The organism is Nocardioides sp. NPDC101246, from assembly GCF_044767415.1.
Classification (GTDB): Bacteria; Actinomycetota; Actinomycetes; order Propionibacteriales; family Nocardioidaceae; genus Nocardioides.
On record NZ_JBIWNX010000001.1, the window covers coordinates 339759 to 395281 of the forward strand.

The 55523-nt window shown below is 70.2% G+C and carries 59 protein-coding genes, 1 pseudogene and 1 riboswitch (2 of these 61 cut by a window edge); of the genes and pseudogenes, 29 read left to right on the forward strand and 31 right to left on the reverse strand.

Annotated elements, in window-relative coordinates:
* The 4 genes in view from ACIRON_RS01575 to ACIRON_RS01590 are tightly spaced (at most 59 nt apart) and all read left to right on the forward strand, a layout consistent with a single transcriptional unit that may run on beyond the window.
* On the forward strand, positions 1 to 260 hold the final stretch of the coding sequence (locus ACIRON_RS01575; protein WP_402988054.1) for an NAD-dependent epimerase/dehydratase family protein. Its footprint begins 745 nt before the window's first position; 260 of the gene's 1005 nt are visible here — the last part of the coding sequence; its start codon lies off the left edge, out of view; its stop codon occupies positions 258 to 260.
* Positions 257 to 1015, forward strand: coding sequence for a class I SAM-dependent methyltransferase (locus ACIRON_RS01580; protein ID WP_402988057.1), 759 nt, complete (start codon positions 257 to 259; stop codon positions 1013 to 1015). Before ACIRON_RS01575 ends, ACIRON_RS01580 begins: the two co-directional genes overlap by 4 nt.
* A 59-nt stretch (positions 1016 to 1074) precedes the next feature.
* Positions 1075 to 1914, forward strand: a complete 840-nt coding sequence (locus ACIRON_RS01585; RefSeq protein WP_402988060.1) for a hypothetical protein — start codon at positions 1075 to 1077, stop codon at positions 1912 to 1914.
* Positions 1911 to 3545: a hypothetical protein gene (locus tag ACIRON_RS01590; RefSeq protein WP_402988062.1), complete on the forward strand. Its 1635-nt coding sequence runs from the start codon at positions 1911 to 1913 to the stop codon at positions 3543 to 3545. Before ACIRON_RS01585 ends, ACIRON_RS01590 begins: the two co-directional genes overlap by 4 nt.
* Positions 3546 to 3557: 12 nt before the next feature.
* Here the strand turns inward: ACIRON_RS01590 and ACIRON_RS01595 are convergent, their stop codons facing one another.
* From ACIRON_RS01595 to folP, 8 genes are all read right to left on the reverse strand, one after another.
* Complete coding sequence (locus ACIRON_RS01595) at positions 3558 to 5864, reverse strand: glycosyltransferase family 2 protein (RefSeq protein WP_402988065.1); 2307 nt, start codon at positions 5862 to 5864, stop codon at positions 3558 to 3560.
* Entirely contained in the window at positions 5857 to 6231 is a 375-nt protein-coding gene (locus tag ACIRON_RS01600) for a hypothetical protein (protein WP_176883759.1), read from the reverse strand. The genes ACIRON_RS01595 and ACIRON_RS01600 overlap by 8 nt, the downstream gene beginning before the upstream one ends.
* Complete coding sequence (locus ACIRON_RS01605) at positions 6222 to 6902, reverse strand: hypothetical protein (protein WP_402988069.1); 681 nt, start codon at positions 6900 to 6902, stop codon at positions 6222 to 6224. The genes ACIRON_RS01600 and ACIRON_RS01605 overlap by 10 nt, the downstream gene beginning before the upstream one ends.
* Before the next feature lie 225 nt (positions 6903 to 7127).
* A complete protein-coding gene (locus ACIRON_RS01610; protein ID WP_402988071.1) occupies positions 7128 to 7721 on the reverse strand; it encodes a hypothetical protein in 594 nt (197 codons plus the stop codon).
* Between the two features lie 15 nt (positions 7722 to 7736).
* Entirely contained in the window at positions 7737 to 8174 is a 438-nt protein-coding gene (locus ACIRON_RS01615) for a DUF3180 domain-containing protein (RefSeq protein WP_402988074.1), read from the reverse strand.
* Positions 8175 to 8256: 82 nt separating this feature from the next.
* The gene (folK, locus tag ACIRON_RS01620; RefSeq protein WP_091044924.1) at positions 8257 to 8823 is read right to left on the reverse strand and encodes a 2-amino-4-hydroxy-6-hydroxymethyldihydropteridine diphosphokinase; all 567 of its coding nucleotides are present in this window, start codon (positions 8821 to 8823) and stop codon (positions 8257 to 8259) included.
* Positions 8820 to 9200 carry a dihydroneopterin aldolase gene (gene folB, locus ACIRON_RS01625; protein WP_402988078.1) on the reverse strand — a complete coding sequence of 127 codons (381 nt, stop codon included), beginning with the start codon at positions 9198 to 9200 and terminating at the stop codon, positions 8820 to 8822. The genes folK and folB overlap by 4 nt, the downstream gene beginning before the upstream one ends.
* Entirely contained in the window at positions 9197 to 10003 is an 807-nt protein-coding gene (folP, locus tag ACIRON_RS01630) for a dihydropteroate synthase (protein WP_402988813.1), read from the reverse strand. Before folP ends, folB begins: the two co-directional genes overlap by 4 nt.
* A 104-nt stretch (positions 10004 to 10107) precedes the next feature.
* Here folP and ACIRON_RS01635 point away from each other — a divergent pair, with 104 nt between their 5' ends.
* Entirely contained in the window at positions 10108 to 11622 is a 1515-nt protein-coding gene (locus ACIRON_RS01635; protein ID WP_402988081.1) for a polysaccharide pyruvyl transferase family protein, read from the forward strand.
* Here ACIRON_RS01635 and folE read toward each other — a convergent pair.
* The 6 genes from folE to dacB all read right to left on the reverse strand — a co-directional run bounded on the left by folE (position 11619) and on the right by dacB (position 18521).
* Positions 11619 to 12257 carry a GTP cyclohydrolase I FolE gene (gene folE / locus ACIRON_RS01640; protein WP_378866613.1) on the reverse strand — a complete coding sequence of 213 codons (639 nt, stop codon included), beginning with the start codon at positions 12255 to 12257 and terminating at the stop codon, positions 11619 to 11621. The two genes, ACIRON_RS01635 and folE, sit on opposite strands and share 4 nt — an antisense overlap.
* Before the next feature lie 10 nt (positions 12258 to 12267).
* A complete protein-coding gene (gene ftsH / locus ACIRON_RS01645; RefSeq protein WP_402988086.1) occupies positions 12268 to 14331 on the reverse strand; it encodes an ATP-dependent zinc metalloprotease FtsH in 2064 nt (687 codons plus the stop codon).
* A 183-nt stretch (positions 14332 to 14514) separates the two neighbouring features.
* Positions 14515 to 15066, reverse strand: coding sequence for a hypoxanthine phosphoribosyltransferase (gene hpt / locus ACIRON_RS01650; RefSeq protein WP_091046204.1), 552 nt, complete (start codon positions 15064 to 15066; stop codon positions 14515 to 14517).
* A 10-nt stretch (positions 15067 to 15076) separates the two neighbouring features.
* Positions 15077 to 16060: a tRNA lysidine(34) synthetase TilS gene (gene tilS, locus ACIRON_RS01655; protein WP_402988090.1), complete on the reverse strand. Its 984-nt coding sequence runs from the start codon at positions 16058 to 16060 to the stop codon at positions 15077 to 15079.
* Between the two features lie 7 nt (positions 16061 to 16067).
* Entirely contained in the window at positions 16068 to 17117 is a 1050-nt protein-coding gene (locus tag ACIRON_RS01660) for a zinc-dependent metalloprotease (RefSeq protein ID WP_402988093.1), read from the reverse strand.
* A 24-nt stretch (positions 17118 to 17141) separates the two neighbouring features.
* Positions 17142 to 18521, reverse strand: coding sequence for a D-alanyl-D-alanine carboxypeptidase/D-alanyl-D-alanine-endopeptidase (gene dacB / locus ACIRON_RS01665; RefSeq protein ID WP_402988095.1), 1380 nt, complete (start codon positions 18519 to 18521; stop codon positions 17142 to 17144).
* An 86-nt stretch (positions 18522 to 18607) separates the two neighbouring features.
* On the opposite strand from dacB, the gene ACIRON_RS01670 reads away from it, so the two are divergent.
* Positions 18608 to 19099 (forward strand): inorganic diphosphatase, encoded by a 492-nt coding sequence (locus tag ACIRON_RS01670; protein ID WP_091044911.1) that lies wholly within the window; start codon positions 18608 to 18610, stop codon positions 19097 to 19099.
* 125 nt (positions 19100 to 19224) lie between these two features.
* Here the strand turns inward: ACIRON_RS01670 and ACIRON_RS01675 are convergent, their stop codons facing one another.
* From ACIRON_RS01675 to ACIRON_RS01710, 8 genes and pseudogenes are all read right to left on the reverse strand, one after another.
* Positions 19225 to 19776 (reverse strand): AAA family ATPase, encoded by a 552-nt coding sequence (locus tag ACIRON_RS01675; RefSeq protein ID WP_402988099.1) that lies wholly within the window; start codon positions 19774 to 19776, stop codon positions 19225 to 19227.
* 26 nt (positions 19777 to 19802) lie between these two features.
* Entirely contained in the window at positions 19803 to 20606 is an 804-nt protein-coding gene (locus ACIRON_RS01680; protein ID WP_402988819.1) for a hypothetical protein, read from the reverse strand.
* Positions 20607 to 20609: 3 nt separating this feature from the next.
* A pseudogene (locus tag ACIRON_RS01685) lies at positions 20610 to 20744 on the reverse strand (type IV toxin-antitoxin system AbiEi family antitoxin domain-containing protein); the annotation flags it as partial.
* A gap of 226 nt (positions 20745 to 20970) precedes the next feature.
* A complete protein-coding gene (locus ACIRON_RS01690; RefSeq protein WP_402988102.1) occupies positions 20971 to 22884 on the reverse strand; it encodes an acyl-CoA dehydrogenase in 1914 nt (637 codons plus the stop codon).
* 30 nt (positions 22885 to 22914) lie between these two features.
* Entirely contained in the window at positions 22915 to 23982 is a 1068-nt protein-coding gene (locus ACIRON_RS01695; protein ID WP_402988105.1) for a phosphatase PAP2 family protein, read from the reverse strand.
* An 11-nt stretch (positions 23983 to 23993) separates the two neighbouring features.
* The gene (locus ACIRON_RS01700) at positions 23994 to 24995 is read right to left on the reverse strand and encodes an ABC transporter ATP-binding protein (RefSeq protein ID WP_402988108.1); all 1002 of its coding nucleotides are present in this window, start codon (positions 24993 to 24995) and stop codon (positions 23994 to 23996) included.
* Between the two features lie 108 nt (positions 24996 to 25103).
* The gene (locus ACIRON_RS01705) at positions 25104 to 26762 is read right to left on the reverse strand and encodes an ABC transporter permease (protein ID WP_402988111.1); all 1659 of its coding nucleotides are present in this window, start codon (positions 26760 to 26762) and stop codon (positions 25104 to 25106) included.
* Positions 26759 to 27838, reverse strand: coding sequence for a thiamine ABC transporter substrate binding subunit (locus ACIRON_RS01710; protein WP_402988114.1), 1080 nt, complete (start codon positions 27836 to 27838; stop codon positions 26759 to 26761). Before ACIRON_RS01710 ends, ACIRON_RS01705 begins: the two co-directional genes overlap by 4 nt.
* A riboswitch (TPP riboswitch) is annotated at positions 27835 to 27943 on the reverse strand. It overlaps the preceding gene by 4 nt.
* Positions 27944 to 27973: 30 nt before the next feature.
* Here ACIRON_RS01710 and ACIRON_RS01715 point away from each other — a divergent pair.
* Positions 27974 to 28405 carry a GNAT family N-acetyltransferase gene (locus tag ACIRON_RS01715; RefSeq protein WP_402988117.1) on the forward strand — a complete coding sequence of 144 codons (432 nt, stop codon included), beginning with the start codon at positions 27974 to 27976 and terminating at the stop codon, positions 28403 to 28405.
* On the opposite strand, the gene ACIRON_RS01720 is transcribed toward ACIRON_RS01715, so the two are convergent.
* Genes ACIRON_RS01720 through ACIRON_RS01730 form a run of 3 tightly spaced genes read right to left on the reverse strand, consistent with a single transcriptional unit; the run spans position 28395 to position 30207 of the window.
* Positions 28395 to 29447 carry an MBL fold metallo-hydrolase gene (locus ACIRON_RS01720; RefSeq protein ID WP_402988120.1) on the reverse strand — a complete coding sequence of 351 codons (1053 nt, stop codon included), beginning with the start codon at positions 29445 to 29447 and terminating at the stop codon, positions 28395 to 28397. The genes ACIRON_RS01715 and ACIRON_RS01720 overlap by 11 nt on opposite strands.
* Positions 29444 to 29854: a hypothetical protein gene (locus ACIRON_RS01725; RefSeq protein WP_402988122.1), complete on the reverse strand. Its 411-nt coding sequence runs from the start codon at positions 29852 to 29854 to the stop codon at positions 29444 to 29446. The genes ACIRON_RS01720 and ACIRON_RS01725 overlap by 4 nt, the downstream gene beginning before the upstream one ends.
* Positions 29851 to 30207 carry a hypothetical protein gene (locus tag ACIRON_RS01730; protein ID WP_402988124.1) on the reverse strand — a complete coding sequence of 119 codons (357 nt, stop codon included), beginning with the start codon at positions 30205 to 30207 and terminating at the stop codon, positions 29851 to 29853. The genes ACIRON_RS01725 and ACIRON_RS01730 overlap by 4 nt, the downstream gene beginning before the upstream one ends.
* A gap of 16 nt (positions 30208 to 30223) precedes the next feature.
* On the opposite strand from ACIRON_RS01730, the gene ACIRON_RS01735 reads away from it, so the two are divergent.
* Both ACIRON_RS01735 and ACIRON_RS01740 read left to right on the forward strand, forming a co-directional pair.
* Positions 30224 to 30997 (forward strand): putative protein N(5)-glutamine methyltransferase, encoded by a 774-nt coding sequence (locus ACIRON_RS01735; RefSeq protein WP_402988127.1) that lies wholly within the window; start codon positions 30224 to 30226, stop codon positions 30995 to 30997.
* A gap of 191 nt (positions 30998 to 31188) precedes the next feature.
* The gene (locus ACIRON_RS01740) at positions 31189 to 31887 is read left to right on the forward strand and encodes a TIGR02206 family membrane protein (protein ID WP_402988130.1); all 699 of its coding nucleotides are present in this window, start codon (positions 31189 to 31191) and stop codon (positions 31885 to 31887) included.
* Here the strand turns inward: ACIRON_RS01740 and ACIRON_RS01745 are convergent.
* Positions 31851 to 32951 (reverse strand): PLP-dependent cysteine synthase family protein, encoded by a 1101-nt coding sequence (locus ACIRON_RS01745; protein WP_402988133.1) that lies wholly within the window; start codon positions 32949 to 32951, stop codon positions 31851 to 31853. The two genes, ACIRON_RS01740 and ACIRON_RS01745, sit on opposite strands and share 37 nt — an antisense overlap.
* A gap of 161 nt (positions 32952 to 33112) precedes the next feature.
* On the opposite strand from ACIRON_RS01745, the gene mqo reads away from it, so the two are divergent.
* A complete protein-coding gene (gene mqo / locus ACIRON_RS01750) occupies positions 33113 to 34576 on the forward strand; it encodes a malate dehydrogenase (quinone) (protein ID WP_402988135.1) in 1464 nt (487 codons plus the stop codon).
* A 93-nt stretch (positions 34577 to 34669) separates the two neighbouring features.
* On the opposite strand, the gene ACIRON_RS01755 is transcribed toward mqo, so the two are convergent.
* A complete protein-coding gene (locus tag ACIRON_RS01755; RefSeq protein WP_402988137.1) occupies positions 34670 to 36034 on the reverse strand; it encodes an FAD/NAD(P)-binding protein in 1365 nt (454 codons plus the stop codon).
* Positions 36035 to 36143: 109 nt separating this feature from the next.
* Here ACIRON_RS01755 and ACIRON_RS01760 point away from each other — a divergent pair, with 109 nt between their 5' ends.
* Genes ACIRON_RS01760 through ACIRON_RS01770 form a run of 3 tightly spaced genes read left to right on the forward strand, consistent with a single transcriptional unit; the run spans position 36144 to position 38532 of the window.
* Positions 36144 to 36716 carry an ArsR/SmtB family transcription factor gene (locus tag ACIRON_RS01760; protein WP_402988140.1) on the forward strand — a complete coding sequence of 191 codons (573 nt, stop codon included), beginning with the start codon at positions 36144 to 36146 and terminating at the stop codon, positions 36714 to 36716.
* Positions 36717 to 36729: 13 nt separating this feature from the next.
* A complete protein-coding gene (locus ACIRON_RS01765; protein WP_402988142.1) occupies positions 36730 to 37977 on the forward strand; it encodes an MFS transporter in 1248 nt (415 codons plus the stop codon).
* A 60-nt stretch (positions 37978 to 38037) separates the two neighbouring features.
* The gene (locus ACIRON_RS01770) at positions 38038 to 38532 is read left to right on the forward strand and encodes a hypothetical protein (RefSeq protein ID WP_402988144.1); all 495 of its coding nucleotides are present in this window, start codon (positions 38038 to 38040) and stop codon (positions 38530 to 38532) included.
* On the opposite strand, the gene ACIRON_RS01775 is transcribed toward ACIRON_RS01770, so the two are convergent.
* The gene (locus tag ACIRON_RS01775; protein ID WP_256328524.1) at positions 38501 to 38878 is read right to left on the reverse strand and encodes a hypothetical protein; all 378 of its coding nucleotides are present in this window, start codon (positions 38876 to 38878) and stop codon (positions 38501 to 38503) included. The two genes, ACIRON_RS01770 and ACIRON_RS01775, sit on opposite strands and share 32 nt — an antisense overlap.
* A gap of 172 nt (positions 38879 to 39050) precedes the next feature.
* On the opposite strand from ACIRON_RS01775, the gene ACIRON_RS01780 reads away from it, so the two are divergent.
* The gene (locus ACIRON_RS01780) at positions 39051 to 40037 is read left to right on the forward strand and encodes a restriction endonuclease (RefSeq protein ID WP_402988146.1); all 987 of its coding nucleotides are present in this window, start codon (positions 39051 to 39053) and stop codon (positions 40035 to 40037) included.
* Positions 40038 to 40055: 18 nt separating this feature from the next.
* Here the strand turns inward: ACIRON_RS01780 and ACIRON_RS01785 are convergent, their stop codons facing one another.
* Complete coding sequence (locus ACIRON_RS01785) at positions 40056 to 40769, reverse strand: HNH endonuclease family protein (protein ID WP_402988149.1); 714 nt, start codon at positions 40767 to 40769, stop codon at positions 40056 to 40058.
* Between the two features lie 116 nt (positions 40770 to 40885).
* On the opposite strand from ACIRON_RS01785, the gene ACIRON_RS01790 reads away from it, so the two are divergent.
* Together ACIRON_RS01790 and ACIRON_RS01795 are read left to right on the forward strand one after the other, a co-directional pair.
* Complete coding sequence (locus tag ACIRON_RS01790; protein ID WP_402988150.1) at positions 40886 to 41701, forward strand: S-methyl-5'-thioadenosine phosphorylase; 816 nt, start codon at positions 40886 to 40888, stop codon at positions 41699 to 41701.
* Positions 41698 to 42744: an NAD-dependent epimerase/dehydratase family protein gene (locus ACIRON_RS01795; protein ID WP_402988153.1), complete on the forward strand. Its 1047-nt coding sequence runs from the start codon at positions 41698 to 41700 to the stop codon at positions 42742 to 42744. Before ACIRON_RS01790 ends, ACIRON_RS01795 begins: the two co-directional genes overlap by 4 nt.
* A gap of 14 nt (positions 42745 to 42758) precedes the next feature.
* Here ACIRON_RS01795 and ACIRON_RS01800 read toward each other — a convergent pair whose 3' ends face one another.
* Entirely contained in the window at positions 42759 to 44090 is a 1332-nt protein-coding gene (locus tag ACIRON_RS01800) for a hypothetical protein (protein ID WP_402988155.1), read from the reverse strand.
* A 112-nt stretch (positions 44091 to 44202) separates the two neighbouring features.
* Here ACIRON_RS01800 and ACIRON_RS01805 point away from each other — a divergent pair, with 112 nt between their 5' ends.
* From ACIRON_RS01805 to ACIRON_RS01835, 7 genes are read left to right on the forward strand one after another with little or no spacing between them, the layout of a single operon-like run.
* Positions 44203 to 44895, forward strand: coding sequence for a glycosyltransferase family 2 protein (locus ACIRON_RS01805; protein WP_402988157.1), 693 nt, complete (start codon positions 44203 to 44205; stop codon positions 44893 to 44895).
* Entirely contained in the window at positions 44892 to 45551 is a 660-nt protein-coding gene (locus ACIRON_RS01810) for a DUF2064 domain-containing protein (RefSeq protein ID WP_402988160.1), read from the forward strand. Before ACIRON_RS01805 ends, ACIRON_RS01810 begins: the two co-directional genes overlap by 4 nt.
* Complete coding sequence (locus ACIRON_RS01815; RefSeq protein WP_402988163.1) at positions 45548 to 46240, forward strand: methyltransferase domain-containing protein; 693 nt, start codon at positions 45548 to 45550, stop codon at positions 46238 to 46240. The genes ACIRON_RS01810 and ACIRON_RS01815 overlap by 4 nt, the downstream gene beginning before the upstream one ends.
* Positions 46237 to 47382, forward strand: coding sequence for a molybdopterin-dependent oxidoreductase (locus tag ACIRON_RS01820; protein ID WP_402988166.1), 1146 nt, complete (start codon positions 46237 to 46239; stop codon positions 47380 to 47382). The genes ACIRON_RS01815 and ACIRON_RS01820 overlap by 4 nt, the downstream gene beginning before the upstream one ends.
* Positions 47379 to 47813 (forward strand): hypothetical protein, encoded by a 435-nt coding sequence (locus tag ACIRON_RS01825; protein ID WP_402988169.1) that lies wholly within the window; start codon positions 47379 to 47381, stop codon positions 47811 to 47813. The genes ACIRON_RS01820 and ACIRON_RS01825 overlap by 4 nt, the downstream gene beginning before the upstream one ends.
* Positions 47814 to 47819: 6 nt before the next feature.
* Positions 47820 to 48506: a response regulator transcription factor gene (locus tag ACIRON_RS01830; RefSeq protein WP_402988171.1), complete on the forward strand. Its 687-nt coding sequence runs from the start codon at positions 47820 to 47822 to the stop codon at positions 48504 to 48506.
* Positions 48503 to 49654, forward strand: a complete 1152-nt coding sequence (locus ACIRON_RS01835; protein ID WP_402988174.1) for a sensor histidine kinase — start codon at positions 48503 to 48505, stop codon at positions 49652 to 49654. Before ACIRON_RS01830 ends, ACIRON_RS01835 begins: the two co-directional genes overlap by 4 nt.
* A 4-nt stretch (positions 49655 to 49658) precedes the next feature.
* Here the strand turns inward: ACIRON_RS01835 and ACIRON_RS01840 are convergent, their stop codons facing one another.
* Positions 49659 to 50252: a PadR family transcriptional regulator gene (locus ACIRON_RS01840; RefSeq protein ID WP_402988177.1), complete on the reverse strand. Its 594-nt coding sequence runs from the start codon at positions 50250 to 50252 to the stop codon at positions 49659 to 49661.
* 116 nt (positions 50253 to 50368) lie between these two features.
* Here ACIRON_RS01840 and ACIRON_RS01845 point away from each other — a divergent pair, with 116 nt between their 5' ends.
* From ACIRON_RS01845 to ACIRON_RS01870, 6 genes are all read left to right on the forward strand, one after another.
* Positions 50369 to 51472 (forward strand): Rieske 2Fe-2S domain-containing protein, encoded by a 1104-nt coding sequence (locus tag ACIRON_RS01845; RefSeq protein ID WP_402988180.1) that lies wholly within the window; start codon positions 50369 to 50371, stop codon positions 51470 to 51472.
* Positions 51473 to 51482: 10 nt separating this feature from the next.
* Positions 51483 to 52496, forward strand: a complete 1014-nt coding sequence (locus ACIRON_RS01850; RefSeq protein WP_402988183.1) for a PDR/VanB family oxidoreductase — start codon at positions 51483 to 51485, stop codon at positions 52494 to 52496.
* Positions 52497 to 52521: 25 nt separating this feature from the next.
* Positions 52522 to 53859, forward strand: a complete 1338-nt coding sequence (locus ACIRON_RS01855) for an MFS transporter (protein WP_402988186.1) — start codon at positions 52522 to 52524, stop codon at positions 53857 to 53859.
* A gap of 262 nt (positions 53860 to 54121) precedes the next feature.
* Positions 54122 to 54808: a hypothetical protein gene (locus tag ACIRON_RS01860; protein ID WP_402988189.1), complete on the forward strand. Its 687-nt coding sequence runs from the start codon at positions 54122 to 54124 to the stop codon at positions 54806 to 54808.
* Positions 54809 to 54856: 48 nt separating this feature from the next.
* The gene (locus tag ACIRON_RS01865) at positions 54857 to 55438 is read left to right on the forward strand and encodes a superoxide dismutase family protein (RefSeq protein ID WP_402988192.1); all 582 of its coding nucleotides are present in this window, start codon (positions 54857 to 54859) and stop codon (positions 55436 to 55438) included.
* A 50-nt stretch (positions 55439 to 55488) separates the two neighbouring features.
* Positions 55489 to 55523, forward strand: the beginning of a protein-coding gene (locus tag ACIRON_RS01870) for a nucleoside deaminase (protein ID WP_402988195.1). 454 nt of this gene lie beyond the right edge of the window; the window shows 35 of its 489 coding nt (coding positions 1–35); the start codon lies at positions 55489 to 55491; its stop codon lies beyond the right edge, outside the window.

Below are 55523 nucleotides of genomic sequence, written 5' to 3' on the forward strand. Positions count from 1 at the left end.
CCGGGACGACCCTCTCGGCTGTCGTCGGCGAGATCAACCGGGTCTTCAGACGGCGGGCACGGCTGCGCATCCCGGGAGCCGGCACGCCCGGCCAGGCGCGCGACCTGCGGGTCCGCAGCGTCGTCTGGCCGGAGCTCGACAAACGGACACAAACGCCCTTCTCCGTCGGCGTGCGTCGCATCGCCGATGAGATCGCGCTGGCTTACGCTGCTGGTACCTCCGCACCTCCGACGCACGTGAGCGAGATCTCCATCCGATGACCGAAACGGGCATGCTGCCGGGCAGCACGACAGGCGGCTCTCCCTCGATCGCGCAGAGCGACTACTGGTGGTACCGAGCGCGCACCCGGATCCTCGAGACCGTCATGAAGCCGTACGTCGGGACGCCACGCCGCCTCCTCGACGTCGGCAGCGCCGACGGGCCCAGCGTGACCTGGCTCGAGGGCACCGCCGAGCACCACGTCTCGCTGGACGTCGACCCGCGCGGCCTCGCCGACGGCGGCGTGTGCGGCTCCGCGACCCGGCTTCCGTTCGCCGACGGCTCCTTCGACGTGGTCGCGGCCTTCGACGTCATCGAGCACTGCGAGCCCGAGGCCACCGCTCTGGCCGAGATCGAGCGGGTCCTCGCCCCCGGCGGCCGCTTCCTCATGTCCGTGCCGGCGTACAACTGGGCCTGGACCCGCCACGACGACCACAACCACCACCACCGGCGCTACACCCTGCGGCGGGCGGTCGCGGCGATCACGGCAGCCGGGCTCTCGCCCGTGCGAGCGACGTACGGCTTCACGGGTACGTTTCCGATGTTCGCCGCTCAACGCCTGGTCACTCGGGTCAAGGAGCGCGGTCCGGCCCACCCCCGACAGCTTCCCGACGGCGGCGTCGCACCGCTGCCCGAGGTCTCGCCCGGGATCGAGAAGGTCCTGCTCGGCGCCACCCGCATCGACGAGCGGCTGCTGCCACGACTGGACCTGCCGTTCGGGTCCTCGGTGCTGGTCGCGGCGGTCAAGACCGACTGAGAATGCTTACACTTCTATGGCGGGACGGTCGCCGTTCACCAGACCGTGGAGACTGAAACTTGGACACGAGCAATCACTGGTACGGACACGCCCACATCCTCTCGGAGTACTGCGGACTGCCGTTCGAACAGCCGCGCCCGATCTGGGGTGTGCTCCAGCACGGCTGGAACCTTCTGCACGGCTTCGGCCCGGGCCACGAGCCGCCGTACGGCTTCCCCAAGTTCGTCTGGTCCCACGCGAACCTGCGCCGGGGTCAGGCGGTCGGCTGGCGCGACTATGCGGTGATCGGCGCTCCCTGGAACTACCTGCTCGAGCTCAAGAAGGACGTCGAGCCCGTCCCCCCGGCCGACGAGCGCGAGGGCACGATCTTCTATCCGTTCCACACCTGGGACCACGGTGAGATCAGCGGCGACCACGACCGGCTGATCGCGGAGATCCGGGACACCGAGGAGGGCCCGGTGACCGTCTGTCTCTACTGGATCGAGTACGACATGCCCGAGATCCGGCGCCGCTACGAGGACGCCGGCTTCCGGGTCATCTGCCACGGAAAGCGCGGCACGCTGCGTCAGGGCACCGACATCCGCTTCCTGCACAAGCAGTACGCGGAGCAGATCCGCCACCGCCGGGTCGCGTCGAACCGCCTGACCACCGCCATCTTCTACGGCGCGTCGGTCGGTTCCGAGGTCGCGGTCTACGGCGACCCGATGACCTTCGCCGACGTCAGGGACGCCAGCGTCAGGGACGGGAACGAGCAGGCCAGACGTCTGTTCCCCGAGTTCCATGGCGTCGAGACCGACGCAGAGCAAGTACGCGCCACGACCGTGCGTGAGCTCGGGCTGGACGCCATGGCGTCGCCTGCTGAGCTCCGCGCGCTCTTCGGATGGGAGACCACAGCATGAACGACACCGACACGCCCTCGAAGACCGACGCCTACAGCGTCGTGTCGGGAGACATGTACGACTGGTCCGACATGGTCGGCGCTCGTGCGCTCCCCCGCGGACCGGTCCTGACCCGATTCGCCGTCGCGACGGCGAGCGACGCCTCCCACCTCCTCGTCGTCGGCCCGCACGACCTCGAGCTGCTCGATGAGGCCATCGGCCGAGCCGCGACGACGACCGTCGTTCTCCGCACACATCCCGACGCGAAGCTCGTCTCCGAGCGGTACGCCGACAGGGCCGTCGATGTCGTCTGCGGCGATCTGCGTTCCTGGACCCCCGATCGGCCGGCCGACGCCGTGCTCGCGCTGGACGGGTTCGGGCGGGTCGCGACGATCGACGCGGCCCCGACGGACTGGCACGCGATCGCCGAGCACGTCGTCGGCCTGGCGACACCCGGCTCGCGGCTGGCGGTGGTCGTTCCCAACCCGGCATCGCCGCTCGCCCAGCTCAGGACCATCGCCCCGGAGGCCTCGAACGAGGACGCCGACTGGTCGTTCCCCGTCCACGATCGTGCGAACCCGCCGAGCCTCGCGGACGCGAGCGCACGGTTCACAGGTCGCGGCTACACGCTGTGGCCCGACGTCGGTTCTCCGACCCTGGCCGCGGCTCCCGAAGCCTGTTCGGTGGCGCTCGCGGTCGCCCACGGCCGACCCTCCGACACCCCCACGCTGCGCGAGGTCCAGCCCGCCCTGGGTCGGACGCTCGACACGTTGGGGGCCGAGGCCGCTGCCGGCGGTTGGCTGGTGACGCGGGGCCTGGACCCGATGCCGGCTGTCGTCGGTGTCGATCGGACCGGTGACGAGACCTCCTGGACCGCCGCCGAGCGGTCCTGGCTGGTCGAAGCGATGCGCGACTCGGCACGCCGGGACGCCTCGGGCCTTCGCCACCACGTACGCCTGCTGCGCGAGGCGGTGGCCGGCGCGCCCGAGCTCTGGTGCGGTCTTCAGGTCGACGAGATCGGCCTCGACGCCGGCCGCGTCGTCCCTGTTCACGAGTCGACGGTGAAGCTCGGCGAGTCCGCCGACGAGATCGTCCTGGGGCTGCTGGACGAGCTGGCCGCGTTCATCTGCGCGGCGGGATGGCGTCACCCCTGGCCCGCCGGTCGCGGCCGCGACGAGCTCACCGTCCTGCTCGCGGCGACCATCGATGTCGCGGTGACTCCGGCGGACGTACGCACTGTGCGTCAGCAGCGGGAGTCGTCGCTGGCCTCGACCGGCATGACACCCGTGGTCGCGCCGCGGCAGGCATCGCAGGTCGCCGATCCGGGCGAGCTCCGGAAGCTGACGGACGAGAACGAGGCGCTGCGCGGTCAGGTGACCTGGTTCAAGCAGCAGATGCGTCAACGTCAGACGATGACCCACGAGGTACGCACCGCGGCCCGACGCGACGTCGCGGCGCTGAACGATCGCATCAAGGAGCTCGAGGACCAGCTGAGCGCTCGGCAGGCCCCGGCCGTCAACCGGGTCGCCAGGCGCGCCTCAGCCGTCCCCGGGCGGGCACGTGCCGGCTTCGGACGCGTCCCCGGCGTCCGGCCCGCGGCCCGTCTGCTCAGAAGGGCTCTCCGCGCGATCCGACGCGTGGCCCGGCGCTAGGAGGTCAGCCGGTCACGCGTCGGTGGGCACCCACGGCGCAAGCCGCAGGTGGATCTCGTCCGACCAGCCGAACTCGAGCTTCGCCGCCTCGTCAGCGGCGGGCTGAGGTACCCGTTCGGAGAGCTCACGGGCGACGACGATCGGCTTGTGGTCGCGGCCGTCCAGCAACGACCACTGCGACGTCTCGCACGCATCGTGCTCGGCCGCGGTGCTCCGCAACTTGGCCGCCGGCACGGTGATCAGGAAGACCCCGTCGCGGTCGGTCACGTTCAGGGAGACGTCGAGAGGCTTCTCCGGGGTCGGCCAGGTCCGGAGCACCGCTCCGGTGGACTCCAGCCGGGGACCGTCCGGACCACGCAGGATCAGGTCCTCACCCTGCCACCACGCATCGTGAACGACGGGACGGTCGGGCGTCGCGGTGATCACGAAGGAACCGTTCGGGTCGCGGGTGGCGTTCACCGCGCGCCCCTTCAGCAGAGATCGAGACCCGAGGAAGTCCGGATGCACCGGCAGCGGAGACGTACGTCCCTTCCGGGACAGCTTCACCCGGGTCGGCACGATCTCCTCCATGGGCATGTCCAGTCCGGACTTCTCGAGGACGGCCTCGACGGGCACCGTCAACCGCCACGGGGTGATGCCTCGCTCGCCCCGCTCGCCGATCGTCAGCGGGTGGGTCACCACCGAACCGCTGCGGTCGGTGAGCGTCAGCTCCGCATGCTCCGGAGGAGCGCCTCGGAAGGCGCCCCGGATCTCGATCTCGTCGCCGAGGTCCGTGGTGTGATCCACCCAGGCGTCCGGGAGATCGCGAACGGTGACCCCGAAGCCCCCGGGGAGGCGTCCTGGGCGACACCAGCGATTGCCGATCCGCCGCCAGCCCTGCCACCGCTCCCGACCGTCTCCCGACGTCGAAACCTGGATGACGTCGCGGACATCGCGGTTGCGGATGCTGATCATGAGGCGCCACTGGCGATCCCCCGCCAATCGCGCCGGATCGATGCTCAGCTCGAGCGTGGATCGGTCCACCTGGCCGAACGGGATCGTCCGTGGCCGCGCGACGTGGTCCACCGGGATCTTGGTGCCGGCGGGGCTCTGCAGCCACACCTTGAAGCGTGTCCGGGGCGCGAACGGGAGGGTGTTGACGCCGATGTTGACGCGGACCATGACGCGGGAACCGCTCCACCAGGCCTCGGTCGCCACCGCTTTGGCCTTCATGTACGCGGGGGCAAGGCGGAACACCGAGTCCGGGACGCCCACGGAGGCGTCCTCGAAGGACGGGAGCTTCGCGTACCAACCGTCCCTGCGGCGGGCCAGCGGCGCCACGGTCCCGTTCTCGGCTCGATACCGGGTCAACGACGACAGCGCATCACGTCGACGGCGCTTCAGCAGGTCGAACACGAGTCGCTCGAACGGTCCCTGCCGGTCGAGGATCTGGTCGTCGATATGCGCCAGGTAGCGCTCCGCAAGGTCGAAGATGCGCCCGGACTCCTCGGCCGGGTGGTCCTCGATGGACCGCGCCAGCACCTGGACGTCCGTCGCCGTGAGATGTGACTTCACCAGGTCGGCCAGGTAGGGGGCGTGCTCGTCGACCATCTCGAACAGCATCTCGGCCGAACGTACGCGGTCGCTGAGGTTGTCGAGGTTCCAGTGGCTCTGGGTGATCGACGCCTCACCACCGTCGCGGTGCCGCCAGTAGTAGACCGGGTCGGCGAGGACGTCGACCTGCCGGGCACGGATGTGCGCGGCGAGGGCGACCGGGTAATCCTCGTAGAGCATGTCCGGGTAGCTGAGGCCGGCGGAGTCCCAGAAGTCGCGCCGGTAGACCTTGTTCCAGATGTAGCGATCGATGCCCAGGATGTGGGTGCGGCTGCAGTGGGTCGCGATGCGGGTGGTGACGAACGGTCGGCGGTGCGACCACGACTGCCAGACCGACACCGAGTCAAAGCGTCGGGCGTTGCCGGCGACGAAGTCCGACCCCGAACGCGCCAACGTGTCCGTCATCAGCTGGTAGGCGTACTCCGGCACGTAGTCGTCGGCGTCCACGAAGGCGAGCAGGTCGCCCCTGCTGTTCTCGACACCGATGTTCCGTGCGACACCGACACCGACCTTCGTCGAATGGACCACCCGGAACCGGGGATCGCGCGATGCGAACCGATCCGCGATCTCGGCGGATCCATCGGTGGACGCGTCGTCGACCATGACCACCTCGAAGTCCGAGAAGGTCTGTGTCCGAAGCGACTCCAAGCAGGTCTGGAAGTAGGGCTCGACGTTGTGAAACGGGATGACGATACTCAGCGCAGCCTGCGATGCACTCTCAGCCAACGCGGTTGCCGTCCTCGAGGCGTCGGAGCCGCTCCTCGAAACGCGTGGCAGCGGTGATGCGGGCGCGAATCTGCTCTTGCTGCCGCTGGATCTCGGCCCAGACCGCGGCGGTATCGGCGTTGCCACCGGCCGCAGCGCCCGTCGCGACGTTGCCCCGCTCTACGGCGTCGCGCAGCGTCTCCAGACGCGCCTCGAGGGCCGCGACCTGCGGGCTGACCCGAGCGAGCTCGCGCTCGAGGTCGGCGATGCGGACCCGCTGCCGGTCCGTGATCGCACGGAGCTCCTCGATGACGGCCCGAACCCTCTCCGCGTCGGCGGCGGACCGGACCTTTCTGATGACCTCGCCGCGCAGTCGGTTCAACGCCATAGAGACACCCGTTCCTCCTTGAGCCAGTCAGTCATGACACGCGCCTCTGCCTCGATCCGATGCTCCGGACCCACCGGCGAGGTGCCGCCGACCTGGTAGTTCCACTCCCTCTGCCCGGGATTGTCGATGAACGAGAACCCTGAGAGCCGGATCTCGGAATCCGGGAACAGATTGACCGCCAGCCATGCGGCGGTGAACCCCGTGGTCGGGGCGAGCTTCTCGGCGCGCCAGGGGATGTCGAGCTCGTCGCCGATACGAGGGAGCACCTCGGCGTTCGGGATGGGCACGAAACCCAGGTCGGGCGGCCAGGACATCGGCCACACCTCGGGACGGCCGTGGAAGCGCATCGGCTCCGCGAGGAGGTAGAGACGCTCGCGGTAGCGGTCGAAGGTGAACCGCGTCGTGCGGGTGATCCGGTTCCAGAGCACCACGTCTGCCCGCGACCCCTGGACGCGCGCTTCGCCGGGCAGGTCCAGCACGAAGCTGTTGACCCGGATGACCAGGTCGGATTCATCGATCGCCTGCGCCCGGGCAGCACTGGGGCCCAGAGGAGCATTCCCGAGCACGGCGACCGAGGTCACCGGCGCCCTCTTGGCGTACGTGGTCATCAGGTCGCGCAGGTGGTCGAGGCCATCAGTGATCGTGACTGCCCTTTCGGCGATCAACGTCACCGGCTTCCCCTTTCGACGACCCTTGTCGCAGCATCACCAGAGATCGAGGGGACGCGACAGGCGCGTTACCCATTCCAGGAAATCATAACGAGCCAGTGCCCCCGCAGTTACCCACCGGAGTACCTGTTTGAGCGTCGCTGCGCATTTTCAGGCGTGCCCACGCGGACCGCGGTGACGACTGTTGGAATCCCGTCACCGTTCGTACATCTGCTTGTCGGCCAGGGGTCAGGCGGACTGAGCCCCGGTCCAGCTGGTGCGCTCGGCCTCGAGCTCGGCACGTACGGCGTCGAGCTCGGACTCCAGCTCGGCGACCCGGATCGCCGCCTCCGCGGCATCCGCTTCCACCGCCTGGAGCCTCGCCTCGAGCTGCTCGCCGCGCAGCTCGGCCTGGGCGGCCCGGCGGGCCTCCTCGCCGCGGCGACGGACGGCCTCGGCGGCGCGCTGGTGAGCGGCGGCCAGAGCGCCCTCGAGTTCCTCGACAGCCTGGACGCGTTCGGCGAGCTTGGCGTCCATGTGCTCGCGGAACTCGGCGTTCTCCTCGGCCCGCTTCTCGGACTCGACGCGGAAGGCCTGGGCCTGCTCGGCGCGGTCACGCGCCCAGTCGCGGCGGGTCTGAAGGAGCTCGGAGTGGGTGATCTTGGTAGCGGCAGCGCCGAGGGCGAGCCCGAGAACGGCAGCCAGCACGACAACCAGCCAGGACCCGGAGGCCACCGCGGCTGTGATCGTGATGGCGGCCAGCGCCAGCAGGGCTACAGCAACCGTCAGGCGTGTGCTGCGCTGACGCCTGCGTGTGACTGAAGTTGCGGATGGGGAAGGCATACCTTCACGGTACGGCTAGTTTTCCTCCGGTTTGCGGACCCGGCACGCGTGTTCGAGGAGTCGAGCGGCGACGAGGATCGCGGTTCCGGCCACGGCCGCGAGGGCCGAGCGCACCAGCCGCTCCCCTGCTGCGGTGTTGGCGTCGTAGCCCAGCCAGCTCACCGCGTATCCCAGATAGCCGCCGGCGAGGAGCGCGCCGACCAGGGTGCAGGCGCGGGCGAGCACCAGCCGGTTGACCGCTTGATGAGCCTCGATGCGTTCGCCGCGTACCTGCAGCTGGCGGTGGGTGATCCAGGCGGTCACGCCCAGGGCCGCCGCGATCAGCAGCAGCACGATCGGCTGCCCCCAGGTGATGACCGGGGCCACCCCGCGCCAGGACTCCAGCACGGGGTGAGCCAGCCAACCACCCACGATCCCGATCACGGCCCACGCCGTGATGGCTCCGCCCGACATCGGGTGGAGCCGACGCTCGTCGTCGGCGGGATCCTTCTCCGGACCCTGGTCGGGGTCCTCGGGTGCCGTGCTCAGATCCGGCTCAGAGCTCGAGGGCGAGGTCGTCGCGGCGGGTGATGCCGGACTGGTCGGACTGCTCCAGCAGCTCGGCGATCGGACCCACGCCGGGGAGATCGGCGCTCGGCTCCAGGTCGAGCCACGGCTTGAGCACGAAGGCTCGCTGGTGCGCCCGCGGGTGCGGCAGCGTCAGCGACTCCTCCTCGAGGATCTTGTCGCCGACCGAGATGACGTCGATGTCGAGCGTGCGCGGCTCGTTGAAGATGCCGCTGCGCGAGCGTCCGTACGCGTCCTCGATGGTGAGCGCACGCTCGAGCAGGCGCGTCGGGGTGAGCGTGGTGTCGGCGAGGACGATGGCGTTGAGGTAGAGCTCGGCATCCTCGGGCGAGTCGACCGGCTCGGTCTCGTAGACCGGCGAGATCGTGGTCACCCAGACGTCCGGGGTCTCGGCGAGGGTGTTCAACGCGTCCTGCAAGTTTGCCAACCGGTCCCCGAGATTGGAGCCCAGAGACAGCACCGCCCGCCGGATCGGCCGCATCTCCCCGGTGAGCGTGTCGGCGTCGATGATGTACGGGTTGGGTACCTCTGTCACGTGCTCTGCCTCCGGGTGATCGTCAGGGTGACGTCTTTGAACGTCGCTTCGATAGGCGCCCCCGGTTTGTGAACCGTAACACGTACCCAAAGTGCGCGGATGTCTGCAAGGCAGATGTCCGCGATCCGCTGGGCAAGCGTTTCGATGAGGTCCACCGGGTCGCGCTCAACATTTGTCTTGACCGCCATTGCGAGACTTCCGTAATCGACGGTGTCTTGCAAGTCGTCCGTCTCCGCGGCCTTGCGGGAATCGGTGCCGATGACCAGGTCGATGATGAACTTCTGCCCCTCGCGGCGCTCGAAGTCGAACACTCCGTGGTGGCCGAAGCACTCCAGACCGAGGATCTGAATTTCGTCCGCAGGTTCTGCGATGTTCATCGAATAGCCTCCAGCTTCGCTGCCGCCGCGAGCGCGTCGCTGGCAGCACGTACGTCATGAACACGCGTGGCCCAGACACCGCGTTGCGCGAGAAAGACGGTGATCGCATCGTGAGCGTTCTCACGTTCGGTCACCGGACGCAGCGTGCCGTCGGGCGCGGCCAGCAGGCGCCCGAGGAAGGTCTTGCGGCTGGCCCCGATGAGCACCGGGAAGCCGAGCTTGTGGAACTCCTCCACACCCGCCAGCAGCCGCCAGTTGTCGTCGGCCGTCTTGGAGAAGCCGAGCCCCGGGTCGACCACGATGTTGTCGTCCTGGATCCCGGCGGCCCGCGCCGCCTCGATCCGCTGCTCCAGCTCCGCCTTGACCGTCGCCACGACGCCGTCGGCGTAGACGAGATGGTCCTCGTGCTGCATCTCCGCGCCGTGCGCACGCCAGTGCATCACGACGTACGTCGCACCGTGGTCGGCCGCGACCTTCAGGATCCCCGGGTCGGCCAGACCGCCCGAGACGTCGTTGATGATCTTCGCCCCGGCCTTCAGGGCCGCCTCCGCGACCTCGGGACGCATCGTGTCGACCGAGAGGGTCGCCCCCTCCTCGGCCAGCGTCTCGATGACCGGCACCACCCGGGCCAGCTCATCGGCCACCAGCGGTCTGGTCGCCCCTGGCCGGGTCGACTCGCCGCCGATGTCGAGCAGGTCGGCTCCCTGCTCCAGGAGCGCGCGACCGTGGGCCACCGCGTCATCGGTCGCCAAGAACCGTCCGCCGTCGCTGAACGAGTCGGGCGTGACGTTGACGATTCCCATGACCTGCACGTCACGACCCTATCCGGCGACGTCGGAAGGCAGACTTGACCGGGTGGGCGCACTCAGCCAGGCTGCCCGCCAACTCATTTACCCAGGGAGGCATCGTGGCCAAGATCCTGCTCCGCTCAGCGAGGGACCCGTTCGACGTGATCGAGGCGGGCGACCCGCGTGCGTGGGGCATCGGGTTCTACGGCACGAACGTCGGCAACCTCCTCTTCGCCGACTCCACACACCGGCTCCTCAGCGTGCCCGGCACCGAGATCGTCGCGAACCGCTTCGCCCATGAGCGACGCGCGTTCACCACCGACGAGGTCGCCGCGACCAACGATGCGTACGACCACTTCGTGGTGCCGTTGGCCAACGCCCTCCGGCCGGAGTTCACCCGCCCCCTGACCCGTCTGACCGCTTTCATCGAGCAGCTCACGATCCCGACCACCATCGTCGGCATGGGCGCGCAGCTCTCCCTCGACGACCTCGACACCGCTCCCGACGACGAGCTGGCCGCGCTCCACCGCCGCTTCATGAACAGCGTCCTCGAACGGTCCTCGAAGGTCGGCGTGCGCGGCGAGATCACCGCCGCCTACCTGCGGCGGCTCGGCTACGGCGACGAGCACGTCGAGATCATCGGCTGTCCGTCGATCTACCTCAACGGCCCCGACCTCACCGTCCGCGACGAGCGCTCCACCCCGATCGCCGACGAGGACCCGATCGCCGTCTCGATGAGCCCGCTGACCGCGCCCTGGTTCGAGACGTACGTCGACGCCTTCGCCGACCGCCACCCGGGCATGACCTACGTCGGCCAGACCCACCACGACTTCGCGATGCTCCAGTGGGGACGACACCGTCAGCCCGAGATGGGCATCGACCGCGACCACCGGCTCTACGCCGAGGACCGGACCCGGATGTTCCTCGACGCCGGATCCTGGATGCGGTTCCTGGCGACCCAGCGGTTCGCCTTCGGCACGCGTATCCACGGCAACGTCGCCGCGGTACTCGCCGGGACCCCGGCCATGGTCGTCGCTCACGACTCACGCGTGCTGGAGCTGTGCGACTACCACGGCCTGCCCTACACGATGCTCGACTCGATCACCCCAGAGACCACGGTCGACGAGCTGTACCAGGCGGCCGACTACACCGACTTCCACAACCGCCTGGCCGACGGCTGGAAGCGGCTGACCGCGTTCCTGGACGACGCCGGCCTGGCGAACCTCGCGCAGCCCGACCAGTCGGCTGCCGCGTACGACGCCGAGCTCGCCGCACTGGAGCCGGCGGCACCCGTCGCCACGCTCCGCGGGTCGGGCGAGGACGCCATCCGGCGCATCGAGGATCGGATCCACGCCCTCAAGATCGCCTCCGAGCACGCCGACACCGCCGCGAAGCGGCGGGAGAAGGAGCTGACGAAGAAGCTCACGGCGTCGGCGAAGAGCCAGGCCAAGCGCATCGCGGCTCTCGAGTCGACCACCCGCAAGCAGCAGGCCCGGATCGAACGGCAGGCCGGCCGTCTGGACCGCCAGCGGACCCTGATCCAAGAGCTACGCGCAGACCTCGCTCGCCACCAGGAGCGAGCGGGCCTGCGCGGCTTCGTCCGGCGGGTTCGCCGCCGGCTGGGTCGCTCCTAGCGGGTCCCGCCCCGGATCAGGGCCATGGCCTCGGCCCGGGTGGTGGCGTTGGAGCGCATCGTGCCGCGTACGGCACTGGTGATCGTGCGGGCGCCGGCCTTCTTGACGCCGCGCATCGTCATGCACAGGTGCTCGGCCTCGATCACCACGATGACGCCGCGCGCCTCGAGGATCTCGGTGAGGGCGTCGGCCACCTGGGTGGTGAGCCGCTCCTGCACCTGCGGTCGCTTGGCGTAGACGTCGACCAGCCGGGCGAGCTTCGACAGACCGGTGATCTTGCCGGAGCTCGCCGGGATGTAGCCGACATGGGCGACACCGGTGAACGGCACCAGGTGGTGCTCGCACATCGACCACAGCTCGATGTCGCGGACCAGGACCATCTCGTCGTGGCCGAGGTCGAAGGTCGTGGTGAGGACCTCCTCGGGCGCCTGGTGCAGCCCGCGGGTCACCTCCTGGTAGGCGCGGGCGACCCGGGCGGGAGTCTCGAGCAGCCCTTCGCGGTCGGGGTCCTCCCCGATCGCGTAGAGCAGCTCACGCACGGCCGCCTCGGCCCGCTTCTGGTCGAACACCGGTACGTCCGCCACGTCCCGCTCGGGGACATGGACGGGCGCTACGTCATCGAAGTTGTCGGACATGTGCTCAGTATCAGGCGGGCGGGGTGCCCTCGGGCGAACCGGCCTCGGCCGGCTTGGCGAGGTCGACACCGTTGGCTGACTGGGCACCGGCCTGGGCGCCGGACTGCTTCCCGGCGGCGCGGATCGCCTTGGCGAGGTTCTCCTTGTCGCGCTCGACGATCCACCGCGGGATCTCGACCGCCGGGCGGTCGGAGGGGCGGCGGGTGTCAGAGCCGGTCCAGGCCGGACGCGGGTCGCGGCGACGCAGCGGCTCGAAGATCTCGGCGACCTCGTGCTTGGAGAGCGTCTCCTTCTCGAGGAGCTGCAGCACCAGGCTGTCGAGGACGTCCCGGTTCTCCTCGAGAATGTCGAAGGCCTCCTGGTGCGCGGTGGCGAGGAGCTTCTTGGTCTCGTCGTCGACGACGGCGGCGACCTCCTCGGAGTAGTTGCGCTGGTGACCGATGTCGCGGCCCAGGAACGGCTCCCCGTTGGACTCGCCGAGCTTGATCGCACCGAGGCGCTCGGTCATACCGAACTGGGTGACCATCGCGCGGGCGAGGTTGGTCGCCTTCTCGATGTCGTTGCCGGCACCCGTGGTCGGGTCGTGGAAGATGAGCTCCTCCGCGGCCCGGCCACCGAGCATGTAGGAGAGCTTGTTGAGCATCGAGGACCGGGTCTGGCTGTACTGGTCGTCGTCGGGCATGACCAGGTTGTAGCCCAGCGCCTTGCCACGCGGCAGGATCGTGATCTTCTGGACCACGTCCGGGCCCGGCAGAGCCGCGGCGACCAGCGCGTGGCCACCCTCGTGGTAGGCGGTGATGAGCTTCTCGGTCTCGCTCATCAGACGCGTGCGCTTCTGCGGGCCCGCGATCACGCGGTCGATCGCCTCGTCGAGCGCCTTGTTGGTGATCAGCTTCTGGTCGCTGCGAGCGGTCAGCAGCGCCGCCTCGTTGAGCACGTTGGCCAGGTCGGCACCGGAGAAGCCCGGGGTCCGTCGAGCAACGCTGTCGAGGTCGATGTCGCCGGCCAGCGGCTTGCCGCGGGCGTGGACCTGCAGGATCTTCTCGCGACCGGCGAGGTCGGGAGCGTCCACCTGGATCTGGCGGTCGAAGCGGCCCGGGCGCAGCAGCGCCGGGTCGAGCACGTCGGGACGGTTGGTCGCCGCGATCAGGATGACCCCGCCGCGTACGTCGAAGCCGTCCATCTCCACGAGGAGCTGGTTGAGCGTCTGCTCACGCTCGTCGTGGCCACCGCCCATGCCGGCGCCGCGGTGACGGCCGACGGCGTCGATCTCGTCGATGAAGACGATGGCGGGGGCGTTCTCCTTGGCCTGCTCGAACAGGTCGCGGACACGGCTCGCACCCACACCGACGAACATCTCGACGAAGTCCGAACCGGAGATCGAGTAGAACGGCACACCGGCCTCGCCCGCGACGGCGCGCGCGAGCAGGGTCTTACCGGTGCCCGGCTGGCCGTAGAGCAGCACGCCCTTGGGGATCTTGGCGCCGACGGCCTGGAACTTCGCGGGCTCCTGCAGGAACTCCTTGATCTCCTGGAGCTCCTCGACCGCCTCGTCAGCACCGGCGACGTCGGCGAACGTGGTCTTCGGCATGTCCTTGGTGATCAGCTTCGCCTTGGACTTGGCGAACTGCATGACCCCGCGACCGCCACCGCCCTGGACCGAGTTCATCAGGAACAGGAACAGCACGATGATCAGCACGAACGGAAGCAGGAAGCTCAGGATCGAGCCGAGCACGGACGGCTTGGCGACCTCGGAGTTGAACTTCTCGAGGTTCTTGCCCTCGGCCTGGGTCTTGCGCACCATCTCGATGAGCGCTTCCTGGTCACCATCGACCCACGAGGTCGTGACCTCGGCGCCGCCATCACGGGTGCCCTTGACCAGGGTCGCCTTGATCTCCTGGTCGCCGTCGACGAACGTGATCTCCTTGACCTTGTCGTCCTGGATGTACGACGTCAGCTGACTCGTGGTGATCTCGTCGCCTCCGTTGCGGGGGGCGAGGTACTGCAGCGCCAGGATCACACCGAGCACTGCCAGGATGATCCACAGCCAGGGACCTTTGAATATGCGCTTCACAGGCTTCTTTCAACCGGTACGGGGTCAGATATGCACGCAGGGCAGCGCGCACGTCATTTAGAACGACGGTACACGCCAAATCGTGCCCGAACCCACCTGAGCGGTTCCGCCGTCAGCGAAAGCACAGCTCCTGCCGAGCGCTGACCCGGGGTGTGGATCGGCGTGCGTACGGCCGGCTGAGGCTCAGCTGTAGATGTGCGGCGCGAGGGTCGAGATGTCGCGCAGGTTGCGGTACTTCTCGTTGAAGTCGAGGCCGTAGCCGACCACGAACTCGTCGGGGATGTCCCAGCCGACGTACTTCACCTCGACCGGCATGCTGACCGCTTCGGGCTTGCGGAGCAGGGTGGCGATCTCGATGCTCGCCGGGCCGCGGCTGGTGAGGTTGGAGGTCAGCCAGGTCAGGGTCAGGCCGGAGTCGATGATCTCGTCGACGACGAGCACGTGCTTGCCGGTGACGTCGGTGTCGAGGTCCTTCAGGATCCGCACCACGCCGGACGACTTCGTGCCGGAGCCGTAGGAGGAGACCGCCATCCAGTCCATCTCGACGTGGCGGTTCAGGGCGCGGGCGAGGTCGGCCATGATCATCACCGCGCCACGCAGGACGCCGACGATCAGCAGCTCCTCGCCCTCGTAGTCCTTCTCGATCCGGCGGGCCATCTCCTCGACCTTCGCCTGGATCTCGTCGTGGGTGAACAGGGTCTTCACGAGGTCGTCGCCGACGTACTCGGTGTCCATGAGCGTCACTCTAATTGCTGGTGGTGAATGGGCCTGATTCGAAGACGATCGAGGAGTCCGTACGCCGCGCCCGCAGGTGTCCCGGAAGGTCGATCCAGCGCTGGCCGCGCCAGCCGGTGATCAGCTCGTCGACGGCCTTGACGTGCTCGCGGGTGAGCTCCGCGGGCGGGCTGCCGGCCTCGAGCGCCGCGATCCTGAGGACCCTGGTGCGGATGGCGGACGGATACCCGGCGAGGGTCTCGACCGGGAGGGATCCGCCGAGCTCGCGGTGCATCGCCTCGGCGATGTCGTCGATGAAGTCGGCGTCCTCACGGAGCTGCTCGGCCGTGCGGGCCAGCGCAGCGGCGACCCCCGGGCCGAGGTCCTCCTCGAGCGTCGGCAGGACCCGGTGGCGGATGCGCGCACGGGTGTAGGCGAAGTCGCGGTTGTGCGGGTCCTGCCAGATGTCGATTCCCTCGACCTGGCAGGCGGTCTCGGTGTCGATCCTGGTGGTGTCGAGGAGCGGTCTGCGGTAGCGGTCGAAGGCGGCTCGCATCCCGGAGAGGCTGCGCGCGCCCGATCCCCTGGTCAGCCCCAGGAGCACGGTCTCGGCCTGGTCGTCACGGGTGTGGCCGAGCAGGATCACGCTCGCGCCGAGGCGCTCGGCGAGCTGGTCGAGGACGGCGTAGCGGGCCTGCCTGGCCGCGGCCTCGGGACCTTCACCGTCGGCTTTGACCTCCACGGTCGCGGTCACGGTCTCGTCGACACCCATCTGGGCGAGCTGCCCGACGACCTTCGCGGCCTGTGCCCGGCTGCCGTCCTGCAGCCCGTGGTCGACGGTGGCGCCGATGATGTGCAGCCCGAGCTTGTGGCCCTCGAAGACCGCGGCGGACGCGAGCGCGAGGGAGTCCGCTCCCCCGGAGCAGGCCACGATCACCTTCTCGCCCGGCTCGAGCCGCTCGAGCGTGGCACGGACGGGGCGGCGTACGGCTGCGAGGGAGGGGTGCAGGCTCAAGCCGGACTCACAGGACCCGGGACACCCAGGCGTCCGGCTCGACGATCTCGGCCTTGGTCGGGAGGTTCTCGGGGCCGACGAAGACGGCGTTGAACTCCTCCATGCCGACCCGGTCGACCACGTGGCGTACGAACTTCGCGCCGTCGCGGTACTGCGCCATCTTGGCCTCCAGCCCGAGCAGGCGGCGCAGGAGGCGGTCGAGGACGCCGATGCCCTGGCGGCGCTTGTTGAAGGCCTTGCGGATCGTGGTGACGCTCGGGATCACGCCGGGGCCGACGTCGTCCATGACCACGTCGGCGTGGCCCTCGAGCAGCGACATCATCCCGGTGACCCGGTCGATGATCTCCTTCTGCTCGGGCTTGGCGAACGCGTCCACGATGCTGCCGTTGCCCTTGAGCGCATCGGTGACGCGCTGCATCCCGCCGTCGAAGATCGAGGCCGGGTCCATCGCTTCGGAGAGGCCCTCGATCTGGGCGAAGAGGTGGTCGCGCATCCACGGGCTGGCGGTGAACTGGACCCGGTGGGTCTCCTCGTGGAGGCAGACCCACAGCCGGAAGTCGGTCGGGTCCAGGCCGAGCTCGCGCTCGACGTGGACGGCGTTGGGCGCGACCAGCAGCAGCCGTCCCGACGGCCCGAAGAAGGGGTCGAACTGGCCGAGGATCTTCGAGGACATGAAGCCGAGCAGGCCGCCGACCTCGGCCGCGCTGATCTTGGAGCCGACCGCCTGGGTGAGGGCACCCGGGGCGCGCTTCGCCGTGATCCGGTCGACCACCGGCGAGATCACATGGGCGAAGGTGTCGGCGTTGGCCTGGATCCAGCCCCTTCTGTCCACCACCAGGACCGGCGCGGTGTCGCGCGGCGCGTCCAGACCGGTGAAAGCGCGTACGAACTCGGTCGCCTTGGCGGCGTCGGCGCGCAGCTCCTCGACGGCGTGCTTCGCCTCGCTGCGCGAGACGATCGGGCCGTCTCCGGCGACCGTCGCGCCGAGGCGTACGGCCAGGTCCCAGTCGACCATGGTCGCTCCGGACGGGGCAGGGTCCTCAGCACGATGGGTCATGCGTACGACCGTAGCCGACCCGACCTATGCCGAGCATCGACACGTCGCGACCGCCGTCATCGCGTCATCGAGGGCGTCGCGTACGTCCAGGGTCTGCTCCGGCTTGAACCCGTCGGCCATGAGTACGACGACGAACGGTGTGCCGCGGGCGTCGACCGCGATGCCGGAGAGCCCGGAGACCCCGGTGAGGGTGCCGGTCTTCGCCCGGACGCGGCCGCGACCCGGTTCGGCGTCGAAGTTGAACCGCCGCGAGAGCGAGCCGACCCAGCCGGCGACCGGGAGGCCGGTCAGCGCCGGCGCGAGCTCGGGACGGTTGGGCCTGGCGGCGGTCTGGAGCGTGCTCACCAGCAGGGTCGGCGGGATCAGGTTCTGCCGGGAGAGGCCGGAGCCGTCGCGGAGGACCAGGCCGGTGGTGTCGATGCCGAGATCCTTCAGCGTCGCCGTGATCGCCGCCGTCGAGCCGTCGAACGTCGGTGCTCCTTCGGCGACGCCGACGTGGCGCGCGAGGATCTCGGCGAGCTGGTTGTCGCTGTGCTGCAGCGTGTACTCGACGATCTCTCGGAGGGTGTCGCCCTGGTGCACGGCGAGCTGGGCGCCTGCCTTCGTCCCCTTGGTCGGCTTGCCGACGACCTTGATCCCGTGCTTGGCCAGGGCCTTCCTGAACTGCTCGGCGGCCTGCCTCGAGGGGTCCCGGCTGTAGCCGGTCGCCTGCGAGCCGCCGTGGTCGACGGAGAGCGCGGTGATCCCGCCGACCTCGCCACCCAGATAGGTCGCTCGCCAGGCCGGGCTGATCGTCGGGCCGCCGAAGAGGCTGTCGTCGTACGCGAGTCTCACCGTCTTGGTGGTGCCCAGCTCCCGGGCCGTCTCGGCGGCGAGGGTGTCGAGGTCGTTGCTGCTGAGAGATGCGTCACCGCCACCGACGAGGGTGACGGTGCTCCCCTCGAGCGTGGTGCTGGTCTCGAACCTGCGCTCCGGGCCGTACGCCTCCAGCACCGCGACGCTGGTCAGCACCTTCGTGACGCTCGCCGGGGTCGCGGCCCCGGTGCCGTGGGTGACCAGCGGGGCGCCCTCGAGCGGCGCGATCGCCGCCTTGAGGTGCTTGCCGAGTCGCTTGTCACGGACCATCTGCCGCATGACCTGCTCCACCGCGGCCTGATCGGGCTTCCCCGGGGCCCTGGTCTGCTCTCCCGCGACCGCCGCGGGACTGACCGCGGCGATGCTCAGCTGGGCAGGCGGAGGCGTCGGCGCGACGTTGCCGCGGGCGTAGCGGACCCACCCCAGGGCGTACGCCGCGGCCGCCGTCGCGACCAGGAGCGCGAGCACCAACGGCAGTACGATCACCAGCTTCCCGCGGGCCTCGTCCGTCTCCTCTGACGGCCACTTCGGCGGGGTGTCAGGCTCCACGGATATCCTCCTCGATGCCGGGTCTGACGCCGATCGGTGTCAGACTGTCCGGCATTCCGTTTTTGGGTTTGTCTGGAGGCAGAGAAGTGACGCAGGAGTTCGACGTACTGATCGAGGTCCCCAAGGGATCCCGCAACAAGTACGAGGTGGACCACGAGTCGAACCGGCTTCGACTCGACCGCGTGCTGTTCACCTCCATGATGTACCCCGCAGACTACGGCTACATCGAAGACACCCTCGGTGGGGATGGTGACCCGCTCGACGCGCTCGTGCTCACCCCCTACCCGCTCTTCCCCGGCGTGCTCGTCGAGGCCCGTCCGGTCGCGATGTACGTCATGGAGGACGAGAAGGGCCAGGACGAGAAGGTCCTCTGCGTCCCCTGCGACCCCCGCTTCGACCACATCCAGGACCTCGCGGACGTCGACGAGTGGACGCTCAACGAGATCAAGCACTTCTTCGAGCACTACAAGGACCTCGAGCCCGGCAAGTCCGTCAAGGGCTCCGACTGGGTCGGCAAGGCTGCTGCTGAGTCGGAGATCGCCGCCTCCATCGACCGGTTCAAGAACACCGCTCACTGAGTCCTGCTGGATGCTGACCGAGGTAACTCGGTCGGGCCGCGGATGTTGACCGAGGTAACTCGGTCGAGTCGCACTGCCTTCGTGGAGTTCCACGAAGGCGGTGTCTGTTTACCGAGGTAACTCGGTCAGCATTCACCGAGCGCGGCGCGCAAGGAGTCGTACGTCGCGTCCACCTCGCCCGCGATGCTCGGGACGACCTTGGTCGCGGGGCGTTGTGCCACCAGGTCGGTGAGCTCGGCAGCGTACGCCCGGAGGTGCTCGTCGCCACCGGACTCCGCGACGATCTCTCTGACGATCGGGTGCCATGGATCGCTGCCGTCGTCGCGCGCGTGGAAACGGCTCAGAGCGTCGTCCTCGACAGCCTCGAGCATGACCTCCACGAATTCGGCGCCGGCGTCGTTCGCCGCCCTCTCGAAGCGTTGGAGCTCGCTGACTCTGGCGAACAGCTGCGGAAGCACTACGTCGCCGGACTCGCTCAGGTAGCCCCGGATCAGCCCCAGCGCCGCCGGCCTGATCCGTGCGCCGGCGCCGATGAAGTCTTCTCGCCACCCGCTGATGTAGGTGCGCAGGAGGTCGATGTCACACACCAGTGTGCCGGGATGGTCGGCCGCGAAACACCTGGCAAGCGTCGACTTTCCTACCCCGGGCATTCCGTTGATGAGGATCAGCCTGGCCACGTCGCCAGTCAACCACCCGCTGGGGCTCAGCCGGCCATCCGCATCCGGGACTCGAACCGACCCAACGTCCGGCGGGGGCTGTCCAGGTCACCCCAGATGACGCGCACGAAACCGTAATCGGTGATCTCGCGGATCTCGTCCTCGCGCACCTTCTCCTCGAACACTGCATCGCTGGGCGACTGACCAGGCTTGAGCAGCTTTCCGTACTTCACCTTGCCATCGAACTCACCGAACAACCGGAACTGAGGCCAGGCGAAGTCTACGATGCCGACCAGTGAACCGTCCGCGCGATAGACAGGGACCTGAAGCTCTGGGCGTGGCAGGCCTCCGATGCGGAACAGCCACAGACACCGCGACTCCGCGATCGATCCCGATAGCGGGTCCGCGTGAGCGACAGCGAGTCCGAGCGGGTGACTGAAGGGCCACTGATTCATCCGCTCGTATTCGACGATCAGCTCCTCCTTCGTGAATGCCTTCGCTCTGAGTCCGGCATCGAGGAGGCACTGAGTGACCTCGTCGTTGGCCTGCAGGCTCGTCTCCAGCACGCATCGAACCGCAGGCAGCGTACGCAGCCCGTCGCGTGACTCGATCTCGTCCTCGCGGACAGCACCCAAGTGATGGATGACGTCTCCCTCGAGCGGTCTTCCGGCACCATCGAGCCTGGTCACATGCACCTTGGCAAGGTCGACGCCCCACAGGTCGATCCCGTGAGCGACCATGCCGGACACGTGGCTCAGCGCGATCTTGCCGCCCAGCGAACGCTGCACGGCTCGGGCTCGCACCCGATGACGTCCGACCGGGTCGAGCGCTGCCCATTCGTCGGCGAACACGTAGGCACCGCGCCTGATCCGATGCCATGCACCCTGACGGACGACCGCGGTGATCTCGCGGTCTGCGTAGCCGGCGTTCTTCGCTTCGCGGCGGGTGAAGAAGCCTTCGGTGGCGGTGATGATTCGTAGTGGATCCATGCCTCAAGGCTTCGTCCCCGCGCCGACATTTCCGACCAGAAAACGGCTCGCTGTGGATAACCCGGTCCTGAACGCCACCTGTGGAGAGCGAATGGCCCATACCCACAGGACGGGTGAGTGGATGCTCACCGAGGTAACTCGGCGAGCGACCACTGCCATCGCGGAGTTCCGCGAAGTCAGTGACACCCAACCGAGTTACCTCGGTGAGCATCCACCCCGCCAAACCTCAGCCGATCAGGTCCCTCGACCGCAGCAGCTCCTCCGGCACGCCGAAGCCGTCGACCAACAGCCGCGCGTCGGGGCGCAACTGGCGGCAGAGGCGGTTGACCTCGGCGGTGATGGCCTTGGAGCGCTCGGAGGAGAGGCGGCCGTGCTCCATGAACCAGGCGCGGTCGGCCTCGATGACCGAGAGGGCGCTGAGGTCGCAGACGGTGTCCATCAGATCCCGCACGGCCCCCGACGGCAGCCCGCGGACCTTCTCCCGGAACGCCTCGTGGATCAGCCGCTCGACGTGCGCGTGGGCGACGCCGATGACGTGGTCCTGCACGCTCGAGAAGACCGCCCCGGGCTCGCGTCCGGCCTTGACGCCCGACTGCAGGCGCCGGGCGACGCCGGCGAGCATGTGCTCCTCGCGGAAGCGCAGCATCGCCAGGTGGTAGTCGGCGTCGAGGATGTCCGGCTCCCGCTCGCCCGCGATCGGAACGACGTCGCGGACCCGCTCGAGCAGCTTGTGCACGGCGGTCCGCTCCAGGACGGTCTCGACGGCGAGACCGGCGACGAAGCGTACGAGGTCGAGCTGGTCCATCTCCTCGAACTCGCTCGAGTAGCCGGTGAGCAGCCCCTTGGCGACCAGCTGCAGCAGCACGGTGTTGTCGCCCTCGAAGGTCGTGAAGACGTCGGTGTCGGCCTTCAGGGCCGCGAACCGGTTGGCGGCCAGGTAGCCCGCCCCGCCGCACGCCTCCCGACACTCCTGGATCGTCCGGGTCGCGTGCCAGGTCGCCAGGGCCTTGGTGCCGGCCGCTCGCGACTCGAGCTCGCGCCGGGCGTGCTCGGAGGTCGTGACGCCGGAGAAGACGTCGTGCAGGTCGTCGCGTACGACCTCCTGCGCGAAGCGCAGCGCATAGGTCCGCGCGACCAGCGGCAGCAGCCGCCGCTGGTGCTGGCCGTAGTCGAGCAGCAGCGACTCCTCGGCGTCCGACGACGCCTCGAACTGCCGGCGGCGCAGCGCGTAGCGGACCGCGATCGTCAGCGCGACCTCCGATGCCCGGATCCCGGCCCCGCCGACCGAGACGCGTCCCTGCACGAGCGTGCCGAGCATGGTGAAGAAGCGCCGCCCGGCCGACTCGATCTCGGAGACGTACTCGCCGGCCTCGGTGACGTCCGCGAAGCGGTTCAGCAGAGACGTACGCGGCACCCGCACGCCCGAGAACCACAGCCGTCCGTTGTCGACGCCGTTGAGCCCCATCTTGGGCCCGTCGTCCGCGATCCTGACCCCGGGCGCAGGCTCGCCGGAGACCCGGATCGGCACCACGAGAGCATGGACGCCACGCTCCTCGCCCCCGACCACCAGCTGGGCGAAGACGACCGCGAGCTCACCGTGAGCCGCGGCGTTGCCGATGTAGTCCTTGTACGCATCCTCGCGGGTCGTCTCGATGACGAACTCGTCCGTGGCCGGATCGTAGGTCGCCACGGTCCCCACCGCGGCCACGTTGGACCCGTGGCCGTGCTCGGTCATCGCGAAGCAGCCGAGCAGGCGCCCGGAGACGATGTCGGCGAGATACCGATCGTGGTGACGTGCCGTGCCGAGCTGCAGGATCGCGCCGCCGAAGAGCCCGAACTGCACACCCGACTTCACCAGAAGCGACAGGTCGCCGCCGGCCATCTCCTCGAAGGCGGCGATGGAGGCGCCGACGTCACCGCCCCCGCCGTACTCCTTGGGAAACCCGAGCCCGGTCAGACCTGTCGCGGAGACGTCGAGAAGCGTCTCGCGCACCCGCTCCCGGTACTCGGCCCGAGGCAGCTCCTCGACCTCGTCGAGGAAGTCGGCGCGCTCGGCCAGGGCCTTGCGTACGTCCTGTCGGACCCCGGCATATCGCCCGTCGAGAAGTGAAGTCAGTGCAGCGGCATCGATGGCGTTCACGCCGCCACCCTATGTCTCCTCGGGCAAGGATCAGGTCAGCTCGTGGGCGACCTTGGCCTCGCGTTCGGCGATGTCGTCGGACTCGGGGACAAGCCGACGCACGCCCTTGCGTTGGAACTTCTGGTTGGCCACCAGGCCGCCGACGAAGTAGGCGACGAGCGCGATCATGCAGCCCGCGATGTCGTCGGCGAGGTAGTGCCAGCCGAAGTAGACGGTCGCCACGACGGTGATCCCGAAGTTGATCCAGCCGGCCCAGCGGGCGATCTTGTTCTTGATCGTGGCCTGGATCATCAGCGCCACCAGCAGGGTGATGCCGCAGTGCAGCGAGGCGAAGCCACCGACCGACTGCACGACGTTGGCATCGACGTCGAAGAGGACGTGTTGTCGGGTGAAGACCAGCGACTCCATCAGGCTGCTGGCGGGCGTGTCCGGCAGGTCGGCGTAGAGGTAGGGGTACTGCAGGCCCGGACCGACCGTCGGCAGGCAGTAGTAGGAGACCGTGCCGAGGATCCAGGCGATGCACTGCGAGCTCACGAACCAGTAGCCGTAGGCGAGGTTGCGCGACCACACCAGCCAGCCGGCGACAGCGAACGGCACCAGCGGCAGGAACCACATGTAGATGTAGGAGAGGAACCAGGCCACCCAGCCGGTGCCGAGGAGGTCGTGGAGCAGGATCGCCGGGTCGGCGCCGAAGAGCACCGCCTTGTCTATCAGGTGCAGCTCGTGGTCGAACTCGTAGGTCTCCGGCACCACGAACGGCAGGAACGACTTGAGGTTCCGGTAGCAGACGTAGACCAGGTAGAAGCAGACGATGCCCATCGCCACGAGCGTCAGCCGCTCACGGGTCCAGTGGGTGCGGACCCGCTCCTTGAAGATCGGCCCCATCTCCGCCCACTTGAACTTGGACTTCCACAGGGTTCGTGGCACCAGGTCGACGAGGAGCGCAGCTCCGACGAGGAGGGGAAGGCGGAGCCAGGACGGTCCGAGGAAGCCCTCCGGGTCGAGCATGCGCTTGTCGACGATCTGCGCGGTCACGACTGCGATCAGGCCGAAGATCAGCGCGCTGCTGACGAGGAAGATCTGAGCGCGGCGATACATAGCCGCTAATTCTAAGTGGCGGGTGGTTGCTCTGACGATTCCGGGATGGCCAACCTGTTCGGCTCGACCCTCAGCGTGACCGACTCCCCTGGCGCCGGCGCCGAGTCGGCGACGGCATCGACCTCGCCGACACCATCGAGACGTACGACGAGCCGGTGCTGCTCCGGCGTCGCCCTGGCCGAGACCACGGTGCCGGCGAGCGGTCCGGCCGGATCGGCGACGAAGGCGGAGCGGCGCAGCGCCACCGCACCGGCCGGTGCCATCCCGGCGGCCTTCAGGACCGTGTACGCCGCCGGCCCCTCGAGCACCCGGGCGTAGCCCAGGAACAGGGCGGCCCAGGTGTCCGTCGGCGTCGCCCACACCTCCCGCAGGGTCCCCTCCTGCACCAGGTGACCGTCTCGCAGGAGTGCGATCCGGTCGGCCACCGCGAAGGCCTCCTCCTGGTCGTGGGTGACCATCAGCGCCGTGGTGCCGGCCTCGTGCAGGATCCGCCGCAGGTCGCCGGCGAGCCGTTCCCGCAGTCCGGCGTCGAGCGCGGAGAGCGGCTCGTCGAGGAGCAGCAGCCGCGGTTCGACCGCGAGCGCCCGCGCCAGCGCGACCCGCTGTCGCTCGCCACCGCTCAGCGTCCCCGGCAGTCGGTCCTGATAGCCGCCCAGGCCGACGAGCTCCAGCAGGTCGGCGACCTTCTTCGTACGATCGGCGGCCGGGATGCGGCGCAACCGCATCGCGTAGGCGACGTTGTCAGCGGCGCTGAGGTGCGGAAACAGCTGCCCGTCCTGGAACATCAGCGCGAAGCCACGCTTGTGTGTCGGCACCCCACGCAGAGGCCGCCCGTCCCAGCTGATCTCCCCCGCCGCCGGCTCCAGCCCGGCCACGGCCCGCAGCAGCGTCGACTTCCCCGACCCCGACGGCCCGAGCAGCGCCAGCACCTCTCCGTCCGCCAGCTCCAGGCTGACGTCCGAGACGGCCGCCTTCCCGTCGTACGCCACCGACACCTCACGCAGCGACAGCATCGCAACCTCGATCCCGCCGAAGCGTCAGCCCCGTCGGCCGAGACGGCACGGTCGTGACGACTCGGCCGACGTACGTGACGCCTCGGCCGACGGGGGTGACTTCTCGGATCACAGTGCTCCGATCGAAGGGACGCGGAGACGCTCGACGAGGAGCATCACGACGGCGGTGGCGGCGGCGAGGACACAGGCGGCGGCGAGGGCCATGCCGTAGTTGTCCGAGCCCGGGCGGGACAGCAGCCGGAGGATGACCACGGGAAGGGTGGGGTTCTCCTCGCGGACGAGGAAGGAGGTCGCGCCGAACTCCCCCAGCGACGCCGCGAAGGCGAAGCCGGAGGAGGCGAGGAGGGGCTTCCAGATGGCAGGTACGTCCACGGTCATGACCGCGCGCAACGGCCCGGCGCCGAGCCCGGCGGCGGCCTGGCGCAGCCGGTCGTCGACGGACGCCAGGACCGGCACCAACGTCCGCACCACGAGCGGTAACGCCACCAACGCCTGCGCCAGCGGCACGAGCCACGGCTCGTCGCGGAAGTCGAGCGGGGCCGACCCGAGGGTCAGGTAGAGCCCGAGCCCCAGGGTGACGGCGCTGACCCCGAGCGGCACCATGAACAGCCCGTCCAGCACGGAACGCACCCGCCGCTCGGCCACGGAACGGGACCGGCGCGTCACTGCGAAGGCCACCAGCAGCCCGAGGGCCAGCGCGACCAGCGAGGCCTGCACCGCGACCGCCAGCGAGGTCAACAGCGCGGTCGTGGCCGGCACCGGCAGCGGCGGATCGAACCCAGGAGTCTGCAGGGCGCCGTAGTTCCCGAGGCTCCACCGGTCCTCGACCCGCAGCGACCCGAGCAGCAGGGCGAGCAGCGGACCGGCGACCAGCAGGACAAGCACCGACGTCGACAACAGGGCCGGGATGTCTCGCAGCGAGACCCGCCGGCGGCGTACGACGACCCGGGACTGCGCGGGATCCGGCACCGAGCGCAGCCGGCCGGCCACGACCAGCAACCCGATGACGACCACCAGCTGGAGCACCGACAGCACGGCTGCGCCCGGAAGGTCGAACAGGGTGAAGGTCAGCTTGTAGATCTCGGTCTCGATGCTGTTGTAGCGCACCCCGCCGAGAGTGAGCACGATCCCGAACGCGGTGGCGCAGAAGAGGAAGACCACCGATGCCGCGGAGACGATCGCGGGCCGCAGCGCCGGCAGGGTGATCGTCAGCAGGACCCGGGCGGGCGAGGCACCCAGCGCGGCAGCAGCCTCACCGGGACGCGGGTCGAGCGACTCCCAGGCCGCCCCGACCGCGCGGATCACCACCGAGGCGTTGAAGAAGACCAGACCGAGGATGATCGCGGTCGGCGTCCCGTCGAGCCCCCACCCGGCCAACAGCCCGGCCTCACCGATGAGCTCGCGGAAGGCGACCCCGACGACGACGGTGGGGAGTACGAACGGCACCAGGAGCCCCGCCCGGATGACCCGCTGCATCGGAAAGCTCAGCCGATAGAGCGCGTACGCGGCCGGCAGCCCGAGCGCGACGCTCAGCACCGTCGCCAGCCCGGAGGACCACAGCGTGAACCAGAGCGCCCGCTGGATCTCCGGGCGCCCGATGATCCTGGACACGACCGACGGATCGAAGGACCCTTCGAAGAACAGACCGCGCTGCACCATCCCGACGACCGGCAGGACGAAGAAGACCGCCAACACGGCCACCGGGAGAGCGGCGAGCGCGACCAGAGTCGCGATTCGCCGGGTCACAGCACGACGGGTGGAGCTCACTGCGCGATCGTGTCGCTCCAGGTCGCCAGCCACGCTTCCCGGTTCTCGTCGATCTCATCGGGCTCGACGGAGAGCGGTTCGGTGGGCTGCTGCGCGAACTTCGCCCAGTCGGCGGGCAGCTCGACGCCGGAGGAGACGGGGAAGACGTACATGCTCTCCGGCAAGGCCTTCTGCACGCTGTCGGAGAGCAGGAAGTCGATCAGCGCCTGGGCGCCCTCGGGGTGGTCGGCACCCTCGAGCACGCCGGCGTACTCGACCTGACGGAAGCAGGTGTCCAGCAGCGCCTTCGTCGTCGACGCCCCGTCCTTGACGGTGAAGGCCGGCGAGGAGTCGTAGGAGAGGACGATCGGCCGCGTCCCCTTCCCGCCGCCCTGGGTGAAGTCGGAGTAGTAGGCCTGGTCCCAGCCGTCGACGACCTTGGTGCCGTTGTCCATCAGCTTGGCCCAGTAGTCGGCCCAGCCGTCCTCGCCGTACTCGGCAACGGTCGCCAGCAGGAATGCCATCCCCGGGGTCGACGTCGCGGCACCGGGGGTCACGAAGAGATCCTTGTACGCCGGCTCGGCCAGGTCGTCGAGCGACTCCGGCGGCGTCAGCTTCTTCGCCGCGAACCACTCGGTGTCGATGTTGACGCACACGCTGCCGTTGTCGACCGGGGTGAGGAAGTGCTTCTCGTCGCCCGGGAGGTTGAACTCGTCGACCCCGGCCGGGACCGTCTTCGGCGTGTAGGCCGCCAGCGCGCCCTGGTCGATCGCGCGGCTGGCGAAGGTGTTGTCGACGCCGAAGACCGCGTCACCGTCGGGGTTGCCGGTGTCCATGGCGATCTTGGTGGTCAGCTCGCCGCCGTCGCCCGCGTGCCGGATCTCGGCGGTGTAGCCGGTCTTATCGGTGAACTCGGCCAGCACCTCCTTCGGCAGCGTGAAGCTGTCGTGCGTCAGCAGCACGACCGCCTTGTCGTCGGTCCCCTTCGACCCGCTCGACTTGTCGGCGTCCGGCTCGGCGGGAGTGCTCCCGCAGGCGGACAGCATCAGCGCCGAGACCGCAGTGATCGCAGTGGCAGCGATGGCAGGCGTACGCATGCGCATTCCTGACTCCCTTCGCCGGTATCAACCGGAGCAGGTTCGGAGGGTCTGCGGCGCTGTTCGCCGCACTCTCAGGCCTCCCGGCCTCCCCTGTCTGTTCCCGCCAACACTACTGCTTGCGAGAATTCAGCCATGACCGACGTCGCCATCTCGTCCTTCGACGACCTTCCCCCGAAGACCGCGTACGCCCTGTGGCAGCTCCGGCAGGAGGTCTTCATCGTCGAGCAGGACTGCCCCTACCTCGACCTGGACGGCCGCGACCTCGAGCCCGGGACCCGTCACGTGGTGCTGAGCGACGGCGACCGGCTGGCTGGCACCGCCCGCATCCTCGACGACGGCGACGTGTGGCGGATCGGCCGCGTCGTCCTCGCTCCCTCCCACCGCGGCCAGGGCCTGGCCGACGTGATCATGCAGGCGGCCGTCGAGGCCGTCACCGACCGCGACGTCGTCCTCGACGCTCAGTCGCCGCTGGCCGGCTGGTACGCCAAGTTCGGGTTCGTGAAGGACGGCGAGGAGTTCCTCGAGGACGACATCCCGCACACCCCGATGCGGCTCACTCGCTGACGGGGGCGAACAGCACGCTCGCCTCGGTCTCCTCACGGGTGGCCTGACCGCGCGCCGCCAACAGCTCGAGGTGGGCCTTGGTCTCCATGACCGCGAGGCCGGCGTTGAAGTAGTCGAGCTCGGCGAAGGCGCGCTCGTGGCGGGTCCAGCCGAGGTCGTTGGCCACCTCCAGCGCCGACCGGCGACCGGCCTGCAAGGAGGCGAGCGACTGGGCGAGCCGCGACTCGTGGTGAGCCAGGAGCTCGTCGACGCGGGCGTGCGAGGAGGAGGCGACTGGGCCGTGTGCAGGGAGAAGTCGCAGGTCGGGCAGGGTCCTGACCTTGGTCAGCGACGCCATGAAGTCGCCGAGCGGGTCGACGACCGGCACCGGCTCGAAGCCGATCGACGGCGTGATCGTGGGCAGCACGTGGTCGCCGGCGAACAGGACCGAGCCGGCCAGGTCCGCGTAGACGTAGTGGCCCTGGGTGTGCCCGGGGGTGTGCACGGCGTCGAGGTCGCGGCCGGCCACGTCGAGGCGTACGTCGCCCTCCAACCACTGCGAGGGCATCCGCCAGTGGGACAGGTCCGGCACGGGAGGCGGGCTCGCGGCCCACTCCGCGGCGAGCTCGTGCGCCCCCGCGTGGGCGAGGATCCGGTCGGTGGAGACCCAGCCGTCGAGATGACCGTTGGTGAGCTCGAGGGTGGGCCGGTCGCCGGCGCCGAGGAGGACGTCCGCGCCGTACTCCTGACCGAGCACCGAGGCGAGCGTGTAGTGGTCGCGGTGCACGTGGGTGACCAGGAACCTGCGGATGTCGCCGAAGCCGAAGCCGAGCTTCTTCAGCCCGGCCTCCAGGGCGGAGCGCCCCTCGGTGATCGCCCAGCCACCGTCGACCAGCGAGAGCCCGTCGTCGCCCTCGAGGACGTAGATGTTGACCGCCTTGAGCCCGTCCATGGGCAGCGGCAGCGGGATCCGATGTACGCCGTCGGCGACCGTCCACGCACCGGGAGCGGACCAGTGCTCCCCCGAGTCAGGTGAGATGGCGGTGGCTGTCGACTGACTCATCGTTCTCCTTCGGGTCGACCTCTCCAGAGCCAGAGCAGACCCAGGATCGGCAACAGTGCGGGAACGAATCCGTATCCGCTCCCGAACTTCGACCATACCGAGTCGTCCGGGAACCAGGACGGCACGGCCAAGGACAGGACACCGACGACGATCACGCCGGCCAGCTCGATCCACAGCATGACCTTCGCGAACCCCGCCGACCCGGCGGCCGCCCGGCGGATCGCGAACCAGCCGGCGACGTACGTCGCCGCGGCGACGACCGAGAGCGAGTAGGCGATCGGGGCCTCGTCGAAGTGGGTGAAGACCTGCACCAGCGACCTGGCTCCCGCGGCGAGCACGAAGATCGCATAGACGGTCAGCAGCACCAGATGCGGACCGGAACGGGTCTTGGCGGAGGTCTCGGTCACCGGACCATCATGACGCGTACGGCCACGACACCCGTCGCCAGGGCCGCTGCCGCGATCACACCCGAGGACCAGGTCGAGCGGTCCGCGCGCATCGTCTGCAGCGCCAGCGGCATCAGGCACACCAGCGCCCCCAGGTAGCCCAGGAAGGTCGACAGCGACTCGGGCTTGCGTCCGCCCGACCAGGCCGCCAGTGCTCCGATCGCGAGCACGACCGCCAGGATCTCCAGCATCCACGACACCTGGTCCAGCCACTTCGGCCGCGGCGCCTTCAGCACCACGCCGAGCACGGCCGCGATCGTCACGAAGGCGGCATATCCGGCCACGATAAATCCGATCAGGGTCACGGCGTCCACGTGCCAATCTTCTCCAATGACCTCCACATCTCCCGATCCGGGGCTCGTCGCCCGGCTCCGCGCCGCCGGCTGTGTCTTCGCCGAGGACGAGGCGGCGCTGCTCGAGTCCGCCCCGGTCACCGCCCGCGAGCGGGAGGAGATGGTCGTACGCCGCGTCGCCGGCGAGCCGCTGGAGCTCATCCTGGGCTGGGCCGAGTTCTGCGGGCTCCGGATCCGGGTCGCGCCGGGAGTGTTCGTACCCCGGCAGCGCTCCGCGCTGATGGTCGAGCTCGCCTGCAGAACGGCTGGGCGCGGCGCGGCCCGGAAGGTGCTCGACCTCGGCTGCGGGACCGGTGCCTTGGGCGCCGCCGTCGCAGCACGTGTCCCGGACGCGGAGGTCTGGGCCACCGACATCGACCCGGCCGCGGTCGAGTGCGCACGACAGAATCTGCCGCCGAGCCGGGTGCTCCTCGGCGACCTGTACGACCCGCTGCCCCACGACCTCCAGCTCGACGTGATCGTGGCCAACGCTCCCTACGTGCCGAGCGACCAGATCCGGAACATGCCTCCCGAGGCGCGCGACCACGAGCACCACGTGGCTCTCGACGGCGGCCCGGACGGGCTCGAGGTGCAGCGTCGCGTGATCGAGCAGGCGCCGAAGCATCTGGCCCCTGGGGGCGTACTCGTGATCGAGGCCGGCCAGGAGCAGGCGCCCGTCACCGCGAGCCTGATGCGGGAGCAGGGGCTCCTCACGGAGATCCATCACGACGAGGACCTCTATGCGACCGCGGTGACCGGAACGGCTCCCTGAACACACCCCACAAGGCGAGGCGTCCCTCTGATTGCACACCACCCCCGCGGTGTGCATTCAGAGGGACCGCCACCTTGAAGTTCGTCCGCCCCCCACCGGCGGACGAACTTCTCGCCGATGAAACGGGCCACCCGCCCACCCATGACGCGGGTTGGGAAGAATTTTTTCGAGAATCCCGTCAGACTTCCGATATGCAGGCTTTCGGTCTGACCCATCTGGTGCCGTTGTCCCTGCTCACAGCGGGGATCGTGGCCGTGGTCTGGCTGGGCAGGCGGCAGCGGACCGACGCGAAGCCGTCGAGATTCTCCCGAGGATTCGCGCTCGCGCTTCCGCTCACGGTGATCCCGCTGCTGGCTCACGAGTGGGTCACCGACTTCGACCTCTTCATCGACCTGCCGGTCCAGCTGTGCGATCTGGCGTGGATCGCGGCGGCGATCGCGCTGTGGACCCACCATCCCTACCCGACCGCGCTGACCTGCTTCTGGGGCCTCACGCTGACCACGCAGGGCGTGTTCACCCCGGACGTGATGGACTTCCCCGACGTCAGCTACATCACCTTCTGGGTGATGCACCTGATGGTCGTGCTGGCCGCCGTCTACCTGGTCTTCGGGCTCAAGCTGCTACCCGGCTGGCGTGGCTACGGCTGGACGGTCGCGACCACCGCGGCGTGGGCCGTCGTGGCGTACGTCCTCAACCTCGTCCTCGACGCGAACTACGGCTACCTACGGCGCAAGCCGGAGTTCGCCTCGATGCTCGACCTGCTCGGTCCGTGGCCGTTCTACATCCTCAGCGAGATCGCGCTGATCGCCGCTGTCTGGGCCGTGATGACGCTGGGACTGCGGATCTGGGCGCGTCAGGACGGGTCGACGAGGACGCCGGTGCGCTCGTAGTCGGCGAGAGCCGAGGCGTACGGGGCCAGGTCGATGCCCTTCTCGCTCACCCAGCCGTCGTCGTAATAGGACGAGCGGTAGCGCTCCCCGGAGTCGCACAGCAGCGAGACGACGCTGCCCGCGGTGCCGGCCTCCCCCATCTCGCGTACGACACCCAGCGATGCCCACACGTTCGTGCCCGTCGAGGGGCCGACCGAGCGGCCCATCCGGGTCGAGAGCCAGCGCATCGTCGCGATCGACGCCGCGTCGGGGACCTGGACCATGTCGTCGACGACCCCGCCGACGAAGGACGGCTCGACCCGCGGCCGGCCGATCCCCTCGATGCGCGAGGGCATGCCGGTGGCGTAGTCGGAGGTGTCCGTCTCCCAGCCGCCGTAGAAGGCGGAGTTCTCCGGGTCGGCGACCAGCAGCCTGGTGGGGTGACGGCGGTAGTGGAGGTAGCGGCCGATCGTCGCCGAGGTGCCGCCCGTGCCGGCCGAGACGACGATCCAGGTTGGCACCGGGTGTCGCTCCTGCGACATCTGGTCGAAGATCGACTCGGCGATGTTGTTGTTGCCGCGCCAGTCGGTGGCCCGCTCGGCGTAGGTGAACTGGTCCATGTAGTGGCCGTCGCACTCGCGGGCGAGGCGCTCGGCCTCGGCGTACATGTCGGGGGCGCGATCCACGAAGTGGCAGCGGCCGCCGTGCCACTCGATCAGGCGCACCTTCTCCTCCGAGGTCGAGCGCGGCATCACCGCGACGAACGGCAGCCCGAGCAATCCGGCGAAGTAGGCCTCCGAGACGGCTGTGGATCCCGAAGAGGCCTCGACGACCGTCGAGCCCTCGTGGAGCCAGCCGTTGCAGACCGCGTAGAGGAACAGCGACCGGGCCAGACGGTGTTTCAGCGAGCCCGTGGGATGGACCGACTCGTCCTTCAGATAGAGATCGACACCGCCGCTCGCACCGTCGCGGACGGGGAGCGGAACGACGTGCAGGTGGGTGTCGGCCGAGCGCTGCGCGTCGGCCTCGACGCGGCGTACGGCTTCGTCGATCCAGGCACGATGGGAGTCAGAGAGGCGTGGCACCGGCCGAGCGTAACTCCACCCTGATCTGTCCCCGGCATGTGCGGTGGGCCACAATGGCGGACAGAAACAGATCGGGTCCGGGCAGTGAAGTTGCCCACAAGTTAGACCGATCTAAGGACCCCGATTAACCATTGCGGCCCCAAAAGCGAGACAAAAGACCTGTGGACGAACCTCTTGACGTAGTGCTGATCGGCGGCGGCATCATGAGCGCCACCCTGGGCGTGCTCCTCCAGGAGCTGGAGCCCAGCTGGTCCATCAAGATGATCGAGCGGCTCGACTCGCTCGCCGTCGAGTCCTCCGGCCCGTGGAACAACGCCGGCACCGGCCACTCCGCGCTGTGCGAGCTCAACTACAGCCCGCAGAAGGCCGACGGCTCGGTCGACATCTCCAAGGCCGTCAACGTCAACGAGCAGTTCCAGCTCTCCCGTCAGCTGTGGTCCTTCCTGGTCGAGAACGGCCGGATCCCGGACCCCGACAAGTTCATCCACACCGTTCCGCACATGTCCTTCGTGTGGGGTGCCGAGAACGTCGACTACCTTCGCAAGCGCTACGAGGCGCTGTCGGCCCACCCGCTCTTCGGCGGGATGGAGTTCAGCGAGGACCCCGAGGTCATCAAGGGCTGGGCGCCGCTGCTGCTGTCGGGTCGGTCCGCGAAGTCCCTCGCCGACGAGCCCGTCGCCGCGACCTGGACCAACGCCGGCACCGACGTCGACTTCGGCTCGCTCACCTCGATGCTGACCCGCACCCTGGTCGACAAGGGCGCCGACCTGGAGACCGGGTCCGAGGTCACCGACCTGCACCAGACGATGGACGGCTTCTGGCACATCTACGGCCGCAACGAGACCGGGAAGTACCACCTGCGTTCCCGCTTCGTCTTCGTCGGCGCCGGCGGCTACGCGCTGCCGCTGCTGCAGAAGGCCGCCATCCGGGAGATCCGCGGCTTCGGCGGCTTCCCCGTCTCCGGTGAGTTCCTGCGTACGTCCAAGCCGGAGCTCGTCGCCCAGCACCGCGCCAAGGCCTACGGCAAGGCCGCCGTCGGCGCTCCGCCGATGTCGGTGCCCCACCTCGACACCCGTTACGTCGAGGGCGAGACCCACCTGATGTTCGGTCCGTACGCCGGGTGGAGCCCGCGCTTCCTCAAGACCGGCTCGCTCAGCGACCTGTTCCTCTCGGTGCGGCCCCACAACCTGCTGCCGATGCTGCGGGCCGGGCTCACCAACATGGACCTCACCGTCTACCTGGTCAAGGAGCTGCTGCGCTCGCCGCGCAAGAAGTTCGACGACCTCCAGGACTTCTTCCCCGCCGCGGACCGCAAGGACTGGGAGCGGATCATCGCCGGCCAGCGGGTGCAGGTCATCCGCCCCGACGGCGTACTCCAGTTCGGCACCGAGGTCATCACCGCCGAGGACGGCACCATCGCGGGTCTCCTGGGCGCCTCCCCCGGCGCCTCGACCGCCCCGGCGATCATGGTCAACGTCCTGCGCCGCTGCTTCCCCGACCGTTGGGACGGCTGGCAGCCCCAGCTCAAGGCGATGATCCCGGCCACCGGTCCCGAGCTCAGCGCCGACCCCGAGCTCGCCGCCGAGACCTTCGCGCGCACGGACCGCCAGCTCCACCTCGGCTGACCACCCCCAGCCGAAGCGTCACTCCGGTCGGCCGAAGCGTCACTCCGGTCGGCCGAAGCGTCAGCAGCATGCCCACTCGGCCGACGTAAGTGACTACTCGGCGGTGAGGTGGGTGGCTACGGAGGCTGCTTGTCCTCGGATCTCCGGGATGGCGGTGGCCTCGTAGAGCGCGCCCTTGCAGGGCGGGCCGACGGTCAGAAGATTCGGTACGACGCTGCCGTCCGATCCGATGACGTGGCCGTCCTCGGTGACGTCGATGCCGAGGCGGAGGGGGTCGGGGGCGATCAGGCCGCGCTTCTGGAGCGCGAGCAGGAGCGGGTTGTCGGTGCGGGTGATGTCGGGTGACGGGCCGGTGCAGTTGATCACCGCGGTGACCTCGCGGTCGCCGTCGGCCAGCGTGATGACCGGCTGGGCGGCTCCGTTCCGGGCGCCGTCGACCCGGGAGCCGAGGACCCCGCCGCCGAGGATCTCCAGGCGTCCTTCGGCCCGGTAGGCGTCGAGGAGGGCGGCGATGCGCGGAGCCATGCGGTGGCGGCGTACCTCCCACTCGCGGGCGTAGACCTCGCGGAAGCGGCGGCGCTCCGGCTCGGGCAGGCGGCGCCAGATCGACTGGGTCGGGCCGCGGAGGCCGTCGATGACGGCTCGCCAGTCGACGCCGAGGCGGGCCGCGTGCTCGATCTGGTCGCGTACGAGCGAGGCGATGCCGTCGGCGGTCAGCGGGCCCTCGGGGACCGGGGTCACCCAGGAGGTGAACTGGTCGTCGACGTGGGGGTTGGGGACCAGGCCGTGGCGACTCACCATGATCACCCGGCGGTCCGGGGCGTCGTCGAGGAGCGTGACGGTCGTGTCGACGGCGGTCAGGCCGGTGCCGACGACGAGCGCGGTCGCATCCTCGGGCAGGGCGCTGATCCGGGCCACGTCCCAGGGGTCCGACAGGTTCCACGGCGCCTCGGGGAGTCCCGCCAGCGGCTGGGGCGGCGGGTTGCCGTAGGCGAGGACGACGGCGTCGGCGACATGTCCCTCGTCGTCGCTGGTCAGCACCCGGAAACCGGCACCGACCGGCTCGACGTCGATGACCGTCTCGCCGACGATCTCCAGCGTCCCCGGACCGCCCTCGGCAGCGCTCGCGAGCCGGTCGCGCAGGTAGCGCGCGTAGTCGCGCCGGGGCAGGAAGTCGATCGGGCCGAGCTCGATGCCGGCCTCGGCCGCCCAGTCGAGCAGGTCGTCACGGTCGTCGGGGAAACCCGACATGTTGTTGGCCCGGACGTTGAGGAGATGGCGGCCGTCGGTGGTCGAGTAGGCCACTCCGTAACCGGCCTCTCCGCGCGACTCGAACAACGTCACCGACGCGCCGCGGCGGAGCAAGTTGATCGCGGTCAGCGTGCCGCTGGCTCCTCCTCCGATGATCGCCACCGTCGGGGTGGAGGTCGGCGTGGGCGGCGCAGCGTGGGTCGTCACCCCGACAGGGTAACGGCGCTATCCAGGCTTTGTTCACCTGGTTACTCGATTTTCAGCCGAACCGCACAAATCTATTTGCAAAGATCTCTTTGCGGTCTACGGTTGACCCATGGCAGCTCGCGAGATCGTCCCCGGAGTCGACCAGCTCAAGGCCCTCACACACCCCGTGCGCGTACGCATGCTCGGGATCCTTCGCGTCGACGGACCGGCGACGGCGACCACGTTGGCCGCCCGGCTCGGCATCAACTCCGGCGCGACGTCCTACCACCTTCGGCAGCTCGCGCAGCACGGGTTCATCGAGGACGACGAGAGCCGCGGCAACGCCCGGGAGCGCTGGTGGAAGGCCGCGCACCAGGCGACCGTGACCGGCGACAGCGACGTGCCGGACACCCCCGAGGGCCGCGAGACTCTCGACGCCTACCTGCAGACGGTCGTCACCATCTACGCCCAGCGCCTCCAGGAGGCGATCGAGGAGCGCGCGCTCCTCCCTCAGGAGTGGCGCGAGACCTTCGGCCTCAACGACCGCGTCGTCCGGCTGACATCCGCCCAGGCATCGCGCGTCGAGGCGCAGGTCAACAAGCTCATCGACGACCTCGAGGAGGAGCCCGAGGGCGAAGCCGTGATGTTCCAGTTCCACGTCTTCCCGCTGCCGGGCCACCTCGGCACCGACGACGAGAGATGACTGGAGACAGGCCATGAAGCTCCCCCTCTACGGCTGGCTCGCCGCCGAGACCATCTCGCTGGTCGGCACCCGCATCTCGATGCTGGCGCTGCCCTGGTTCGTGCTCGAGACGACCGGCAGTCCCGCCAAGGCCGGCCTGATCGCGCTCTTCGAGATGACCCCGCTGGTGCTCAGCAAGATCTTCGGTGGCCCGGTCATCGACCGCATCGGTCCGCGCCGCGTCGCGATCGCCTGCGACCTCGGCTCGGCCATCGTGGTCGGCCTCATCCCCCTTCTGTACGCAGCAGGCCTCCTGCACTTCCCGATCCTGCTGCTTCTCGTTGCCATGGCCGGCGCGCTGCGCGGTCCCGGTGACTCCGCGAAGTCCTCGATGATCCCGCAGCTGGTCGAGGCGGCCGGCGTACCGACGGAGCAAGCCACCGGGCTCCACTCGTTCGTCGAGCGCACCGCCTCCATGCTCGGCGCCGCCGCGGCGGGCCTGCTGATCGGTCTGGTCGGCGCAACCGACGCGATCGTGATCGACGCCGCCTCATTCGCTCTCGGTGCTCTGGTGCTCGCCACGACGACCGCCGGGCTGACGCGAGCCCGAGGACCGGAACCCGCGGAGCACGCCGCACGGCCGACGTCGTACCGGGCGCAGCTCGCCGAGGGCTGGCACTTCCTCCGCCGCGACCGGGTCCTCCTCGGGATCGCGTTCATGGTCGCGCTGACCAACCTGATCGACCTGGCCTGGAGCAGCGTGCTGATGCCGGTCTGGGGCCAGCAGCACGCCGGCCCCGAGACGATCGGTCTGCTGTTCGCGACCTTCTCCGGATTCTCCGCGGTGGGATCGGCCGTGGCCGCGGCGCTCGGCGACCGGATGCGGCGCTACCCGACGTACCTGGTCTGCTTCCTCATCACCGGGATCCCCCGGTTCCTGGTCGTCGCCTTCGGGGCGCCGCTGTGGGTCGTGTTCGTGGTGTTCGCGATCGGCGGGACCAGCAGCGGGTTCATCAACCCGATCCTCGGGGCGATCCAGTTCGAGCGGATCCCGGCCCACGTGCTCGGCCGGGTGATGTCGCTGATCTCGGCCTTCGCCTGGGGGCTGATGCCGCTCGGCGGCCTCCTCGGCGGCGGCCTGGTCTCGGCGTTCGGCCTGACCACGGCCCTGGTGGTCTGCGGGATCGCGTACTTCGTGGTCACGATGTTCCCCGCGATCGACCCGACGTGGAAGCAGATCGAGCGTCAACCGGAAGAGGGACCCGTCCCCCTACGCACGTAGGGGGACGGATGGCTCCACAGGGGGATCCGCTCGCCGGTGCTCGTCCGTGACCCTTCCCCCATGACACCTCAGCGACCTCTTCCCCACACCATCAAGCTGGCGAGCATCGCCTGGGCGGGCGCAGTCGCCGCCGGCGTGATCGAGTCGGTGCTCGCCGTGACCCGGATCCTCGGCGAGGGCGCCATGGAACCCGGCGACTGGCTCGGCCTCGGCATCCGCGTGGCCGTCTACGCAGTCGCGGCCGCGCTCATCGCCGGCCTCGTGCGCGGCTCCCGGGCCGCACGGCTCGCACTGACCGGCCTCCTGAGCGTCGTGGGTCTTGCCTCACTCGTCGTCCCGGCGGCCCTCGAGATCGCAGGTGGCTCCTCGGTCACGGCCGCACTCGGCAGCGACGGCGGTCTCCTCGGAACCGTGTTCGTCGCGGTGCGCGTCATCCACGTGTTGCTGGTGATCGTGGCGACCGTCGCCATGTACACGCCGACGGCGAACGCGTACTTCCGGCGCCCCGCTTCCTCGAGCCGGGCTAGCAGGCTTCCCGCAGACGCGGGATCCTAGGGATCCCGCCGAGCCGCTTGTTGTAGCGGACCTGGTCGGAGTAGCCCTCCAGGAGCGTCCACAGTGCCTTGTGGGCCGGCCACGGGATGGCCTCGCCGGGGAACGCCCAGGTGGAGCCGAAGCCGATCCAGACCGGGACCCAGTCCTTGGCGCAGTCCCACTCGCCGCGCTTGGACATCAGCAGGCGGTTGCGGACCTGGAACGCGAGCCGCTGACCGTCCTTCACGATCGGCGCCGCGCACACCCGCCACAACGGCATGTCGAGCGACATCAGCTGGATCTCGATGTCGCCCAGAACGCGCGGGTCCACCAGGACCGTAGCGACGTTCTCATGCGGGCGCCTCATGAAGATCACGCTAGCGGCGAGCGCCGACAAACGTGACTGGATCCGCCAGGAGCGAACAGCCCGGCCGGATTCGCCACCCCGCCGGACAAGACGTACGCGGCGGGCCTATCATCCTCCCCAATCTCGATCGGGCAGGGAGGCCCGAGTGGAGGATCGAGGAAGGACCCCTACGTTGGCACCCCCGAGGCAGCCCAGAACGGGCGAAGACGCCGAGAAGTACGCCGCGGAGCATCTGCAATCCCTCGGCTGGCCCGACGCCGCCCCCTCGGGCAGCACCGCGGCCGCCGACGTCGACATCATCGGCGGACGCCCCGACAACGTCGTCGTCGCCCAGGTCGTGCTCACCCGCGCACCGACCGAGGCCCGCAGCGTATGTGCCGTACGCGGCGCGGGCTACGCCTACGACGCCCGGACGGTCGCGCTCTACAGCCGGGCCGGCTTCACGGTGGACGCGGTCGAGTGGGCCGACAAGGTCCGGGTCGCACTGTTCGAGTTCGCCGCCGACGGATCGATCCGCCCGCACGGGAAGCATGCGGCCGAGCTGGTCACGACGGCCACCGCACCTGCACCGACGCCGGCCCTCGGCCGGGCGCCCGAGCCGATGCCCGGCCGCCACCTCGACCCCACCCGCACCGGCAGCTTCAACTTCACCTCGAAGATCCCCGCGGTCAGGCCTCGCCGGAGGGCCGGCGACAAGCCCGCCCCGGAGGTCGCTGCGGACGTCGCTCCCGACCCGGCACCGAAGGCGGTCGAGAAGATCGCCAGCCCGTTGACCGGCCCGCTCCCGGCGTACACGACCATGAGCATCCCGAAGGCACCCACCGCGCCGTCGGACGCCCGGTGGGTGCCCGACGGACTCGGGCCGATCCTCGACGCGATCGCCCGGGCCTCGCAGCTGCCCGTGGTGCTCGTCCTCGGCTCGGACCAGCGGGCCGAGTGGGTACGCGAGACCTTCCAGGTCGCCACGATCACGGTCACCGACGAGAGCGTGCTGCCGATGCTGCTCTCGCTGGTGACGGGCCGGGAGTCGCAGTACGCGAGCGGCGACTCCTATCACAAGGTCGACGGCCTCAAGCCCCAGGGCGAACGGGCGCTGGAGTCGTGGCGGGCGTGGGCGGCCTACGACCGGGCGATGGCCAACTACCGCCGCGCCGTCTGAGTCTCATTCTCGGGACGCTCAGCAGTAGCCGAGCATCTCTCCGAGCGCCCGCCTCTCGCTGTCGTCGACGGCGAGCGACCAGCGCGTCTTGGTCTCGATCCAGCGCGCCGCGTACGCACACTGGAACCCCTTCCGCGGACGCCAGCCCGCCGGGTCGTCGTCGCTCTTGCCCATGTTGGTCGGGCCGTCGACGGCGAGCAGGTTGCCCAGGTCGTCCGCGAAGGCTCGGCGCCGGTCCGGGGACCAGCCGCTCGCGCCGGAGCGCCAGGCCTCCGCGAGCGGCACGACGTGGTCGATCTGGATCGCCCGGGCCTGCCCGGGCTCCTTCAGGTCGGTGAAGACCAGGCGTCTGCCGGTGTAGGGGTCGACCCATGTCCCGGCGAGCACGTCGTGGTCGCAGCTGCCCTGCGGCCGGGTCAGCACCTCGACGGCGTCGCGCAGGAGCACGTCGTCGCGCTGGTTGCACCCGTTGCCGTCGCTGTCCGCCCAGCCCCCGCCGAACGACGAGCGTACGTAGCCGGCCAGCCCGTCGGGCCGCCTCGCGACCGTCGCCAACGCGGCGAGAGCACCGCGTGCCTCGGGCACGTCGACCGGCCCCGGCGAAGGCTGCGGGATCGCCACCGGAGGGGTATGTCGTGTCGCCGGCGCCTCCTCGGGCAGCCACAAGGAGATCGCCCAGCCGGCGAGCGCCAGCAGGACGACCAGCGCGCCCAGCGACGTACGTCTTCCCACGCCGTCGCATTGTGCCCGCGACCACCGACAGCGATCCGCCTTCGGCAGGTATTACCGAACGGTGACGGATGCGTCGGCCTCTGTCGCCCAGGCACCAGCGCTGGCACAGTGAGGGCATGACTGGGCTGGACATGGGACAGGCAGGCCTCGCCGAGGTCGGGGTCATCGGCGGGACCGGGCTCTACGAGTTCTTGACCGATGCCGAGGAGGTGGCGGTCGAGACCCCTTACGGCGATCCTTCCGCGCCGGTGACGGTGGGCACCGTCGCGGGCCGGTCGGTGGCCTTCGTGCCCCGCCACGGCCGCTCGCACGAGTACCCGCCGCACGCCATCCCCTACCGCGCCAACCTCTGGGCGCTGAAGTCGCTCGGCGTGACCCAGGTGCTCTCCCCCAGCGCCGTCGGCGGTCTCCGGCCGGATGCCGTCGCCACCGGCGACCTGGTGTCCCCCGACCAGCTCGTCGACCGCACCTGGCGCCGGATCCCCAGCTACGTGGAGACCGGCGCGACCCACGTGCCTCTGGCCGACCCCTACTGCGCGCGGATCGCCAAGGCGTACGTGTCCGCCGACCCGTCCGTGAAGTCCGGTGGCACGCTCATCGTCATCGAGGGGCCGCGGTTCTCGACGCGCGCGGAGTCGGTCCACCATGCCGCCCAGGGCTGGACGCTGGTCGGGATGACCGGCGCCCCGGAGGCGGCGCTCGCCCGCGAGCTGCGGATGTGTTACGCGCCGTTGTGCCTGGTCACGGACATGGACGCGGGTGCGGCCGAGGGCGAGGGCGTCGACGAGGACGACGTCTACGCGCTCTTCGCCGCCAACCTGGAGCGGATGCGCACCATCCTGACCGACACGATCGGGGGCCTGCCCGACCCGCTCGGCTGTCCCTGCTCGACCTGGGCCGAGGGCAAGCAGCTCGCCTACGAGATCCCATGAGGGTCCTGCTCACCGGGTCCGCCGGCTTCATCGGCACCGCGATCGGCCGGGTCCTGGAGGATGCCGGGCACGAGGTCGTACGCGTCGACGTGCTGTTGCCGATGGCCCACGGCGAGACCGCCGCGGCGCCGCCCGGGACCAACCTCCTCGACGTCCGCGACGCCGGCGGCTGGGGCGACCTGCTGGACGGCATCGACGCGGTCTGCCACCAGGCCGCGGTCGTCGGCGCCGGGGTGACGGTGGCCGACCTCCCGCTGTACGCCGCGCACAACGACCTCGGCACCGCCGCGCTCCTGGCCGCGATGAGCGAGCACGGGGTCTCCCGGCTGGTGCTCGCATCCTCGATGGTCGTCTACGGCGAGGGCCGCTACGTCTGCGCGACCCACGGCGACCGGGTCCCGCCGCCGCGCTCGCGGTCCGCGCTCGACTCCGGCGACTTCGAGAACCACTGCGACCTCTGCGGCGGCGCACTGGCGTGGGCGGCGGTGGCCGAGTCCGCCCGGCTCGACCCGCGCAGCTCGTACGCCGCCAGCAAGGTCGCCCAGGAGCATTACGCCTCCGCCTGGGCACGCCAGGCCGACGCGACGGCGATCGCACTGCGCTACCACAACGTCTACGGGCCACACATGCCCGCGGACACGCCCTACTCCGGGGTCGCCGCCATCTTCCGTTCCTCGCTGGAGCGGGGCGAGGCGCCTCAGGTCTTCGAGGACGGCGGCCAGCAGCGCGACTTCGTCCACGTCGACGACGTGGCGCGCGCCAACCTGGCGGCGCTCGAGGCGACCTCCGAGCGGTCACCCGGCGAGCTGGCGGCCTACAACGTCGCGTCCGGGCACCCGGTCACGATCAGCGAGGTGGCGGCGCTGGTCGCGCGCGGAACAGGTTCGGACGTGACGCCGGTGGTCACCGGGCGCTACCGGATCGGCGACGTACGCCATGTCGTCGCCTCCCCGCAGCTGGCGGAGAAGGAGCTCGGCTTCCGCGCCGAGGTGCTCCCCGAAATCGGTCTCCCCGCCTTCGCCACCGCTCCCCTGCGGTCGTAGCCGATCCCCCGCTGTCACCAGCTCGTGTAGAGGAGGTGCTGGACGAGCAGGGCGGTACCGAGCTGGAGGGCCAGGCCAGGGCGGCGCCAGCGCTCGGGCAGGAGGGCGCAGCCGAGGGTGAGCCAGGCTATGAACGGCAGCCAGATCCGCTCGACCTCCGCCCGGCTCATCTGGGAGACGTCCGCGAGGGCGACCATGATCACCGCGGCCGCGACCAGGACGACGACCACCCTGTCGGCTCGGTGACGGCGGGCCGCCCAGGTGGCACCGAGCCCGGCGCCGACGAGCGGGCCTGCGCTGATCGCGAGCGCAGCCAGGTTTCCCCAGGTCCAGTAGGCTCCGGGACGCTGGTGCGCCAGCCCGTCCCAGTAGCGCTCGACCAGCACCGGATACGCGTCCCACCAGGCAAAACCGCCAGCCGCGAAGGTGAGCACGACCGCGAGCGCCGAGGTCACCGCGACCGGCAGCACCCACCAGCCTCTCCCGAGCCAGAGCACGGCCAGCGCGAGCACGCCGGTGAGCGGGAGGCCGTACGACATCATCACGACGTAGCCGAGGAGCAGGCCGGCGAGAACCGCCCACGGCCAGTGCCCGCCGGCCCCGACCCGGCAGGCGAGGGCCAGGCAGCACATTCCCCAGGCGACCGCGACCGCCATCACCGCATCGGCCGAGACCGCCAGGAACACCGCGCTCGGGGACAGCACCAGGTAGGGCGCCGCCGCCCGGGCGGCATCCTCGGCACCGAGGGCACGGACCGTCGTCATGACCGCCAACGGCAGGGTCGCGGCGATCATCGTGACGACCAGGCCGGCGGCCAGATCCCCGCCGAGCCCGACCTTCACGAGGAGCACGAAGAAGAGCACCATCCCGGGCGGGTGCCCGGCGATGTGGACCGGCCAGTTCCCCGTCGGGGCGTCGTAGGGGATCCGCGAGACGTACTCCCGCAGCAACCCCGGGACGTCGTCGACCGACCTGGCCGTCTCGAGGTACTCGGTCGGGTTCCCCAGCACCCGTGAGATGCCCTCGGGGCCATCCACCAGCGCCAGCGCCAGCAGCCACACCAGCCCGGCGGCGTACGCGACCAGGAGCAGGCGTCGCCACGGCAGCAGCCTCGCCATCGGGTCTGCCCAGCGCAGCGCAGCGAGCGCGAGCAGGACCGCCGGCAGCGTGCCGATACCCACCTTGACCTGCGGGTATCCGTGGAGCGGGGCGAACGTGCCGTCGTCGAGGTGCACCCGTGGCCACACCTGCCAGTCGAAGAGGGGCGGCACGACGACGGCCGTCACGACGAGGGCGACCGTGACGACGAGCCCCACCGTGGTGGCGCGGTGAGCTGAGGAGTTCACGACTGCGAGCGTAGGTCCGCGACGGCTCGATGACCGCCGGCGCACGGGCCCGTCATCGGACCGTAAGATCTGCGGGCCCCATCGGCGGCGGTGCGTTCCTAGAGTCGATCGCATGCCCGAAACCAGCCCCGACACAGACCCAGAGACCGACCTGGAGATCGACCTGGTGCTGCCCTGCCGCGACGAGGCAGCGGCCCTGCGCGAGCTGCTGCCGCGCGTACCGGCAGGACTCTCCGTGATCGTCGTCGACAACGGCTCGACGGACGGCACAGCCGACGTCGCCCGCGCGCAGGGGGCGCGGGTGGTGTCGGAGTCGCGGCCGGGGTACGGGGCGGCGGTGCACGCCGGCCTGCTGGCCGCGACCGCGCCCTACGTCGTGGTGATGGACGGCGACGGCTCCTTCGATCCCGCCGCCGCGCTGCCCCTGGTCGAGACGATCAGGCGCGACGAGGCCGACCTGGCGCTGGGCCGCCGCAGGCCGGTGGCCCGGGGCGCCCAGCCGTGGCACGCCCTGGTCGGCAACCGACTGGTCCTGACCGCGCTGCGGCGGCGCACCGGCCTGCGGGTACGTGACATCGCCCCGCTGCGCGCGGCCCGCCGGGAGGCGCTGCTCGGGCTCGGCGTGGAGCACCGGCGCTCGGGCTATCCGGTCGAGCTCCTCGATCGCGCGGCCCGGGCCGGCTGGCGGGTCCACGAGATCGACGTCGACTACCACCCTCGGACCGCCGGGACCCGCTCGAAGGTCTCCGGCTCCGTGCGCGGCAGCCTGCTTGCGGCGTACGACTTCTGGCGGGTGCTCTCGTGACGACGCCGACCCTCCTCCTCGTCGCCAAGGCACCCGTGCCCGGCCTGGTGAAGACCCGGCTCGCGGCCGGTGTCGGGGAGACAGTCGCCACCGCCGTCGCGGCGGCCGCGCTGCTGGACACGATCGAGGCGTGCACGCTGGCGGTGGGACCGGACCGGTGCCGGCTCGCCCTCTCCGGCGACCTCGCCGAGGGGGTCCGGGCGGACGAGATCCGGACCGCTCTCGCCGGGTGGACCCTCGCCCCGCAACGCGGAGACGGACTCGGCGAGCGACTCGCCCACGCGCACTCCGAGGTCACCGGACCGGTGGTGCAGATCGGCATGGACACCCCGCAGGTGACCCCGGACGGACTGCTGGCCGTGGCCGACGGGCTGGGGGCGGCCGATGCCGTGCTCGCTCCGGCCGAGGACGGCGGCTGGTGGGCCCTGGCGCTCCGCGACCCGTCGGCCGCCAACGCGCTGCGCGACGTCCCCATGTCCACCTCCCGGACGTACGCAGCCACCCGCTCCGCCCTCGAAGCACTCGGCCTGCGGGTCACCGCCGGCGAGCGGCTGCGCGACGTCGACCACCTCGCCGACGTCGCGCCCGTCGCCGCGGCCGCCCCGAGCACCCGGTTCGCCATGACCGCGGCCGAGATCGCGCGGGTCGCCCGATGACCGCGGTGGCGGCCGAGACGGCGTTCGCGCATGCCTTCGCCCGCGAGGAGTGCCGGGTGGTGAGCGTCGACGGCAGATCCTCGCGACTCCCGGTCGAGGACTGGACCCGCACCGCCGACGCCGCGGACCTCGCCCTGCTCTCGCACTGCGCCGGACCGACGGTCGACCTCGGCTGCGGCCCGGGCCGGATGACCGAAGCGCTCACCGCTCGGGGCCTGCCGTCGCTCGGCGTCGACGTCGTCGCGGAAGCCGTTGCCCAGACCGAGGCCCGCGGCGGTCGCGCGGTCCGTCGCGATCTCTTCGAACCCCTGCCCGGCGAGGGCTGGTGGGCGACCGCTCTCCTCGCCGACGGCAACCTCGGGATCGGCGGGGACCCGCTCGCCCTCCTCGCCCGCGTACGCCGGCTGCTGGTGCCGGGTGGCCGGGTGGTCGCCGAGGTGCATCCGCCCGGGACACCGAGCGGCCCGCTGCTCGCGGAGCTCGTCTGCGACTGCGGCGGCTCCTCGCAGTTCCCGTGGGCGGTCGTCGGCGCCGACGCGATCGGATCGATCGCCACCGAGGTCGGACTCGCGGTGAGACGGCTCGAGCCGCTCCCGCATCCGCGGACACTGCCCCGCCCGTCAGCCCCGACCCCGCTCACCCCCGCCGGTGACCGCTGGGTCGCCGTACTCGTGGAGGACGCCGCATGAGAATCCCCTCGGAGGACTCGTTCACCTCACGCCTGCGCAGTGCCGCGGTCGCCGCACGGGTCGGGCTGTGGCTCGGGATCTGCTTCCTGGTCGCGCTCGCGACCGGGCTGATCAGCCACTACGCCCAGGTCGACCACCAACCGGTGCCGCTCCCGGCCAGCCCGTCGTGGTTCTACCGGGTCACCCAGGGCCTGCACGTCGCCGCCGGCACCGCGGCGATCCCGCTGCTGCTGATCAAGCTGTGGGTCGTCTTCCCCAAGCTCTTCCAGCCGCTGCCGCGGCAGGTCCGCGAGGCGCTGCCGACCGCGCTGGAGCGCGGCTCGATCGCCGTCCTGGTCAGTACGTCGATCGTCCAGCTCGCCACCGGTCTCCTCAACGTCGCCCAGTGGTATCCGTGGGGCTTCAGCTTCCGCAGCACCCACTACGCGCTCGCGTTCGTCGCCGTCGGAGCGCTGATCGTCCACATCGCCGTGAAGCTGCCGGTCGTCCGTGACGCCCTGAAGGGCGATGTCGACGACACCTCCCACGACCGGCCCAACGCGGTCCGCCCGGGCCCGGTCAGCAGGCGAGGCGTACTGGCCCTGGCCGGCACCTCCGCGGTGGCCGCCGCCGTGCTCTTCGCCGCCGGCACCATTCCCGGTGTCGGCCGTCTCGCCGCCCTCTCGCCGCGCTCGCGAGCGCACGGCATCCCGATCAACCGCACCGCGCACTCGGCCGGAGTGGTCGCCGAGGCGAGCAGCGCCGACTACCGGCTCGAGGTCGTCCACGGCGCCACGACGCGGTCACTGACGCGGGACGACCTGGTCGCCATGAAGCAGCGGACCCACACCCTCCCGATCGCCTGCGTCGAGGGCTGGAGCGTCGCCGGCGAGTGGGGTGGCGTACGCCTCCGCGACCTGCTCGACCTCGTCGGCGCCCCACGTGGACGCGAGGTGCGGGTCCGGTCGATCCAGACGTTCAGCGCCTCGGCCGACACGGTGCTTCCGCCGAACTTCGCCGACGACGACCGGACCCTGATGGCCCTCGTGCTCGACGGCGAGACACTCTCGATGGACCACGGCTACCCGGTCCGGCTGATCGCGCCCGACCGTCCCGGGGTCATGCAGACGAAATGGGTCTCCCGGATCGAGGTGCTCGGATGAGAGCGACGCGCGGAGGGCTCATCCTCCTCGGCACGGTCGGGATGGCGTACGGAGCCTGGCTGCTGGTGAGCCGGCAGGACCTCGGCCAGATCGTCGAGGTCGTGCTCTGGCTCGCGGCGGCCGTCGTGATCCACGACGGGATCCTGGCGCCGATGGTGCTCGGGCTCGGGTGGGTCGGTGGCCGGCTGCTGCCACGGGCGGTCGCCCGCGGCGCGGTGACGGTGCTCGTCCTGCTCGGTCCGGCGACTCTGATCGCAATCCCGGTCCTCGGCCGGTTCGGCGCGAAACCGGACAACCCGACGCTGCTCGACCGCGACTACACCCAGGGGCTGCTGGTCTTCGCGGCCCTGTGCGTGTGCGCCGGTGTCGCCGTCGGACTCGGCGAACTACGCTCACGACAGCCCACCCGGGCGAAGGTCGAGGAGGAGTAGGGACCCATGGCACGTGTGCTCGTGGTCGACGACGACCTCACCGTTCGCGAGGTGCTGGTCTCCTACCTGCGCGCGGGCTCGCACGACGTCGTCGAGGCCGGGGACGGCGAGCAGGCGCTGCGCGCGATGAGCGAGCGACCCGCCGACATCGTCGTCCTCGACCTGATGCTGCCCGGCATCGACGGGCTGGAGGTGTGCCGTCGGCTGCGGCAGACGAGCGAGGTGCCGATCATCATGCTCACCGCGCTCGGCAGCGAGGCCGACCGGATCATGGGCCTCGAGCTGGGCGCCGACGACTACGTCGGCAAGCCGTTCAGCCCACGGGAGCTGGTGCTGCGCGTCGACTCGGTGCTCAAGCGCACCGGCCACTCCGGCGAGGGCGGCGTGGTCTCCGACGGCTCCCTGGTGGTCGACGCGGACCGGCGGGTGGCGACCAGTGCCGGGGCGGAGCTGTCCTTGACCACCCGTGAGTTCGATCTGCTCCGCTACCTCATCGCCCATCCCGGCAAGGCCTTCACCCGGGAGGACCTGCTCGAGCACGTCTGGGGATGGACGATCGGCGACCGCTCGACGGTCACGGTCCACGTACGCCGGCTGAGGGAGAAGATCGAGTCCGACCCGACCCGGCCGGAGCGGCTGGTGACGGTCTGGGGCGTCGGCTACCGCTGGGAGCCCGTGGAGGCACGCGCATGAAGACCGCCGACGCCGTCCAGATCGCCCTCGTCGCCGCGGGCGCCGGGCTCGCCGTCGGTCTTGCGGGGCTCCTGGTCGCCTGGCTGACCCGCCGCTGGTCGATCCGCTGGCAGCTCACCCTGGTCGCCGGCGTCGCGGTGCTGACCGTCTTCGGTGGCGTACTCGGGATCGCGTGGCTCATGTTCCTCTCCGGCCACGACCTGCAGGTCATCACCGTGGTCACCTCGATCGCCGTGGTGGTGGCGATCCTGGTGGCGTTCGTCATCGGATCCGCGATGGTGCGCTGGTCGGGCGCCGTCCAGCAGCAGGCCCGGCAGATGGCGCTCGGGGGCCATCAGCAGCCCGCGGAGAGCGGCCCACGCGAGCTCCGGTCGCTGTCGGCCGAGCTCGCCGAGACCCAGCGGCGGCTCGAGGAGGCCAGCGCACGGGAGGCCCGGCTCGAGGAGTCCCGCCGCGAGCTGATCTCCTGGGTCGCCCACGATCTGCGTACGCCGCTCGCCGGGCTGCGGGCGATGGCCGAGGCCCTCGAGGACGGCATCGCCGCCGACCCCCACCGCTATCACCAGCGCATCCGCGTCGAGGTCGAGCGGCTGGCGAGGCTCGTGGACGACCTCTTCGAGCTGTCCCGGATCCAGGCCGGCGCCCTCACGCTGACCCCGGAGCCGGTCCTGCTCGGCGACCTCGTCAGCGAGGCGCTGGCAGGGGCCGACCCGGTCGCCCGGGAGCGGCGGGTCCGGCTCGGTGGCGAGGTCGAGGACGGCCTCGAGATCACCGCCGACCCGGCCAGCCTGTCCCGCGTCGTCTCCAACCTGCTGATGAACGCCATCCGCCACACCCCCGCGGACGGCACTGTCGAGGTGCACTGCCGGATGGCCCCCGGAGACGTACGCAGCGTCGATCTCAGCGTCAGCGACGGCTGCGGCGGCCTGGATCCCGGCGACATGGAGCGCGTCTTCGATCTCGGCTGGCAGGGCAGCCCCGCGCGCACCCCGACCGCACCCGAGGGAGCCGGCGGCGCCGGCGCCCAGGGCGCCGGGTTCGGTCTCGCCATCGTCAAGGGTCTCGTCGACGCGCACCGCGGCAGGGTCTGGGTGGAGAACCTTCCGGCGGCGACCGGCTGCCGGTTCCACGTACGCCTTCCGGCGTGACCGCTCAGTCGACGGTCGAGCCCTCCAGCTCGTCGACGAGCACCAGACCACGCTCGGCCCAGGCGACGGCGGCGCGGGCCTGATCGATCAGGCCGTCGTAGGCGAAGACCTTGTAGCGCACGATCCGGTCCCACTGACTCGCGTCGTAGTGCTCGAGCCGCCGGGCCAGGGTGGGGTGGCTGCGGTCGAGGAGGGTGGCGCGGGTGGCGTCGAGCATCGCCAGGTGCTCGGTCCAGTGGTCGCGGAACTGCTCCAGCTCGGCGCGCGCGGCGCCGGGTTCGGCCCACTCCAGGTAGGCCGCCTTGAGGTAGGCGGGCTCCCGCTGCCGGCGGATCTCGATGGGCGCGTCCATCCACTCCCGGAAGGCCGTCACGCCGGCCTCGGTGACGGCGTACTCCTTCTTGGTGCCCTTCTTGCCCCACGGCACGACAGTGGACTCGAGCAGGCCGTCGCGCTCCATCCGGTTGAGCTCCGGATAGATCTGCGAGTCGGGCGCATGCCAGACGTGGGCGACCGACTGGCTGAACTGCTTCGAGACGTCGTAGCCGGTCATCGGGCGTGAGGTGAGCAGCGCGAGCAGCGCGTACCTCAGCGACATCGTGACCCCCTCTTCACGCAGTGATCGTGGCGCGAGCGTATCCAACTCTTGCCACTCACTATAGAGATAGGTAGTTTGTGACGAGCACAACACCTATCTCCATAGGGAGTTTCCCCATGACCATCCTGGATTCGCCGCCGATCACCGCCGCCAGCAAGATCTTCAACTTCCCCCGCAACGCCTGGTACGTCGCGGCGTGGGACCACGAGGTGACCGCGAAGCAGCCGCTCGCCCGCACCATCGCCGACCGCCCGCTGGCGCTGTGGCGCAACAGCGACGGCCGCGCCGTCGCCATGGCCGACGCCTGCTGGCACCGGCTGGCACCGCTGTCGAAGGGCAAGGTGCTCGGCGACGAGATCCAGTGCCCCTACCACGGGCTGCGCTACAACTCCGCCGGCCGCTGCACGAGCATGCCCGCGCAGGAGACGATCAACCCGAGCGCGATCGTGCCGTCCTACCCGGTCGTCGAGCGCTACCGCTACGTGTGGGTGTGGGTGGGCGATCCGGACCTGGCCGACCCCGACCTGGTGCCGGACATGCACCAGATGGACTCCCCGGAGTGGGCCGGCGACGGCGAGACGATCTACGCGCCCTGCAACTACCAGCTCGTGCTCGACAACCTCATGGACCTCACCCACGAGGAGTTCGTGCACAGCTCGAGCATCGGTCAGGACGAGCTCTCCGAGGCCGAGTTCGAGGTGAGCCACACCGATCGCGGCGTGACCGTGACCCGCTGGATGCGCGACATCGACGCGCCTCCGTTCTGGCTCAAGAACATGCGCGACCGGTTCCCCGGCTTCACCGGGAAGGTCGACCGCTGGCAGATCATCCACTTCGAGGCGCCCTCGACGATCCGCATCGACGTCGGCGTCGCCAAGGCCGGCACCGGCGCGCCCGAGGGCGACCGCAGCCAGGGTGTGAACGGCTTCGTGATGAACACGATCACCCCGGAGACCGCGCGCACCTCGCACTACTTCTGGGCCTTCATGCGCAACTACCGCCTGGAGAGCCAGACCATCACGACCCAGCTCCGGCAGGGCGTCCACGGCGTCTTCGGCGAGGACGAGGACATGCTCGCCGCCCAACAAGCCGCGATCGACGCGAACCCGGACCACGAGTTCTACAGCCTCAACATCGACGCCGGCGGGATGTGGGTACGCCGGATCCTGGACCGCATGCTGCAGGCGGAGGGTCTCCCCGCCGCCGCGGCTGCGAAGTGAGGCGGCCGCCATGGCAGTGAACACCCAGACCTGGTGGCAGCAGGGCCGCGTGGTCGAGACCTCCGATCTCGCTGAGGGCGTACGCCGCGTCGTGCTCGCCCCGGACCGCCCCGTCCATGCCGTCCCCGGCACCCACGTCGACCTCCGGCTCGACCTCGCCGGGCACGTCCGGAAGCGCTCCTACTCGGTCGTCCGCTCCGAGGACGGCGGCCGCCGGCTCACCCTCGGCGTCCAGCTGGCGCCGGCGTCCCGCGGCGGATCGCGGCACATGCACGGCCTCTGCGTCGGTGACGTCGTCGAGATGACCGGTCCGGTCCAGAGCTTCCCGCTCGGGGTCGGCGCGGACCGCTACGTGCTGGTCGCGGGCGGCATCGGCGTCACCGCGCTGGTGGCGATGGCCGACACCCTGCGCCGCCGCGGCGCCGACTACACGCTCGTCCTGGCCGGCCGGAGCCGGCGCGTGATGGCCCACCTCGACGAGCTCGTCGAGGTGCACGGCGATCGCATGCGGGTGTTCGTCGACGACGAGGACGTACGCCTCGACGTGGAGACGCTGGTCGGCGAGATCGCGGGCTCGGCCGCTCCGACGCGGACCGAGATGTACATGTGCGGGCCGATCCGGCTGATGGACGCGATCCGCCGTGCCTGGGTGGCCCACGAGCTGCCCGAGCCCAACCTGCGGTTCGAGACCTTCGGCAGCAGCGGCGCCTGGGCGGCCGAGGACTTCGTCGTGCACCTCCCCCAGCTCGAACGCTCGGTCCGCGTCGGCAGGGACAGCTCGATGCTCGACGCCCTCGAGGACGCCGGCGTCGACGTGATGTGGGACTGCCGCAAGGGCGAGTGCGGGATCTGCCAGGTCAAGGTCCTCGACGTCAGCGGCCGGATCGACCACCGCGACGTGTTCCTGAGCCAGCAGCAGAAGGAGACGTACGCGTCCCTGTGCCTCTGCGTCGCGCGCGCAGCCCGTGGCGAACCCGACGCCGGCTCCGCCGAGCCGGCGGCCGTGACCCTGCACCTCCCGTGAACCCCCACCCCGAAAGAGACCCGAGATGAACCTTCGTGCGCGCATCGACGCCGCCGCGATGACCCCCTACCAGTGGATGGTCGTCGCCCTCTGCGTCCTGCTCAACTGTCTGGACGGATTCGACGTGATGGCGATGGCCTTCACGGCCTCCTCGCTGACCGAGGAGTTCGCGCTGAGCGGCTCCGAGCTCGGCCTGCTGCTGAGCGCCGGTCTGGTCGGCATGGCGGTCGGCTCGCTCGCGCTGGCTCCGGTCGCCGACGTCATCGGACGCCGGCCGCTGATCCTGATCAGCGTCGGCCTGGCGACCCTCGGCATGCTGCTATCCGCGGCTGCCCCGACCGCCGTCCTGCTCGGCCTCGCCCGCGTCGTCACCGGGCTCGGGGTAGGCGGCATCCTGGCCAGCACCAACGTGATCGCGAGCGAGTACGCCTCGGCGCGCTGGCGCGGTCTGGCGATCGGCCTCTACACGGCCGGCTACGGCATCGGCGCCACCCTGGGTGGCGTGGCCGCGCGCGGCATGCTCGCCGACCTCGGCTGGCGCAGCGTCTTCGTCGCCGGTGGCGTCGCGACCGGGATCGCCCTGGTCCTCCTCGTGGTGCTGCTGCCCGAGTCGGTCGACTTCCTGGTCCAGCGCCGCCCGCGTCAGGCCGTCGAGCGGATCAACCGGATCCTCGGCCGGCTCGGGCAGCCCGCCGTCACCGCGGACTCGCTCGGGTCCGCGCCCGTGCCGACGACCCGGCGCCGCAGCGGCAACCCCGGTGTCCTGCTGGGTGCCGATCTGCGCCGCTCGACCCTGCTCATCTGGGTGGCTTTCCTGGCGACGATGTTCGGCTTCTACTTCGTCAACAGCTGGACCCCGCAGCTGCTGGTGACCTCCGGGATGTCCGAGGCGGACGCGGTCACCGCCGGCATGATGCTGGCGCTGGGCGGCACCGCCGGCTCGGTCCTCTACGGCCTCATCGCCTCCCGGCTGGACAGCCGCCTGGTCCTGATCGGCTTCACGGTGCTCTCGGCGCTGACCATGGTCGTCTTCATCACCAGCACGGCGCTGCTCACCGTCGCACTGGTGATCGGTGTGCTCGTCGGGGCGCTCATCAACGGCTGCATCGCCGGCCTCTACACGATCACCCCGGCCGTCTACGGCACCGAGATCCGCAGCACCGGCATGGGCTGGGCGATCGGCATCGGCCGCATCGGGGCGATCCTGTCGCCGATGCTCGCCGGGCGCCTGCTCGACGCCTCGTGGACGCCGGTCAACCTGTACGTCGGCGCTGCCGTCGTGGTCGCGATCTCCGCCGTCGCGCTGCTCTTCCTGCGGACCGGCCAGGCCGCCCGGACGGTCCCGGAGGTGGCCTCGGCCTAGGGCGTGTCTCCCAAATCCACGCCCGCTACGCGACGTTTCGCATCCGATCTGGCTGCGTTGCCGCCGCTCGACAGCCTCCAGGATGCCTTCGCAGCGGACGCCTTGCCAGATCGGCCCGAAACGCCGCTCGCGGCCGCCGTGTCTTCGAGAGACACGCCCCAGTCGACGGAATCGGCCCGTCCCGGCTGCAACCGGGACGGGCCGTGAACCGTCTAGATCGGCGGAACGCCCGCTCGGGGCGTACGACCGACGAGGAGTCACCATGTCCACTTCCCGCATCCAGCTCCGTGCCGCGCTCGCGGCGACCGCCGTGGTCGGCCTGCTCGGCCTGGCCGGGTGCGGGAGCGACCCGGACCCGGCGGCCGGGTCTCCTTCGGCCGCGCCCTCCTCCTCGACCTCCTCCGCGGCCCCGTCCCCGGAACCGTCCGCGACTCCCACGCCGGCACCGTCGGAGGTCCCGATCTCGGCCGCACCATCACCCGCCGAGCCGACGCCGAAGCTCGACTGGGGCGGCCCGCTGGCGCCCGGGGCCTTCGGGAAGATCAAGGCGACGGGCAACGTACGCACCCTGGTCGATCAGGGCTGGATGACCCGCGACACCGCACGCGAGGATGCGTGCGAGGGCAAGCACTGGAAGTGGGCCGACCAGGTCGGTGACGGCGTCGACGTCACCTACGACCAGAAAGGCAACATCGGCTCCTTCGGGATGAGCAAGCCCGTCCTCGAGACCGCCCAGGGCGTCACGATCGGCGACTCCCTCATGGTCCTCAAGGACATCTACGGGATGGGCTCGCAGAAGACCAACGACTACGGCCAGACCACCTGGGTCGTCAAGGACGGCAACCGCTGGATCGGCTTCCTGCTGTCCGGCAACACCCGCGACGCGAAGATCGAGTTCATCGAGGTCTCCGTCGGGCACCAGCCGGGTCTGCTCCGCGACGGCTGCTGATCCACGTACGGTGGGGATGACCGGATCCCGTTCTCGTGGAGGTATCCCATGTCCCGTCGCGCAACGGCCGCCGCACTCGCTGTCTGTGGCCTGCTGACTCTCGCCGCCTGCGGGGAGGAGGCAGACCCGGACGACCGCAACGAGGTGAACGCGAAGCTCGCCGATCCCGGCGGGAAGAACGTCGGCACCATCGAGATCGAGGAGGACGACGGGGCCACCCAGATCAGCATCCGGGTGAGCGGCCTCTCGGCCGGCTACCACGGCTTCCACGTGCACACGACCGGCAAGTGCGAGGCCGACAGCGCTGCCCCGGACGACCCGTCGAAGACCGGCGACTTCCTCTCCGCCGGCGGCCACCTCAACCCCGACGACAGCGCCCACGGCGAGCACCTCGGCGACCTGCCGGCGCTCCTGGTGAACGAGGACGGCACCGGCAGCCTGGAGTTCACCGGCCCCTTCACGCTCGACGACCTCCGCGACGCCGACGGCAGCGCGGTCATGATCCACGCGGGCCCGGACAACTACGCCAACGTCCCGGAGCGGTACGCCCCTGAGGGCCCGGACGAGGACACCACGAAGACCGGTGACGCCGGCGACCGGATCGCCTGCGCCGTGATCGAGGCCGGCTGACCGTCGCGAAATCAGGCGACGTACGTCAGCGGTGGCCGCAGACTGGAAGGGTGACCACCGACCTCACCGCGACCGACATGACCCA

Coding starts and splice junctions, on each gene's coding strand:
- ACIRON_RS01840 (WP_402988177.1), bottom strand. CDS start 50,252: ATGTCGCTGAGGTACGCGCTGCTCGCGCTGCTCACCTCACGCCCGATG.
- ACIRON_RS01835 (WP_402988174.1), top strand. CDS start 48,503: ATGAAGACCGCCGACGCCGTCCAGATCGCCCTCGTCGCCGCGGGCGCC.
- ACIRON_RS01860 (WP_402988189.1), top strand. CDS start 54,122: ATGTCCACTTCCCGCATCCAGCTCCGTGCCGCGCTCGCGGCGACCGCC.
- ACIRON_RS01590 (WP_402988062.1), top strand. CDS start 1,911: ATGAACGACACCGACACGCCCTCGAAGACCGACGCCTACAGCGTCGTG.
- ACIRON_RS01765 (WP_402988142.1), top strand. CDS start 36,730: ATGAAGCTCCCCCTCTACGGCTGGCTCGCCGCCGAGACCATCTCGCTG.
- ACIRON_RS01600 (WP_176883759.1), bottom strand. CDS start 6,231: ATGGCGTTGAACCGACTGCGCGGCGAGGTCATCAGAAAGGTCCGGTCC.
- ACIRON_RS01805 (WP_402988157.1), top strand. CDS start 44,203: ATGCCCGAAACCAGCCCCGACACAGACCCAGAGACCGACCTGGAGATC.
- ACIRON_RS01710 (WP_402988114.1), bottom strand. CDS start 27,838: ATGCGTACGCCTGCCATCGCTGCCACTGCGATCACTGCGGTCTCGGCG.
- ACIRON_RS01790 (WP_402988150.1), top strand. CDS start 40,886: ATGACTGGGCTGGACATGGGACAGGCAGGCCTCGCCGAGGTCGGGGTC.
- ACIRON_RS01715 (WP_402988117.1), top strand. CDS start 27,974: ATGACCGACGTCGCCATCTCGTCCTTCGACGACCTTCCCCCGAAGACC.
- ACIRON_RS01700 (WP_402988108.1), bottom strand. CDS start 24,995: ATGCTGTCGCTGCGTGAGGTGTCGGTGGCGTACGACGGGAAGGCGGCC.
- ACIRON_RS01815 (WP_402988163.1), top strand. CDS start 45,548: ATGACCGCGGTGGCGGCCGAGACGGCGTTCGCGCATGCCTTCGCCCGC.
- ACIRON_RS01820 (WP_402988166.1), top strand. CDS start 46,237: ATGAGAATCCCCTCGGAGGACTCGTTCACCTCACGCCTGCGCAGTGCC.
- ACIRON_RS01695 (WP_402988105.1), bottom strand. CDS start 23,982: ATGTATCGCCGCGCTCAGATCTTCCTCGTCAGCAGCGCGCTGATCTTC.
- ACIRON_RS01830 (WP_402988171.1), top strand. CDS start 47,820: ATGGCACGTGTGCTCGTGGTCGACGACGACCTCACCGTTCGCGAGGTG.
- ACIRON_RS01610 (WP_402988071.1), bottom strand. CDS start 7,721: ATGCCTTCCCCATCCGCAACTTCAGTCACACGCAGGCGTCAGCGCAGC.
- ACIRON_RS01775 (WP_256328524.1), bottom strand. CDS start 38,878: ATGAGGCGCCCGCATGAGAACGTCGCTACGGTCCTGGTGGACCCGCGC.
- ACIRON_RS01855 (WP_402988186.1), top strand. CDS start 52,522: ATGAACCTTCGTGCGCGCATCGACGCCGCCGCGATGACCCCCTACCAG.
- ACIRON_RS01660 (WP_402988093.1), bottom strand. CDS start 17,117: ATGACCCATCGTGCTGAGGACCCTGCCCCGTCCGGAGCGACCATGGTC.
- ACIRON_RS01735 (WP_402988127.1), top strand. CDS start 30,224: ATGACCTCCACATCTCCCGATCCGGGGCTCGTCGCCCGGCTCCGCGCC.
- ACIRON_RS01770 (WP_402988144.1), top strand. CDS start 38,038: ATGACACCTCAGCGACCTCTTCCCCACACCATCAAGCTGGCGAGCATC.
- ACIRON_RS01615 (WP_402988074.1), bottom strand. CDS start 8,174: ATGTCGGGCGGAGCCATCACGGCGTGGGCCGTGATCGGGATCGTGGGT.
- hpt (WP_091046204.1), bottom strand. CDS start 15,066: ATGGACACCGAGTACGTCGGCGACGACCTCGTGAAGACCCTGTTCACC.
- folP (WP_402988813.1), bottom strand. CDS start 10,003: ATGGGAATCGTCAACGTCACGCCCGACTCGTTCAGCGACGGCGGACGG.
- ACIRON_RS01845 (WP_402988180.1), top strand. CDS start 50,369: ATGACCATCCTGGATTCGCCGCCGATCACCGCCGCCAGCAAGATCTTC.
- ACIRON_RS01580 (WP_402988057.1), top strand. CDS start 257: ATGACCGAAACGGGCATGCTGCCGGGCAGCACGACAGGCGGCTCTCCC.
- ACIRON_RS01760 (WP_402988140.1), top strand. CDS start 36,144: ATGGCAGCTCGCGAGATCGTCCCCGGAGTCGACCAGCTCAAGGCCCTC.
- ACIRON_RS01865 (WP_402988192.1), top strand. CDS start 54,857: ATGTCCCGTCGCGCAACGGCCGCCGCACTCGCTGTCTGTGGCCTGCTG.
- ACIRON_RS01850 (WP_402988183.1), top strand. CDS start 51,483: ATGGCAGTGAACACCCAGACCTGGTGGCAGCAGGGCCGCGTGGTCGAG.
- ACIRON_RS01720 (WP_402988120.1), bottom strand. CDS start 29,447: ATGAGTCAGTCGACAGCCACCGCCATCTCACCTGACTCGGGGGAGCAC.
- folE (WP_378866613.1), bottom strand. CDS start 12,257: ATGTCCGACAACTTCGATGACGTAGCGCCCGTCCATGTCCCCGAGCGG.
- ACIRON_RS01740 (WP_402988130.1), top strand. CDS start 31,189: ATGCAGGCTTTCGGTCTGACCCATCTGGTGCCGTTGTCCCTGCTCACA.
- ACIRON_RS01825 (WP_402988169.1), top strand. CDS start 47,379: ATGAGAGCGACGCGCGGAGGGCTCATCCTCCTCGGCACGGTCGGGATG.
- ACIRON_RS01795 (WP_402988153.1), top strand. CDS start 41,698: ATGAGGGTCCTGCTCACCGGGTCCGCCGGCTTCATCGGCACCGCGATC.
- folB (WP_402988078.1), bottom strand. CDS start 9,200: ATGAACATCGCAGAACCTGCGGACGAAATTCAGATCCTCGGTCTGGAG.